The following is a 57,251-nucleotide window of genomic DNA, read 5'->3' as shown; positions in this document are numbered from 1 at the left end:
ATGATCTGAACTGCGATTTCACCGCGGTTTGCAACCAGCACTTTTTTAAACATTAAATCACCTTTTTAAAATAATATGAATTGAGCTTTCTAGTCTTCCTTAATTTCAAAAATTGGTTCATTGTATTCCACCATCGAACCACTTTCAGGCATTCGTTTAACGATGGTCCCACTCACTGGACTTTTAACCTCATTAACCAACTTCATGGCTTCAATTACACAAACGGTCTCACCTTTTTTAACGTGATCACCATCTTGCTTAAAGTCGGCCTTTTCTGGGTTTGGAGCGTAATAAAGAATTCCAACCATTGGAGCTTTCAATTGATAATTATCGGAGTCGTCAGTTGCATCAATTGACGCAGATTCAAGTTGAGCCGGCTTTCTGGATTCATTAACTGACTCACTTGCATGCAAGCTGTCGTGATCAGGAATTTTGGATAAGTAAACGGCCCTTTCATTCTGATTAATCTTAATTTCTTGTAAACTCGATTGCTCAAATTTATCAATTAATTTTTCAATATCTTGTTCATTCACTAATCTTCATTCCACTTCTTCATCGCAATTACCGCATTGTGACCACCAAAGCCAAATGCATTACTAATTGCCGTATTAACGGGCGCCTTTTTGTTATCTTCATCAACCAAATCAACGTGAATCTCAGGATCCTTATGCTTCATCCCCACGTTAACTGGCATTTGATCATTTTGAAGGGCAGCAACTAGGGCAACCGCTTCAAGTCCACCAGCGGCACCTAGGGAGTGTCCCACCATTCCCTTAATGGAACTAACTTTGACGTGATCGTTATCTTTAAACAACTTTTCAATTGCCCCGGCCTCAGCCACATCATTAGCGTGTGTACTGGTACCGTGCGCATTAACGTAGTCAAGTTCACTGGTCTTAATGTGACCCTCGTCAATGGCTTCCTTCATGGCTCTAATGGCACCCTTCCCAGAGGGGTTCGGAGCAGTCATGTGGTACGCATCACTAGTAGCACCGTATCCAACCACTTCAGCCAAAATATTAGCACCACGTGCTTTAGCATGGTCATAATCCTCAAGTACAAGAGTACCAGCCCCTTCTCCCATGACAAAGCCATTGCGGTCTTTATCAAATGGCATTGAGGCATCTTCTACTTTTTCAGCGGTTGAAAGAGCGGTCAATTTAGCAAATCCAGCAATTCCAATCTCGGTGATGGCAGCTTCAGTTCCACCAGCAATCATCATCTTGGCTTTCCCTTGTTTAATTAGTTCAAAGGCGTTTCCAATGGCATTATTAGCTGAAGCACAAGCCGTCACAATGGTCTGAGACGTGTTTTCCGCATCAAAGTACATGGAAACATTTCCAGCTGCCATGTTAGCAATGGCTTTAGGAACAAAAAGTGGTGAAACTCGCTTTGGTCCCTTTTCGTGCATCTTGATGATGTCACTCTCAATGGTAGTAAGACCACCAATTCCATTTCCGTACATGACACCAAGGTCCTCAGGTTCGTAATCACCCTGTTTCAGGCCAGCTTGATCCATGGCTTCTTTAGCACTGTACAAAGCGTACTGTGAAAAAAGATCAATTCGTTTGTAGGCACGTTTATCTAAACGCTTGCTTGGATCAAAGTCTTTAACTTCAGCAGCTACCGTTACACCCGTGTTACTAGCATCAAATTTGGTAATTGGTGCAATGCCCACTTTAGAGTTAAACAAATTGTTGGAAAAGGTTTCGGCATCATTTCCGATGGGGGTGACAGCTCCCATCCCTGTTACAACTACTCGATTACTCAAATGATTTCCTCCTGTTCAAATAAATAATTTTACTGATTATTTATCGTTCTCCGCAATCTTCTTTTGAATGTAGTCAACTAATTGTTGGACGGTGTTGATGTCTTCATCACTTTCAATTTCGATGTCATATTCATTTTCAAGTCCGTCAACCACTTCAAAAAAGTCAAGACTATCAATATCAACGTCTTCCTTAAGATTAGTGTCCATCTTGATGTCTGATGCTGGTACATCAGTTTGTTTTGCGATTAAGTCCTTGATTTTGTTAAAAATTTCGTTTTGATCTGCCATAATTTATCACTCCATAATATTTTTTGTATTTAGTATCTAATTACTACGGTTCCAATGGTTAATCCCCCACCAAAACCGGTTAAAACAAGGTTGTCACCACGGTTAATCTGATGCTCCTCTACTATTTCACTTAATAGCAGTGGTTCGCTTGCCGCAGCGGTATTGCCATACTTATTGATATTAACGGGAAACTTTTCCATCGATAAACCTAATTTGTTAGCAATACTTTTAATAATTCGTTCATTTGCTTGATGAACGATAAAGTACTTCACATCACTTAAGCCAATGTTTGCCTTTGAAAGCGCCAGTTTGATGGACTTGGGAACTCTTTGAGTAGCAAAACGATATACTTCATGACCATCCATCTTGAAATACGGCTGGTGTGTATCATCAGCGAAGTGCCCAGCCGTTAGCGAATTACCAAGTTCTCCAACTGTTTCTAAGTCACTAGCAAGTACTTTTGACTCACTTCCATCGTTGGTAGCTAGAATTCCCGCAGCACCATCCCCAAACAGGACCGCCGTCGAACGGTCTGACCAATCAATGTACTTGCTTAGCTTCTCACCGCCAATTAAAATTCCCTTTGCATGCGGCTTATTTGCAAGCAACGCATTCAAGACGTAAATTCCGTAAGCAAATCCGGAACAAGCGGCGTTCAGATCAAAGGCAACTGCATTGTCGGCATGAAGATTTCCCTGAACCGCTGCTGCAGTTGAGGGAGTTTGAAAGTCTGATGACATGGTGGCTACGATGATGAAATCAACGTCACTTGCAGAAATATTGGCCTTATTAATGAGCTTGGTTGCAACATCAGTACACATGGAAGTATTAGTCTCTGACTTAGAAATGTGACGGGCGTGAATACCGGTCCGTCGTTTGATCCACTCATCAGAGGTATCCATGATTTTAGTTAAATCATGATTAGTAACAACATTATTGGGCGTTGACCTTGCCGTTTCTAAGATTGAAAAACTACCCATTTGCGACTCCTATTACCTATTTTATTGTTCTCTTTCCTTGTTACTTACGATAAAGGTCAACTGAGCGTCACAAGCCTTTTTATCGCCAACGTATGCCACACACGAAACTGAGCCAGCACTTCCTCTAACCTTATCAATCTTAACCTCAAAGCGTAGCACATCACCGGGCTCCACCATCTTTCTGAATTTCGCGTTGCGGATGCTACCCATGTAAACCGTCTTGTTCTTAAACTGGGGCGACTTTAAAATCAAAATTGAAGCCACCTGAGCCATTGATTCAATAATCAAAACACCGGGCATAACCGGATTACCAGGAAAATGTCCTTGGAAATAATTTTCGTTAATTGTAACATTCTTGGTAGCCGTAATTGACTTACCTGGGTCCATCGCATCGACCCGATCAATAAATAAAATCGGATAACGATTAGGAATCAGATCCATAATTTCTTTTGCATTCATTAAACTCAAATTATTCACCTCTATTAATCTAATTTGATTCAAGTATGGTACTTCGCATAATTACCATGTGTTCATATTCCACAAGTTTTGGTTATTTAGCAATCAAAAACCATTCCAGTTAGAATAATTCCGGCACAAAATCCCGGCACATCAACTTTTTACAGCAAGTATGTGTCTGGTTACACTTGTTTTAATGTGTAATCATGACCAAACTCCCACCTTTGAGTCAAAAAAATCCCATAGCCGATCAACGACTATGGGATATTTAAATTAATTTTAATTTAGGCAAGTAAATGAACACCCTTGTCAACGTAGATAATGTCACCAGTAACACCGGTTGATAAATCACTAACTAAGAAAGCAGCAACGTTACCAATCTGATCAGTTGTTACATTCTCACCATCAACGGTGAATGATTGTGACATTTTAAGAAGGTCACGATGACCCTTAATTCCGGTAACAGCCAAAGTTTTAACGGCTCCAGCGGAAATTGCGTTTACTCGAATTTGGTCTTTACCAAGTTCAGAAGCAAGGTAACGCATAGCTGATTCAAGGGATGCCTTAGCAATTCCCATCATGTTGTAATCAGGAATGGCACGAGTTGAACCCATATAAGTTAACGTTAAAATGCTACCAGGCTTGTTCATAATCTTGCTGGCATAACGAGTAACTGAGATAAATGAGTACGCACTAATGTCTTCGGCTAAGTTGTAACCATCTTTTTTGGTGTTAATCACACCATTTTGAAGGGTTTCTTTGTCAGCAAAAGCAATGGCATGAATAACCCCATCGATGTTTCCAAAACGGTCATGAATTTCGGAAAAAGCCTTTTGGACGTTAGCATCTTCGGCCACGTCACATTCAACCAGTGGGAACTCTTCATCACCAATGGTCTTCTCAATACTCTTCTTTAAACGATCATTTTGGTATGTCAAAATAACCTGAGCTCCAAGTGACTTAATTGCTTGTGCACATCCCCAAGCAATACTTTTCCTATTCGCCACACCCATCACAACAACTTTTTTTCCTTTTAATAAATCAGCCATCTTCAAAATCCTCCTAGAACCAAATATCTAATTTACATCATTATATCAAAAAATTAATTCATTCATTAAAAATTTCGGTAACGGGAAAGTCGCTTAGCAACCAAATCATCCTTAGATAATGCATTTAATTCCCTAATTTTTTTAACCAGATCGTCTCTGAAACGTTCGAAACCATCAACCGTATCAGCTTCGGGAATAATCCGATCAATGATTCCTTCAGACAACAAATCATCCGGCGTTAATTTCATCACTGAAGCAGCTTCTTTCATCCGACTGGGGTCTTTCCACAAAATCGTGGCGTAACCTTCGGGTGAGAGCACCGAATAAATACTATCCTCAAAGGCCCAGACACAATCACCGACAGCCAGTGCTAAAGCACCACCACTGCCACCTTCGCCAACGATCACACTAATATAAGGAACGGTTAGTTGCATTCCTTGTAAGATTAATTGAGCAATCGTATAACCAATTCCATGATACTCAGCATCAACGCCAGGATAGGCGCCTGGTGTATTAATCAAGGTGACAATCGGCCGGTCGAACTTTTCGGCCTGCTTCATCAGACGTAAAGCCTTCCGATACCCGTCTGGTTCTGCGGAACCAAAGTGCCGTTCAATGTTAGAGTTCAGGTCTGATCCCTTTCTAATCCCCACAAACGTAGTGGCAATGTTGTCCATGGTGCCAATCCCACCATAAACAGCGGGATCATCACCATATGCCCGGTCACCATGAAGTTCCATAAAATCATCGGTAATGCCATTGATTAAATCATCAACCCCAATTTTTTTGGCAGCTCTAGCGGCTAGTACCTTATCCCATGCCGTTTTTTTAGCCATTAAGATCACCTACCTGATGCCATTTTAATAACTTCCCTAACGTTTCTTTCAATTCAGAACGTTTAATGACATCGTCCAAGAAGCCATTTTTAAGCAACGTTTCAGCCCGCTGAAAGTCCTTTGGCGGACGCTGTTGGATCGTTTTTTCAATCACCCGACGACCAGCAAAACCAATCAAAGCATGGGGTTCTGACAACAAAATATCACCCTGCATGGCAAAGCTGGCGGTCACACCACCAGTGGTAGGATCGCCAAGCACACTGATGTAAAGCAACCCAGCCTTACTGTGTTCAGCCACAGCCTCAGAGACCTTGGCCATCTGCATTAAGGAATGAATTCCCTCCTGCATTCGTGCACCCCCAGAAGCAGTGAAGACAATCACCGGCAGGCCCTTTTTAGTAGCCGTTTCAAATAAACGAGCCAAAATCTCGCCAGTAGCTGTCCCTAGACTGGCCATAATAAAACGCCAGTCCATTGCGGCAACCGCAACTTTGACATCGTTGATCGTTCCGATTCCCGATAGAACACTTTCGTTTATCCCAGTAACTTCTCTGGCCTTCTTTAGTTTTGCCACATAATTATCGTCTTTAAATTTTTTGGAAGCCTTTAAATCAGTATTAATGGGTGCAAAGTCGTCGCACATCATTTGGATGCGTTCTTTGGCTCCAATCCGAAAAGCATAGCCACAATTTGGGCATTCTTTGTACTTACCAAGTTTCTTTTTGTAAAAAGTAGTCCCACAATAAGGACATTTCACCCAAATATCATTAGGAATCTGATCCATTCTTTTGGTCAGCTCATCAGAATTCAAATTCTCAAAATCACTTTTTGCCATGTTTCTTCATCCATTCTTTTAAGAACGTACTTTCAATGTAATTATTGTTAAAATCACCAGCCAAGAAATGCTTGTCATTTAGTAAAGCAATCAAGAAATCTCGGTTGGTTTTGACCCCTTCAATGTGAAACTCATTAAGAACCCGACGCATCTTATGGACAGCCTGTTTCTTAGTGGGCAAGTGAACAATGATTTTGGCAATCATTGAATCGTAGTAGGGCGAAATGACGTCGTTTTGTCCAATGCCAGAGTCCACTCGAACTCCCTTTGTACCATAAGTCTGGTGCAAACTCGTAATCTTACCCGGCGATGGTGCAAAATTATTGCTGGGATCTTCTGCATCAATTCGACACTCCAAAGCGTAGCCTTTTACGCCACAATCAGCCTGCGTGAAGGGTAATTTTTCGCCTTCTGCAACTAAGATCTGGGCTTTAATGATTTCCACATCGGCAACTTCTTCGGTAATGGTGTACTCGACCTGCAATCTGGTGTTCATTTCCATAAAGTAGAAGTTGTGATCCCGATCCATTAAGAACTCATATGTACCTGTATTTGTATACTGGATTCCCTTGGTGGCGTTAACGACGATCTGACCAAGTTCTTTTCGCTTTGCCGGACTAATTTCAGAACATGGACTTTCTTCAATGATCTTCTGGTGATTACGTTGAAGTGAACAATCGCGTTCGGGGAAATAAACAATGTTGCCATGCTCATCGGCAATGACTTGCATCTCAATGTGCTTAGCGTCATTTAGATCCTTTTCCATGTATAATCGGTCATCGCCAAAGGAAAGTTTAGCCTCCCGTTTCGTATCCTGAAAAGCCTTAGCCAGTTCATCGTCATCAGCAACTTTTCGGATGCCCTTACCACCACCACCGGCAGCAGCTTTCAGCATTACTGGATAACCAATTTGATGAGCGACTTCTTTGGCTTGTTCCACGGAGTCAATAAAACCATCACTGCCAGGAATCGTTGGAACACCACTTTTTTTCATGGCTTCCTTAGCATTGCCTTTATTTCCCATCAAATTTATGACCTTAGCACTTGGACCGATAAACTTAATGCCACACTGATTGCAAAGTTCCGCAAAATCAGCGTTTTCAGACAAAAAGCCATATCCCGGGTGCAAAGCATCGCAACCAGTAAGTACCGCTGCATCAACAATTGCTGCCATATTGAGATATGACTCGTCTGGAAATGGTCCACCGATACAAACTGACTCATCGGCCAATTTTACGAATAAACTATCAGCGTCAGCAGTTGAATACACTGCCACTGCCTTAATATTCATATCATGAAGCGCACGGATAATCTGGACTGCAATCTCGCCCCGATTAGCCACCAGTACCTTTTTAAACATTAAATCACCTTTCACTCACTATGATTCAACCGCAAACATCAACGTTGCATTAGCGATTTCCTGTCCGTCCCTAGTGACAACACCTTTTCCAATTCCAATATTATGTTTAACCTTTAATAAATCGACCTTTAAATGTAAAACATCGCCCGGTCGAAAGTCATCTTTAAACTCAGCTTGTTTGATTCCACCAAAAAAGGCGTTTTTACCCTTGTATTCTGGCATTGATAAGAGAGCAACCACTCCAGTCTGAGCCATTGACTCAAGCACCAACGGACGTGGCAGTGTCGGATGATTACCTTGATTTGCAAAGTACCATTCGTTTCCTGACAACATCTTAGTGGCCTCGGCTCCCTCTCCCGGGGTAATGGTGTCAATCTTATCAATCATCTGAATTGGGGGACGTTGAGGGATATAATCATTAACATTCAATGCCATAACTAATCCTCCTTAATCTCATAAACTGGTTCGTTATACTCAACCATCGAACCATTATCAACCAGACGTTTCACGATGGTTCCGCTCACCGGACTTTTAACTTCATTGACCATCTTCATGGCCTCAATGATACAAACCGTTTCACCCTTTTGAACGCGATCACCATCTTTTTTGAAGTCGGGCTTTTCAGGACTAGGAGCAAAATACAATATTCCCACCATCGGTGCCTTTAGTTGATAATTACCACTAGTAGGTGCATTCAACTGAAGCTTTTCCTGATTTTCATCCGATTTATCATCCGCCGTTTTTTCAACGTGGGTGACTGGTTTAGAATGACTGTCAATCTTGGAGAAATAAAGTTGTTGACCGTTTTCGTCAATTTTTAATTCTTGTAAGTTGGACTTATCAAATTTAGTTATTAATTTTTCAATGTCTTTTTCATTCATTATTGATCCCACTTCTTTATCGCAATGACCGCGTTATGACCACCAAATCCAAATGAATTACTAATGGCGGTATTGACCGGTCTTTTAGCATTCTCTTTATCCACTAGCCTGATATGACTTTCTGGATCCTGGGTACTGACACCAACATTCACTGGCATTTGACTATGCTTCATGGATCCAAGAATTGCCACTGCCTCAATGGCCCCGGCAGCTCCAAGGGCATGACCAGTCATCCCTTTGGTTGAACTAACCAAGACGTGGTCATTATCTTTAAACAACTTGCTAATGGCCTTTGACTCAGAAACATCATTAGATTGAGTTGCTGTGCCATGGGCATTAATGTAATCAAGGTCGGAAGTCTTGATGTGAGCTTCATCCAATGCTTGTTGCATGGCCCCAATGGCCCCTTCCCCATCTGGATCCGGAGCAGTAAGGTTGTAAGCGTCACTCGTTTGGCCGTAGCCAACGATTTCACCCAAAATATGTGCATCACGCGCTTTGGCGTGATCGTAATCTTCAAGCACTAAGGTTCCAGCACCAGCGCCCATTACGAAACCGTCCCGATCTTTATCAAATGGCATGGAAGCGTGAGCTGGATCTTCACTTGAAGAAAGAGCTGTTAGGGCCGCAAAGGCTGAAATCCCAACCGGAGTAATTGCTGCCTCTGATCCACCAGCGATCATCATTTTAGCCTTGCCGGCTTTAAGGTATTCATAAGCATCGCCAATCGCGTTGGTTCCAGTTGCACAAGCTGTAACCACGGCTTTACTGGTGTTTTTAGCGCCAAAGTAGATCGAAATATTGCCAGCAGCCATATTAATAATGGTTTCTGGGATAAATAACGGAGAAAGACGTCTGGGACCCTTTTTGTACATTTTTAGAACCTGCGTCTCGATGGTACTAATACCACCAATCCCAGATCCGTAGATGACGCCAAGATCTTTTCCATCATATTCTCCTCGTTTCAACCCAGCTTGGTCCATTGCTTCTACGGCACTGTAAAGTGCGTATTGCGCAAATGGATCTACTCGATGATAGTCTCGTTTAGCTAAGCGTTTGCTTGGATCAAAGTCCTTTACGCCGGCTGCCACGTGAGCTTTAATCTCAGAGGTGTCAAAACTAGTGATTTTTTCGATTCCAACCTTTGAAGCCAACAAATTATCAATAAAAGTCTCAGCATCGTTCCCGATTGGGGTTACTGCACCCATGCCCGTAACAACAACTCTATTACCCAATTGAATCCTCCCTTAAATAAACGGAACTACATTGTGAGTCCGCCATCAACAGTGATTACCTGTCCGGTAATGTATTGATTATTAATCAAAAACTCGATTGTTTCGGCTACTTCTTCAGCACTTCCAAAACGATGAAGGGGAATGGTATCTTCCCACCTCGAAATAATTTTGTCACTCAATTTGGCCGTCATGTCGGTCTTGATCATGCCAGGAGCAACGGCGTTACAACGAACCCCTCTAAGTGATCCCTCTTGTGCCGTCGTCTTTGTTAAACCAACAATCCCTGATTTGCTTGCCGAATAATTCGCCTGTCCCATATTTCCGTGAAGTCCCGAAATACTGGAAGTGTTGATGATAACACCAGCTCGTTTCTTTTGCATTGTCTTTAAGGCATACTTAGTCATATTAAACGTTCCAACGAGGTTGGTGTCTAACACAGCTTTAAAATCCTCTTCGCTCATCCGCGTTAAGAGTTTGTCCCTGGTAATCCCAGCATTATTAACCAATACATCGAGATGATCATGTTCATCTAAGATCTGGTTCACCATTGACTCAGCGTCTTCTTCTTTTGAAACGTCGCCAATCAAGATCTCAATCTCAGTGTCAAACTGTGACTTTAAATCTTTTACTACGTCATCACTTAATTCTCGATGAGAATTCACAATCACAAAATTATGTGGATCTTTTGCTAATCGTTTGGCGGTTGCCAGACCAATTCCTTTGGTAGCACCAGTAATTAAAACCGTGCTTTTATCATTTTTCGTTGTCATGAATTAGTCCTCCAAACCAAGTTTTGCTTGTAAATCATTCAATTTTTTCAAACTGTCAACGCTATAAGCATCGACATCTTTAAGTGTCTTTTTTGCAAATTTAGTCAGTGTGTTCCCCGGCCCGATTTCAATCAGCGTATCTACTCCGTAGTTTTTGACCATGAATTCTAGATCCGCTTTAAAGTGGGTTGGATTGACCAACTGACGGGTTAACGTATCGGAGAGATTATCCTTGTTAAACAGGTCAACGTCAGTATTGCTGATCACTGGAACCTCCGGGGTTTTAAAGGCAACATTCTCCATTCGTTTTGAAAGCAAATCACTAGCTAGTTGCATCAGCGGAGTATGTGAAGAAACGGCCACTTTTAGGGGAACGACTCGCTTTGCTCCCCGGTTCTTAAGTTTTGCACTAGCTGTTTTGACCCCAGACTCAGTCCCACCAATCACAGTTTGTTCGCTGGTATTGAAATTAGCTGGGTATGCTCCATCAACTTCGTTCGTTACGTCAACCACCACTTTGGGCTCAACCTTTAACACAGCAGCCATTGATCCTGGATTTTGCTGTCCGGCTTCATCCATGTAGTGGCTTCGGTCACGCACTAATTTTAATCCTGATTGAAAAGATAGTGCTTTAGCAGATACTAAAGCACTATACTCGCCTAAACTAAGCCCCATCATTGCCTGCGCTTTAGGAAGCTTACCAGCTAAAATCTGGTAAATTCCATAACTCAAAGTCAAAATGGCAATCTGCGTATTTTCAGGATCGTCAAAAACCTTCGGATCGGATAGATCAAGATTTAAAGTATGCGACGCGGTATCGACCACGTTTTTATAGGTATCGTTATTTTGATACAAGTCAGATCCCATGTTAGCAAACTGTTGTCCCTGCCCACTGAATAAATAACCGATTTTCAAAATTTAAAACACTCCTAAAATAAAAAACACTTTATTATTTATCGTTTTTTTCGTCAATTTGCTTTGCAACATAATCAACTAGGTCAGAAACCGTCTCCATGCCCTCGTCACTATCAATTTCGATGTCATAGGCATCTTCTAGGGCATCCACAATTTCAAAGATATCTAATGAATCTAAATCCAAGTTATCTTTGAAGTTAGCGTCCATTTTAATGTCATCGGGGTTGATATCGGTTTGGTCGGTAACAACCGCCTTAATCTTGTCAAAAATCTGATTCTTATCTGCTTTTTCAGCCATAAATAATCACTCCATTTAATAAAATTTGTTTGTCCTCAATAATTAATTATAACAGTTCCAGTAGTTAATCCGCCACCAAAACCGACAAGGGCAACTTTGTTTCCTCTTTGAATTTTACCGCTTGTAAGCAAATCTGCCAATAGCAGTGGTTCACTAGCTGCCGCTGTATTCCCATATTCATCAATATCAATTGGGAACCGACTTTTCGGCAAATCAAGCCTTCTAACAACGCTAGTAATAATTCTGGCATTAGCTTGATGCATGACAAAAACATCAATATCATCTAAAGCTAAATGAGCATCTGTTAGTGCTATTTTAATTGAACTGGGAACCCTCTTTAACGCAAAGTTAAACACTTTATGACCATCCATCTTAAAGAACCGATTTTCCTGATTGGTACTTTTCCCAAATGGTGTAACGCAGGGAAAGTGTCCAGCTGTTAAAGCTGACCCCAAATCACCATAAGTTTGAAGGGACTCTCCTAAGATCTTCGAATCAGAACTAGGATCATTTTGAACCAAGATTCCAGCGGCTCCATCACCAAAAAGCACGGCAGTTGATCGATCTGACCAGTCCAAAAACTTACTTAATACTTCCGCACCAATCAAAATCCCACAACTACCGTTCTTTTTTGCTAACAACGAATTAAGAATTGACGTTCCAAACGCAAAACCCGTACATGCGGCATCAATATCAAACGCCACCGCATTGGTAGCATCAATTGCACCCTGAACGCTAGCAGCCGTCGATGGAGTCTGATAATCAGATGACATGGTGGCTACAATTACATAATCCAAGTCTTTAGGATCAGTCCCAGAACTTTTCAAAAGCTTTTGAGCCACTTCCACGCTCATTGACGTTGTAGATTCATTAACCGCAATGTGCCGACTTGAAATGCCCGTTCGTCTCTTGATCCATTCATCAGAGGTGTCCATAATCTTAGCCAGGTCGTCATTAGTGACGACCTTTTCAGGAACACTTTTGGCGCTTGAAATAATTTTAAAAGCACTCACTACTTATCACCTACTTAATCGACCCGGTCAGCTAACGAGAATTCAAGTGTGGCCGAACAAGCTTTATCGCCATTAACTTCACTATCAGCCACCATCGTGTAGGTTCCATCGTTAACTTCTTTTAAATCAACGTGAACTTTCAAAGTGTCGCCGGGTCGAACCATGTGTCTAAACTTCACATTTTTAGTTTTGTTAAGTTTAGTAACCTTACTTTTAGGATCAACATCAAGCGATTTCAAAATGAGGATTGACGCCACCTGCGATAAGGTCTCAACAATTAAAACTCCTGGCATTAGTGGAAATCCGGGAAAATGACCCTGAAAATAATTTTCATTAGCGGTGACGTTCTTTACAGCATCGATTGACTCGCCCGGGGTTAGCTGATCCACTCGGTCCACAAATAAAGTTGGGTTACGGTTTGGAAGAATTTCTATTATTTTATCAATGCTTAACTGTTCCATATTTTCATCTCACAAAATTTAGTTTTACGTTACAAATGTGACTTTTGGTAACATCTTAACGTTTATTCAAACTGAGTGCTTCGCTACTTACTAACAGGATTTTATCCTTTGAATTATACCCAATCGCCCATCGATTTCCGTATCGATCTCCAGGAATTCCTGGGAATTTATCGGCCTCATCATTATCCATATCTTGAAGATAATCATAGGACTCTGGGATGGGAGCCGAGTAACGATCGATTCCAACACCATCAACATAGTACATCCGCCAGTGATTGGTGTCATTTATGAAATGATGCTCTTGATCATAGGAACCGGGCATAACCTCAACGCTGTACTCAAGGTAATCTGGGTTGACCAGAACAGTATGCCCATTATCCATGATTGCGGAATAATAAGTGCCATAGTCCACCAAATCTGGATAACGATGACGTTCAATCTTTTGCCGTGGCGCCAGCTCAATATCTGTCCCATCAATCACTCTCTGTTTATTAGGATGTCGTTTTTCATCGATTTCAGTTTGAAATTTTTTCAAGAATTCATTGGCCGAACCGTGCAATTTGGAAATACCATCCGAAATCCGATTTTTTCTAACCATGATACTGTCCCTCCTTAATTTTTTTACACTTGATTTTACCACATTGAAGACTAAATTCTAACGTTTGGGCACCAAGGTATCGTATACTTGCTTATAGTATAAGAGATCAAATAATCAATGAAGGTAGGTAAGAAAAATGGAATTGAAGCTTGAACGAATCTATACCAAGCCCGTCGATAAGGATGGATACCGAATCCTAGTTGATCGTCTCTGGCCTCGTGGAATCTCGAAGGTTAACGCCGATCTAGATATTTGGTTCAAATCAATCGCTCCAAGTACCGAACTAAGAAAATGGTTCGGACACGACCCCGCCAAGTTTGAGGAATTCAAACAAAAGTATTTGGATGAACTAAAAAATAATCCACAAATGCCCGGATTTATATCATTAATTTCCACCCATTTAAAATCTGGTAATGTAATTTTATTGTACGGAGCAAAGGATACAAAGCATAATCAAGCGATCATTATCTATCACTATTTGCTTGCCCAACCTGAGATTAAAGCAGTACTCAATCAGTAATGGAGGAATTTAACATGAAAACAGTAGAAATTGGTAAATCAGACGTAACGACCGTCCCACTAGGTTTAGGCACTAATGCCGTTGGTGGTCACAACTTATTTCCAAACTTAAGTGACCAAACCGGAATCGAAATCGTTAAAACAGCTTTAGACTCTGGCATTACCCTGCTAGATACTGCCTTTGCGTATGGCATGGGCGAATCAGAAAAACTAATCGGTGAAGCCATCAAGGGATACGATCGTTCTAAGATTCAGATCGCTACTAAGGGTTGTCAAAAGGTTCAAAGCGATGGAAGCGTTGTTATTGATGACTCTCCGGAATACTTAAAACAATGCGTCGAAGATAGTTTGAAACGACTTCAAACCGACTACGTTGATATCTTCTACATCCATTTTCCAGATGATCACACCCCATTAAACGAATCAGTGGCTGCTTTAAACGAAATGAAAAAAGCCGGTAAGATTCGTGCCATCGGAGTTTCAAACATGTCAATGAAACAATTAAAGCAGGCCAACCTTGACGGACTGGTTGACATTGATGAAGAAGAATACAACTTGATTGATCGCTCAGCCGAAAGGGAAAGATTCCCATATCTAAAGGAACACGATATTTCATTTGTTCCATTCTTCCCACTTGCATCTGGACTCTTGACCGGCAAGTACAGCAAAGAGACTAAGTTCCCAAAGGATGATATCAGACATGACAATCCCGACTTTAAAGGCAAAGAGTTCAAAAAGATTGTTGAAAAAGTTGACCAACTAAAGCCAATTGCCGACAAGCATGACGCTACCGTTGCTCAAATCGTCATTGCTTGGTACATCAAGAATCCTGATATCACGGTTGTTATTCCGGGTGCCAAAAAGCCAGAGCAAGTCAAAAGCAATGCTAAAGCGTTAGACATTGACCTTAGCCACGCCGAGTATGATCAAATTAACACCCTATTTAAATAGAAATTAAGAAATGAAAAGCGTTCATCAAATGATGAACGCTTTTTTGACACTTATTTACTTTTAATTTCACGGTAGAAAATGATTTGAGCCGCTGAATTCCAGAAACTAATGAAAATCATTGGAACATATACAATTACAGAAACCACCGCGGCTAAAATAGAATTACCCTTCACAACGGTTGTAACGGCTGTCATCAAAATGGTTAATACGAAATACATACAGAAAAATAACAGCTGCAGATAAAAAAAGTTCCACTTGTAACCCTTCGTTGTTTGCCAAGCATCGGTAAATGCTTGAGTAATCCCAACTTCTTTTCCGGTCTCAATTTCATCTTGATACGAATACATCCAAAGACCCCATCCAACCGACAAGATGACGCCGGGAACAATCAATAGGAGGGTTGCAAAGGCCTCTGCAAGTGTCATTAATAGTCCTACCAGAATGATGACAGGCCAATTATACTTACGATTAAAAGCCACAAAAGCATTCTTAAACTTAAAACTATCATTTTGAATACTCTTGGCGTATCCCATGGCCAGAGAGGCAGAAAATAAGATTCCCACCAGACCAACGATTAATTCAAAGATTGAGAAAAGGGCTCTTTGCATGCCTTGAAGCTTGAACAACATCATTGGATCCGAAAAAGCTCCCACGACCCCAGCTGGGATGCCCATTAAAAACATCATCCACCAGTTCTTCTTAACGATTCCCCACGACTTTGTCATTGCATTTGCAATCATATGTATTCCTCCATTTTTCGTTACTAGAATTATCACACGCCGAGTTCTTTTTGACAACGTAAAAAAAGAGAAGCAACTTGCTTCTCTTTTTGTAACTAATGATTAACTATTTAATTTCTTCGTAGAATTTAATGTTAGCCATTGAGAACCATACCATGTAAAAGATTGAAATTGCGATGGCGAGCACCGTCAAAATGACTTCAAGCACAATTGCAAAGACGGTCCATGTCAACATTGAGGCAAAGATCCACCAGAGAAGTGCACCTACCAGGACAATTACCGCGTAGGTTACGATGGCAATGATTAGGTTCAAAACTTTCAAACCAATCAGACCCCAACGATTGCCAGTCATGAGTTTCCATGAAGCTGAAAAGCCATCCATTAGATGAACTTTTTTACCAGCTCGTTGAGCATCAAAGTAGGTTAAGTAAATGAACGCTAACCCAGTGGCAACAAAGATCCAAGCAATTCCAACTAATGCTAGAATCACAATTCCAACAATGATCAAAGCGACCACTTGAGCGGTGGTGGTGTTAAAACCAAAGACTCGAGGAACAAATGAAGCACTAATAACGCCAGCGGAGGCAACAAATAATGCACCAAAAATGAAACTAATCAAATCCATAAAAGCGGCATACAGTGCTGCCACTAACCAAGTGTTTCCTTGTTTAAATGCCACAAAGGCATCCTCAAATTTAAACGTATTGGTCTCGTCACCAGTCAGGTATCCCATCGCTGCTGATTCAAATAATACAATCCCAATAATTCCAACGATGATCGAGATTAACCAGATACTAAAACTGGCACCCAAACTATAACTTAAACTCAAAGCCTCAGAATTTTGCAGGCTGCTAACCAATCCACCCAGAACAGCGGATATTAAGATCGCAGGAACAACCATTGCTAACAAAATCCAAAAATGCTTTTTGGTTACGTTAAGGGCACTTTTAATTGCTTTAATAATCATAATAATTCTCCCTTTGTTAATTTATTTACAATTTCATTATAACGAAATCTTAATAAAAACGCTATCAGTCACAACCAATAAAAAAAAGAAGCACACGCTTCTCTTTTGACTAAATTAGTCATCCCATTGGTCAACAGTGTCAACTGGAGCATCAGGATTCCCATTCCAACGGAAGTCACCGTACCAAATTGAACGCTTGTCAACGTTAAGGCTATTAATTAGGCGAATGTCATCGTCGTCAAGTTCAAAGTCAAAGATGTCAGCATTGGCTTTAATGTATTTTTCGTGAGCTGACTTTGGAATTGAGATAATGCCTCGTTGCATGTCCCAACGAATGATGATTTGTGCGGTTGATTTACCGTACTTTTCAGCAACCTTCTTAACAAGTGGATTGTTTAAAGCGGCTCCACCACCAAGTGGTGACCATGCTTCAAGTTTAATGTCATTTAAGTCACAGTATTCTTTAATGTCAGCTTCTTGTTCTAATGGATGAAATTCCATTTGGTTAACAGCTGGCTTTACGGAAGCGTGCTTCATCAAGTCTCTTAGACGACGAATGTTGAAGTTTGAAACTCCAATGGCCCGTGCTTTACCTTCATGGTAAATCTTTTCAAGAGCACGCCAGGTTTCCTTGTACTTACCATTAACTGGCCAGTGAATCAGTAACAAATCAACGTATGAAGTTTGAAGACGCTTTAATTGTCCTTCAAAAGCTTCAAGAGTTGAATCATATCCTTGGTCACCATTAAATACTTTAGTCGTTAGAAAAACATCTTCACGTTTTAATCCGTTGTCAGCCAGACCTTTTTTCAGACCCTCACCAACACCGGCTTCATTTCCATATTGTTTGGCGGTATCGATTGCTCGATAACCATCATTTAGTGCCCATTCAACGGATTGAGCGGCGGTTTTATTATCACTCTTCCAAACACCCATTCCTAATTGGGGCATTTCAACGCCATTATTTAAACGTACTTTTGATTCTAAATCTCTACTCATACTTAACACCTCCATGAACTAATTGTAGGATATCACGTTATTTATTTCATGAATTTTGTTTGTTATTTTTAGCGAGCGTCACGGTAAAATCAAGCGTTCCCTTGTTCACGACGTCTAAGATGTACTGAAATAACATCATAATCCAAGAAAAGGCCAACGTGAACGAAGTAATCTCAAAGGCTGTTAGTGAGAAGTAGTGCACAACTTGAAAGAGGATACTGGCCAGCACTAGTAGTAGTCCAATCAAATACGACGTTTTCAGGAAGTTTTTAGAAATTCCAGGCCAAAGCCAACGAATTCCAGCAATCAGAATAATAATAATCCAAACTAACGACCAGCCAAACTGAGTGTGCCAAAAATGCATCCACGGAATCTGAATGTCATTGGGAATAATCCCGATTGCAGCCACGTTAAACGCCATTAACGTCAAAAGGGTTCGTAAAATCCAAGTTTGAATGGTTGGTCTTTGAACTGATTTTAACGAAACAAACAAGAAATCAATCACAGCCCACATCAATAAAGCGGAAAAGATAATGGTCAAGTTAAACTGCCAACTGTCGGTTGCTCGACTCGTCCCCAAAAAGCTCAGATTATGGCGCCACCAGTAGCGATGACTGTTTGACGACATAGAGATCAGAACACCAGAAACAATGATTAGGTTCAAAAGATCGACTAATAAAGTTGGCGTTAGAGCCACTGCCACACTAATCATGACGTAGTTCACGATTCCCTCTAAAATGGCAATGATGATGGTCGCCGTATACACATCGAAAGTGGCGCCTTTAAAAGCAATTCCCAGAATCCAAAATACCCCAAGCAGCCCAACCAATAAACTGGCAGTAAAGGATAGAACAATCGTTGGAAAGTTTCGCCAGTAAATATTGCGATAAATGGTATTTTGTGGATTCTTGCGACTTTTAATGAGAAAAATCGTAAACAGTAAAGCACCAAAAAACAGTCCCAATACAATGGTGCCACTGGCAATCGAATATTTACCACTGATGGGGACGATCTGAAAGTGCCGATACTTAAAAAAGATCAGTGCGATTAACGCGGTCATCACCGCCGGAATCAGCGACCACCAGATCGAAACGTTCCACGAATTCGGCGTGCCATCATTAACTTTCTCTACCGTCATGCCCTGTCTTCGCAGTGTCAAGTTCAATTTGGCTCCCGGCTTAATATGGAGACGTTCAACGACCTGATTTGGGATTGCAATTTTATACTTTGGTTCCGTCATTATGATTCCTCGTTCGTTATGAATTTGAAAATAGTTTTATTCTTCTATTATAACGGACCCAGGACTAATTATTAAAAAAAGAAGCAGAATTCTATGAATTCTACTTCTTAAGTTAGTTGATAATTTTAATTTATTTGTCATCACCAGTGAAATCGAAAACAACACGGCCAACAATCTTACCAGCCTTCATGTCATCAATTACGTTGTTGATATTTTCTAACTTGTCAGTTCTAACGATTGGTTTAACCTTACCTTCAGCACCGAACTGGAAGGTTTCTCTAAGATCTTGTCTAGTTCCAACTAGTGAACCAGCAACTTTAATACCGTCAAGAACGGTCTTGTCGATGTTAAGTGCCATATCACCCTTTGGTAGAGCAACCGCAACTAAGGTTCCGTCAGGACGTAAAGCGTTAACTGATTGAGTGAAAGCATCCTTGTTAACGGCAGTAACGATTGAATCGTAAACCCCACCAACTTTATCTTGAACTTGTTGTGCAACGTTACCGTCATGTCTGTTAATCAAAACATCGGCACCATTTTCTTTAGCAGCTTCCAACTTCTTAGGATCTCCATCCACAACTACAACTGGAGCACCAAAGACGTTTTTGGCAAGTTGAACACCCAGGTTACCTAATCCACCGGCACCAACGATTTCAACCCATTTGCCGGGTCTCGTGTCACCAATCTTTAAAGCCTTGTAAGTGGTAACACCGGCACAAGTTAGTGAAGTTGCTTCAACGGGGTCCAATCCTTCAGGAACCTTAACGGCGTACTTAGCATCAACGATACATTCTTCTGCCATGGCACCGTTAACGGTGAAACCAGAGTTTTTAACGTTACGACATAAGGTCTCATTACCAGTAACACAGTACTCACAAGTACCGTCAGCTGAGTAGAACCAAGCGATTGAAACTCGGTCACCAACTTTTAAGTCGGTAACGTCGTCAGCAACTTGAGTTACACGTCCAACTCCTTCGTGACCAATGATTCGGCCCGGAACTTCACCGAAGTCACCCGAGGCAACGTGGAGGTCAGTATGACAGAGTCCACAATACTCAACTTTAACTAAAGCTTCACCCTCGTGAATTGGACGAAGTTTGACATCTTTAACATCAACGTATCCATCTGAATTATCTCTAACAACTGCTGCTTTTACCATATTAATTCTCCTATTCCCATGATTTATAGTCGTCTATCTATCAACAATTCCTATCATATAGTTAAAATTTTCACGTGTCAACAGGGAATTGTAAGCGATAACAGATTGTAATATATCCTTAAAAAACGAAGAATTAAAAAAGTGATTTATTTCCATGCCCAGGGGTCTTGATGCCATTTATTAAGTCGCTCGTACTGATCATTTTCGATTTGACCGTTGTTAAGCATTTGCTTAATTAGTTCAGGATAAGTTAACAGCGGAACAAATCTTAAATCGGCCTTGTTAAAATTATCGTCGGCATCACTAAAACCATAGGAGAAGATGGAAACTACCCCATCAACTTGATGGCCGTCATTTTGAACTGCCTGAGCCGCCTGAATCACGCTTCCGCCAGTTGAGATTAGATCATCAATCAGCACAATGTGATCATCTGGGCCTACTTTTCCTTCAATCTGTTTACTAGTCCCATGATCTTTTGGTTTGGATCTAACGTAGATCATCGGTAACTTCATTGCTTCAGCTACCCAAGCCGCGTGCGGGATTCCAGCCGTTGCCACTCCGCCAATGACCGTGACGTTCGGAAAATTAGTCTGAATTAATTGACCAAGGGCCTGATAAATCTTTTTTCTTAGTTTTGGATATGAAATCGTTAAACGTAGGTCGGTATAAATTGGCGACTTAATCCCACTGGCAAACGTAAAGGGGCGTCTTGGATTCAGTTGAACGATTTGGTCGTTAACTAGGTCCTTTAAAATTTCAGTTGTACTATGCATAACTAATCTGTCCCCTTTTTTAAATTCCATTCATCATTGTATTTTTGATAAGCCCGATAAGGATGTTCACTCTGCGTAATGGGACGTCCTACGACAATGGCAGACGCACCATCACGTCTTGCTTGTTCTGGTGTTGCCACCCGTTTTTGATCTTCACTGGCGTCGTCTTTACTTCTGATTCCCGGCACAACGTAATCAAAATCATCACCAACTTGTTTCACTAAATCGGGTAGTTCCTTAGCGGAGGTAATGATCCCCTCACAACCAGAACCTTTAGCTAACTTAGCTAGAGAAACCACCTGCTCATTCATGCTCAAAGAACAATTTTGTTCATTAGCGAGTCCCTTTTGCGAAATAGAAGTTAATTCGGTCACCCCTAATAACTCGGGAACCTGATTATGAGATTTATTACTCCCATCCACTAAGCCACGCTTAGCAGCCTTCATCATTTCACTTCCGCCAAGTGTGTGCACGGTCACATAATCAACTCCAAGTTGAGCAAGCTGAAACATACCCGCGTACACAGTGTTAGGAATGTCCATTAACTTCAGGTCTAAAAAGATTGAACACCCCTTATTTTTGATTTCTTTGACCGTCTCAGGACCGTATCGATAGAAAAGTTCCATCCCAACCTTGACCGTCAGTTGACCTGGGTACGCAAACTGATCTAAAAACGTATTTACGTCCATCTGCGTCGGAAAATCCAGCGCAATCATCATTGTCTTTTTCATTTTCTTACCTCACAAAAAAGGACCAATCACAGACGGGTGTCAGAGAATGGTCCTTTACAATTAAATTTATATCAGTTAATAAACATAATCCTGGTTTCTCTGAACCAACTTAATTAATTATTACTCTAAATATAGGGAATATCGATGGAGCCGTCAAGGTAAAAGTTCATCTTGTCAAAACAATTTTACTATGTAATAATCACTAACAGCGTCAAATAAACAAGACCAGTGAGTCTTAATTTGGAGGAAATTATGGATAAAATAAGCAATAATACTGAGCACAGCCATGCATCAATGAGCAAGAACCAGAAACTAGTCTTACTGTCGTCTAGTTCTGGCTTTGGTCTTGAAAACATGGACGTGCTTTTTCTGTCTTTTACAATGAGTTCCATCATCGCATCCTTACACATCTCAGCCGGAGCGGCCGGGTTAATTGGAACCATCACCAACTGGGGGATGCTGCTGGGTGGCGTGATCTTTGGATTTCTTGGTGACCGTTTTGGTCGAGTCAAAACGTTTACCTACACCATCTTCATCTTTGCGTTTGCGACCGCTCTAATGGGGTTTGCCAACAACATCTACTTAATCTACTTTCTAAGACTGTTGACCGGGATTGGAGCTGGTGGTGAATACGGACTCGGGATTACTTTACTAGCTGAAGCATTTCCAAAGAATAAGTTAGGAAAAATGTCATCAATTGCATCTGTCGGCGGGCAAGTCGGTGCCTTACTTGCCGCAATCCTGGCTGCCTTTGTTATTCCACACCTTGGCTGGCATACGTTGTACTTGTTCGGGCTCATTCCGATTGTCCTAATCTTCTTCGTTAGACGCCATTTACACGAGTCAGACGAGTTTCTTGAATCAAAGCAGGAACAGACCATTTCTACTGGCGAAGCCATTAAAAAATACATGTTTTCAGACTTTAAGACCGCTTATCAAAGTGTCGGTTTGATGATTATGACAACCGTTCAGATTGCTGGATACTTCGGTTTAATGAACTGGCTTCCAACCATCGTTCAAAAGCAAAGTGGCTTAAACGTCGCGGGATCCTCACTGTGGATGATTTCCACCATTATTGGGATGAGCGTTGGCATGATGGTGTTTGGCACGATTCTTGATCACATCGGACCACGGCTCTCATTTGGGATCTTCCTAATTGCCTCATCAATCATGGTTTACTTATTGGTCCTATCCCACACAACAATTGCTTTACTAGTGATTGGTGCGGTCGTTGGTTTCTTCTCAAATGGGATGTACGGCGGCTATGGTGCCGTAGTTAGTCAGCTCTATCCCACTGAGGTCAGAAGTAGCGCTAACAACATCATCGTGGGTGTTGGTCGAGCAGTTGGTGGGATGTCATCGGTCATTATCGGGATTTTAATGGATCAGTACAACCTGTACGTAGTGATGATTTTCCTCTCTATTTTATATTTAATCAGCTTTGTCACCATGATCAGCATCCCTGGCATTAAAAAATTAAGTAAAAACACTAAATTAAGTGCAAATAACTAACATTTTTAAGCCAAAAGAACTAAAATAGACATGAATAAATGAAAAAGGGGATATATAACATGGCTGATGATTTTGAAACACCACGTGTATTAGACGAAAAGATGTCAGAAGTATTTGATTGGAGCGATGACTCAATTCCAGTACGTGATGCATTATGGGATCACTACATGGAAGATAACAGTCATGATACCATGAAGACTGAATCTGATATGGAAAAGTACTTAAACATGAGCGATGACGACGTTAAAGCTGATGCTGAAAAGTTACTTAAGAAATAGTTTTTGATTCTTAGAACTCATCATTAATTGATGGGTTCTTTTTTATATAAAAAGAGATGACTGAAGTGTCATCTCTTTTATTTAGAATTAATTGTTAACGATTCGTCTTATTCTACGCCCTTAGTTGAAGATATCATATCTAGTTTTTTTAATCTGCTTCTAATCATTATAATTGTAGACAAAGCAGCTAGGACAACAATCAACGAAGCTAGAACGATACTAGTAATAGAAATAAACGGATAATAAATTATCTGACTGGTATTAAAAGTAGTTACGTACTTGGATAGGAACCAATATCCAAACGGAATTCCCAAAAGCCAACCAACTACCGTAATTGTTAAACTCTCAATAATCGTTAAATTTCGGATCTGTTTACGAGAGAATCCTAATATCTCAAGAGTAGCATAACTTCTTGACCTTTCTGTAAAACTTAGAGATCCCAAATTATAAAGAATTACGATGGTCAAAAGGATCCCAAAGATTTGAATCATCAAGAAAATACTACTCAAATTATTTACCATACTTTTAGCATTACTTTTTTGTTCTTTCAAACTAACAATCTGACTAACATCTGGACTCTTCTTAATTGAATTTGAAACGTCTTGATGATTTGTCAAAATTGACGTTGGTTGAAATTTCAACCCATTATTGGTCCACGTCTGTTTAGTTACATACATTCCTTGTGGTGCATTTGATTTAACGATGCCCTTTACTTTCAGCTTCAATTTATTCGTACTTAACGACGGTTTTATAAAAACGGTATCATTTTTCTTAACGTTAGCAGTTCTAGCAATTCCCTCAGCTAAATATATACCACCATCCTTAATTCTTTGACCATCATCGGTTTTAAGATTGATTTGAGATCCAGAACCTAAGACAGTAAGTGGACGATCAAATTTCCCATTTGGACTTAAACTAGCGTAAAACGTTTCAATCTTCTGCCCATCAGTTTTATTAACAATTCGATTAATCTCTGTCTCACTAGTCTTTTGGTTTAAATTAATCTTTTTAGCGTAGTTATACTCATGTCCATACGTTTGGTTAACCTGATTGTCCATTGAATTTTTCGTACCAAATCCAGTCATCACCAAAGCTAGTCCACCAATAACTCCGATTAATCCCATCAGCATTTGAATTTTATTACCAAGATTATCTCTAATTGACCAACGATTACCAATAGGAATTTTATTCCAAACTCGAGGAAATCTTTCGAGAAAGACTCGTTTACCATTTTTAGCAGTACTACCCTTCCTAAATGCCTGGGCTGGTGTTAATCCATGATTCACTTGCGCCGCTAGTAGTGCTGAAAAAATACATATAATTATTACTCCCACAGCAACGTAGATCGGTGTGGGAGTATAGGCAATTTGCCATAACGGAAGCGAAAACATAGATTTCTGTGAATTCATTACAAATGTTGAAAGTGCTGGAGCTACTATCAAACCAGCAATTGCACCAATTCCTCCAACAAAAAGACCATACATTGAGTAATACATGGACAATGCTATATTGGAATATCCTAATGACTGTAAAGTTGCCATGTCCTTTTGTTGCTGATCAATTATTTTTCTAATAGTGGTATACATGGCCAATACAGCTAATAGAATAAAGATAATTGAAAACAAAATTGAAAGATTACGTATTTGTTTTACTCGATCAACAGCTGTTGAGATGCCAACATCGGATTTTTGAGTTTGCAAAGTGATAAATTTACTACCAATGATATCTCTAATTTTACTTTCAGTTTTAGAATTATCACTGTCTTTAATATCGACAATATTATTAAGGGCTGGCAATTTAAATTTATTGAGCAATGTCTTTTCACTAATGATTCCATACCCATAGTTTTGTTCTTGAGGAGATATGAAATCATTGGTCCCGGTATAATACATCTTGTTCGGAGAATTTATCATACCGACCACTGTTAATTTAATGGGTTGGTTATTGAAATTAATAGTGACTTGTTTTCCTTTCTTTAACCCATTCTTTTTAGCAAACTTCTCATTCAAATAAATGCCCTTAGTATTTTTATTTATATTCTTGCCATTAGTTTGAAATGTACGAGAAATTTCTTGGGTTCCAGGAGTATCAATCTCTAAATAACGTTTATCCCCCTTTAATTGTGCCGTGGTACTAATTTCTGTTTTAGCCGATGTCTTTGAAACACGTGGAATCGACTTAATTGTATTTAGTTCTTTATTGCTCAATCCTGTCGATTGTAATGTCGATGTAGCCAAATGGGTTTCACTCGTATACTGATTAATATTTTGTTTCATACCATTCCATGTACCTTCTAAACCGGTATAAAAAAGAACACTTAGAAACGCCATCAAAAAAACGGAAAAGAATTGAGTCCAATTTTTCACAACCGTGCGGGTTAATTTCTTAAATAAAAACTTCATCCCCAATCAACCTCCTCAACTTCAAGCGGAGTTGGATTGTCAACGATCTTATCTATTTTGCCATCTTTAATATTGATAACTCGATCAGCAATTGGAGCAACTAATGGATTATGGGTGACGATCACCACGGCCGTATTTTCATTTTTACTACCCTTTAGAATTTTAAAAACTCGTTTTGAGGTTTCAGTATCAAGTGCACCAGTAGGTTCATCACAAAGAAGTACTCTGGGATCTTTAGCCAAGGCTCTCGCAATCGAAACACGTTGCATTTCCCCTCCAGATAACTGATCAGGAAAATTATTTCTTTGTTTTAAAAGACCAACCTTTTTCAAATATTCTTCCGACACTTTCTTGTACTTCTTGTTTTTTAATTGTGCCGAAATTGCCACATTTTCAAATGCCGTAAGATTAGAAATTAAATTATAAAATTGAAACACAAATCCGACAACGTCTCTTCGATAAACTGTCAATTGCTTATCTGACTCTGTGTTAATAAGATCATCATTATATAAAACTTTACCTGACGTTGGTTTATCCATCCCACCTAAGATATTTAAAGTTGTACTTTTACCGGACCCACTTGGTCCCAAAATCACCGTTACTTTATTCGAATCAATATCAAAACTAACGTCGTCTAAAGCATGAGTTGTTTCAGATCCATTTTGATAACTTTTACTGACATGTTTTAAGCTAAGCATAAGTGGTACCTCCATGATTAATTATTAGAAATGTGATAGTATCTTAATTTTTTCGCTGATAGTTGGTTTATGATATTGCTCAATAATTTTTTTAGATACCATTTCTCGACTTTCTTTTATTTTTTCATTTGCATCTATTAATGCATCACTCGTTGATACAATCTGAGGTAAGTGAAGTATTTCAATAATTTTATCTACTCGTTCATATGGTGAACCGCCAATAATATGCATAGGAATATTTAATTTCTTATAAGCTTTAAATATTTCCTCATCGGATAGTTGACGATATTTTTCAGAAACCGGTCTGTGGCCATCTGGATCCATCTCAAATTCTATTGGCAAATGAATGATTTCAGTGTAAGTACTTTTAGCATATTTATTAACAACTCTTCCATATCCATTTAAGTATTTTTTCATAAATTTATTAGCATTAATTCCTAAAAAATATTTAATTAATTGTTGGTACCAAGGCGCACCAGGATTAATCCCTATTTTGGTTCTAACAGTTCCATATATCCATTCGTTTAATACCGACCCATCAGAAATAAAATCAGTTTTTTTATCAATTAGTTTTTCTTCAGCTTTAATTCTTTCTTTGAATCTATACAGTCCCAATGCTAATAGTTCTGTCATATTCATATCTTGGAATCTTAATCCTGGGTATAACGAAGTTAAAATTTCCCTAGCAGACAACGCATTAATCATCGGAATACCAGTTGCTATTGATAGTGCTGTCGTAGTTGTTGTTTTTCCAGTAGAATAAGTACCAGAAATAACAATATGCTTCTTTTGATTATTCAAATTAAACACCATCTTTCTGCAGAGCGGTTTTTGCACTCACATAGACTAAGTCCATTTGATCATGACCTCTCATATCCATAGAAAGCCAAGTCGTATCTTTAGTAGTAATGGTCTTATCATTAACTACATCTAAAAATAATTTATCTTTTTGATTTGTCTTTAACAATTTGTTTTTATTATTAAGTTTAAGTTCTAATTTTCTAACCCAAAAATTATTAGAATCATCTCTGGAAACATCCGCCATATTGAACGCAAGAGCTTCACCAAGTTGTGCGAATACAACTAACCAAGACACAAGATATACGGACAATTTATTATCAGACATACCTTCAAAATCACACAATAAAGATTTACTAGATTTAATATTGATATCAAAAATATTATTCCTTATTTCTTTATATTTATTAAATGTATTGGGAATAGATTCCATACATTTTTCAAATAAACACTTAACTTTCATATTTCCGATACTTCCAGTTAACTTAAATAGTCTAGTTAATTTGTCCAATTCAAATTCAACTTTTATATTATTAGAAATGCTAATTGGATTTTTCCCAGTTTTAACGTAAAAATCTGTTAGTATAAAGTCATCACAATTAATCCCCAACTTAGTTAAAATCATATTAAATATTTTTATAGTAATGACTATGGAATCAATACTACTAACATGTTGTGATTGTGATACATTACCCTTAACTGACCAATTATCATATTTAGAAACCTCAACATATGACGTCCATAATCTATCTGTATTTTGAATCAATTTAACATTATGGGATATTTTTTTATACCCACTACCAAAATATCTATTTTGGTAATTCCCAAGTAAATCATCAATAGAGTCAAAGTTCATCTGTACAATCCTCCTTTTATTATTATTTGTATAATATATTTATAAGTTTAAAAATAAAAGTAGGGTAATTTTTTAAAGTATCAGCACAAAAGTAAACTGGAGGCACTTATGGAAAACAATAACATCATCGATGACTGTCCTATTCAACCAGTTGTGGACATCATTAGTGGAAAATGGACCTCATACATTCTCTGGGAAATTTACAATAAAAATAATCATTATGGAGGTATCACACGGGCATTACCTGGAATTAGTACCAGAACATTATCAACAAGATTAAAAATGTTAGAAGACAAGCAAATCGTTACGCGCAAAGTCTTTAATACAAACCCTCCCACTGTAGAATATAATTTAACTAAACGTGGAATGGATTTAGCACCTATTTTAAAGTCAATGAAGAAATGGTCAGAACGATATAAAAAATAGAAGCAAAATGACTTCCAAAAGTCATTTTGCTTCTATTTTTTATATTAAATTGTTAACGATCAGTAACCAGCTTATATCCCCGCATTGGTATCGTCTTAATTTTTCCCTTTAGTCCAACTTGATCTAACTTGCGTCGAAGTAAACTAATGTCATCTTCAATGGCATCCTCGTCAATAAAACTTCCGTTCGCCCACAGAAACGTCATCAATTCCTTTTTGGATACTAACTTATTCTTATGCTCAATGAAAAGGACCATTAGTGAAGTCTCCGTTGGAGTTAGCTTAATAGACTGTGTATTACTACTTAGTTCTCCCACTGCCGGATTTAAATTGAACCCATCAAAACTAAACCTATTACTTTTATCTGCCAAATTCTCATCTCCGATTTTATTTATTAAAATTGTCACAAAAAAAGGAAGCTACCAAGTAGCCTCCTTTTAGAGCTTATTAATCGTTGTCGTCCAAATCGTCGACAACCTTTTTATAATCTTTCATAAATTTATCATAAGCAGCAGAATCGAACTTGTCGAACTTACCAACTTCATGAAGGGTGCGTTTAATTTCATGAATGGCACGGTGTTCTTCTAACCAACGATGAACTTTGTGGCCCTCTTGTGATTCAGTGCCTTCCTTGTCCAAAGTTTTTTGTAGTTCGTTCATAATTTCTGAAATCTTATCTAATGCTTTTGTTTCTTTACTTTCGTCTGACATAACAATCTCTCCCCTTTATTTAAGTATGACATCATTATATCTTGAAACATCAGGGGTTCAAACCAATATGCTCAAGGGTTTAAGAAAGTTATAAGAGTTCTTCTTGATTCTTGTGTCGCTGGACGTACTGAAGGATGTAAACGGCCAAAATAACCAGAACGGCACCAAGGACTTCAATCCAACTGATGTGGGTGTGTAAAAAGATCACACTCAAGATAAAGGTTGCTACCGGTTGAATGGCGTCTAGTAAACTGATAACTTCTGAAGAAGTAAAGCGGGAAGCGTAGATCAGTGATGAGAATGTCAGGAGGGTTCCAAAGAGGATGATCCCACAAACACCAAGGACTCCACCCATTCCTAAGTGGGGCACGTTGGTCCAAACGGGATGATTAATGTTAAAGGCTAAACTGGCAATCAGAGTTCCCCAGCCAAGAACCACGATTGGTGAGTTGTCGTGAGCCAGTGGCCTTGGAAGCACCACGTACAAAGCAGCAGTGATTCCAGAAATGATCCCCCAGAAAAAAGAGTCAAAGGGAATGGATAATTGCGAAAGGTCCCCCTTAGTAATTGAAAGGAAAACTCCAGCTAGCGCCAAAATGAAGACCACGATGTCCATCTTCATGGGCTTTTTGTGCATGAACAGAAAACCACCCAGTAGGATGAATAGCGGTGACAGGTACTGCAAAATCGTGGTGGCAGCGGCGTTTCCAGTCTGGATACTAACGTAGAAACTTCCCATGTTGGCAGCCAAACCGAACAAACCGTATAAAACTAGCCACATGATTGATTTCCATGAACGGAAAACACTAAAAATGCCTTTTCCGTAAATAATGGCACTGACTAGTAATAATACAATGGCAGCCCCGGTAGTTCGTGCTGACAAGAACCACGCAGCTGGAATCCCAACGTTTTGTGAAACGTACTGCGTAATAACGCCAGCAACACCCCATGAAGTTGAAGCAAACGCCGCTAAACTAATTCCTTTAACGGTGTTGCTCATCTTACCCGTTTTACTTTTCATATTCTCTCCTCACAGTCTACTCTTGATCTAAATGTGACTTTGCCTCATCAATCAACTTCAAATCAACGTAATCATTTAAAAAACGTTCCATCGGTGTGTACAAATGTCGTTTTTTAAAAGATACACTAAAATCCGCCACAATGGCAACCCTTAATTTATTTTCCGTCAAAAAAACTTGACCAATGCGCTGAAAATGTCCCTTAGTATGTTTCCCGATCCGCCAGGTGTGAAGTTTAAAATTACCCTGCTCATCCCTCTTAATTACGTAATTACCAGAGTCATCCAGTTTAACTGGAACCCCGGTAAAACGAATTACTTTATATTTATCTGCCATGATCTCGGCTAAAGCTTCTGTTGTTTAATATTGCGACGCTTGGAATCCTGCAAGATGTAGATGGCAAGAATTACCAAGGCGGATCCGACAATTTCCATTAAACTAATCTTGGTGTGCAAGAAGATAACACTCAAAATGAAAGTCACTACTGGCTGAACGGCGTCAACTAAACTAACATCTTCAGAGGAAGCAAAGTGTAAACTGTGAAGCAAACATGCAAATGGGATTACGGTTCCAATGATAACAATGGCACCAATTCCAATGATCGCACCCATCGTTAAGTGAGGTACACCAACCCAAACTGGTTGATGAATGTTAAAGACCAATCCGGCAATCAAGGTTCCCCATCCAAGGACGACGATTGGTGAATTTTCTTCCATTAATGGCCGAGGGATGACAACGTAACATGCGGCCGTAATTCCTGAAACAATTCCCCAAAGTAACGCTGGCAGCGGAATGGCTAACTGATTAATGTCACCCTTGGTAATTGCCAAAAACACCCCCACAAGTGCCAACAGGAACACGATTAAATCAATCTTATAGGGACGTTTATGAAAGAACAAAAAGCCCCCTAAAAGGATGAACAGTGGTGATAAATACTGCAAGATGGTTGCTGATGCTGCGTTTCCATCCTGAACACTAAGGTAAAACGACATCAGGTTGGCACCTAAGCCAATGATTCCATATGCCACAATACAAATAATCGATTTCCAGTCCTTAAAAACATGGAAGATTTTTTTCCCATACATAATCGAACCAATTGCTAAAAGTAGAATCCCGGAAAAAATAGTTCTGACGGACAAGAACCATGAAGCTGGAATAGCGGCATTTTGTGAGACAAACTGCAAAACAACCCCAGAAATACCCCAAAAAGTGGATGCAAGGGTTGCCCAGGCAATGCCTTTTAATACTTTACTTTTTCCAATGCTAGTCTTTTCTTCACTCATATTTTCACCCTAACTCGGCATAAACCGATTTATTTTTTTACATATCAATTTAATAGTTTAATTTTAGGCGTAAAGAACAGGGCGGTCAATAGTCCATGTCATTTTATCTAACATAAAAAAGCGAAACCAATTTTATCTGGTTTCGCTTTTAAATTAAAAACTAATCTTCGTTTTTATCTCGTTTAAAACTCATTGGTTGATACGTTAACCGAATGGCAGCTGGTAACAGGATTGGCAAGATGATTACTAAGATAATTAAACCAATGATAACCCCGATGGCAACCTGAATCAGTGTCAAAATTCCTGATGGAATCAGTGCGGCAAACGTACCACCTAAAATCACAGCAGCAGATAATACCACTACTCCAATATAGTTGGCCGAATTAACGATTCGTTTCGCAGGCGTTCCGTCCTTGGTTTCTCGGTACCTCATCATCAAGAAGATACTGTAATCAACCCCCAACGCAATCAACATGATAAAGGTGAAGAACGGCGTGTTCCAGGTCAACATGCTCTGTCCGAGGAAAATATCCGAGAAGATCCGTGTCAACGTCAATGAAGTGAAGTACGTCAAAATTAATGTTCCTTCAATATAAAGTGGTTGTAGAATTGAACGGGTTACAAACATCAGTGCAATCAGGATTCCGACTAACATGATGACAGCCGTTCTGAAGAAGTCTTGTGAGGCAATATCATGGGTGTCAGACATGGTTGCTGTCTCTCCCCCAATTGCAACGGTTGCATCATTTAAACTAGTTCCCTTCAGTGACTGTTTAACTTGATTTTGAACGTCCTTAACCAAGTTCATCGACTTAGCGTTTGATGGGTTATCTTTTAAGACAAAGGTGATGCTTGTAATCTTGTCATTAGAAGAAACGTAGTTGTTTAAGGCTTGCTTGAAAGTATCACTTTGAAGCACCTGATTAGGAATGTAGAACGTGTTCGCAGCCGCAGCTGAGTTCTGTAAACCGGTCAAGTATTCATTTGACTGTTGCATTCCCTTATTAATCTTACTTAGGCCATCATTTGCTTGCGACAATTGGGCTTGGACCCCTTGCAACTGTTGCCCCATCGCCTGAGCATTTGCACCAATGTTTTGAGTATCTGAGGCAATCCCGGCCAATTCATTTTGAAGACCTGACATAGAAGCGGCCTGTTGCATTTGCACCTTGGAACTAACACTTTGAAGACCGGAAGCAACAATTTGTAACTGTTGAGGACTCATTGGTGACCCCATAGCGGTGGCTTGTTGTTGCATCTGGGCGATGACTTGCTGACCCGAAGTTTGACCAGGAGCGGTACTTGCTCCACTAGCGCCTTGAATGGTCTTTAAATGATCTCCAATTGATTGTGCCGAACCCCCAATTGCCTTTAGTTGATCGGCATTAAATGAACCACTGTTAGCCCCACTCTGAAGTTGGGTTAAACCAGCATTAGCCTGTTGCATCTTGCTGTTCAAAGTCCCCAGCTGATCGTTTAAGTAGAGTTGGTTAATTGGTTCGCCACTTGGCTGGGTGACCGAAGCAACCGTCTTAATTTCCTTATTTTTCTCCAATTGACGAGTAATCCGATCAATTTCCATCATTGACTTCTCGTTATTGACCTTGTGTTTGGATTGAATATAAATCGTTGACGGTTCAGCAGTTCCCTTTGAGAAATGCTTGGATACCGTATTTAATCCTTGTTTTGAAGGCAATGAATTACTTAATTCAACCGAATTATCGTAGTTCAAGCTGCTCTTTCCCGCAAAGAAAATCAATGGCAAAGTCAAAACTAAAACCAAGGCAATCGCCATCACCGGATGTGCAACTGAATGACTGGACAAGAAGTACCAGATTCGACTACCCCGTTTCTTTGGTGACAGATTCTTAGCTGGCCAGTACATGGTCTTACCAAGGAGCGCCATAAAGAACGGATTTAATGAGAGAAGTACCAGTAATAGTACCACCACTCCAATGGCAACTGCCACTCCAGACTGGTAAATTGAGAACTTGGCTAGTCCAAGGGCAAAGAAACCAATTAGGACCGAACCACCACTGTAGAGAATGGTCTTACCGGCTCGTCTTCTGGCATCGACCGTCGCCTCCACTTTGTCCATTCCTTGTCCCAGATTATCCTTAAACCGGTCATACAGTAGGATGTTGTAATCAGTTCCAATTCCAAACAGCACTACCACCATAAAGACCTGGGTAAAGTTTGAGAGTGGAAAGCCCATATACTTCGCCAAATTCATGACGACACTCAAAGAGACAATGAAAGAAACTCCCACGGTCAAAAGTGAAATCAACGGAACGATTGGAGATTTAAAGACAATGATCAACACAATCAAAATGAAGACTGCCGCAATGATTTCGGTTTGCTTGATTCCATCAATCATTGACTGCCGCATGTCGTCATCTAAGACATCGGATCCCGTCACGTACGACTTCAAGTTCGCCGTTTTCGCACCCTTTTTGAGTTTATTGTTCATCGTTTCAACCGAGTCCTTTTTCGAAACATTCAGTTGAACTAATTCAGTCGTACCGTCCTTTGAAATCAGTTGTTTCTTGGCGGCGGCATTCTCGTTTGCTGAGGTAACACCCTTAATTCCATAGTAATCGGCATCATTTTTTAGCTTCGAAACGGTTCGATCGATGTTAGCCTGTTTACTAGCATTAATGCGTTTGTTGCCGTTGTTATATACCAGTACAACTTGTCTGGTATCGCTAATGTGATGGCCCCAATGCTTTTGAATATTTTCAGCAACCTGACTCTGCATGTTAGCTGGAATCTTAGTTTGTCCATGTTGTGCAGTTACCTGTGAAATGCTAGGCAAAAAGAAAATGGCAGCTAAAACGGCAAGAACCCAAAATATCGCAAAAAATATGTATTTTTTGACGAACCTATTCATCAAACTCCTCCTCAATGTTTAATATTTTACTTAAAACATTAATTCATTCATAACGCTTCCAATTATACAAAATTGATCACAAACAAGCAATCCGCCAAAAGCAGTTCAATCAAAAAAGCACCAACCGATTAGTCAGTGCTGAAGTGATGCTTTTCTGGGTCTGATTGCCAAGATAAAAACGGTACTCAAGACCAAAATGCCACCAATGATTTCATAGATATTGAAACTGGTATGTAAGAAAACCACGGTTCCAATCGTTGCCGACAAAGGTTCAAAAGTATCGAGTAGGCCGGCAGTCGTAGCGGACACGTACCTTAAACTCGATGTGAAGCATAGAAATGACAACATTGTGCCAAAAAGCACAATGAAGGCCACTCCCAAAATGCCACCAAGAGAAAGCTTGGGAACATCCACCCAGAAGGGATGAACGCAGGTGAAGATCACTCCACCAACGATCATTGCCCATCCAATGATGACAAACGTGCTGAACTTTTCCTGGAGTTTGACCGGCAGCATGGTCTGAAGCGCGCCAGCAAAGGCCAGGCAGAGGCCAAGCGTAAACGCTTTAGGACTCATTGCGAGATGGGTCAAATCTCCCTTTGTTACCAGTAACCACGTTCCAAGTAGGGCTACCACGACAGCGACACCCTGCTGAATCGTTGGTGTTTTTTTGTACACAATCACCGTCAAAATCATAATGATGACCGTTCCAAGGCTCTGCATGATAGTTGAAGTTGCCGCATTACTGGCTCTCGTTGTCAGTAAGTATAGGTACTGAACGGCCGATAAACCAAAAATCGCATAACAGAGCAGGATGACCCAGCTATATCCGGTGTGCCAAATCTTTAAAATCCTATTTCTTTGAACAAACTTTGTAAATAAAAGAATTAAGATGCCGGCAACCGACATCTTAACTCCCATTAACCATTCCGTTGAAAAATTCTTATCTTGAAACAAGAACTGCGAAACAGGTCCTTGAATTCCCCACATGATGGCTCCAGCAATTGCTAGGATGACACCAATGTAAGTTTTACTTTTCTTCAATATTTGTGCCCCATTTACTTATCTTCGTAACCATTTGGATGCTTAGTCTTCCAGGTCCAAGCGGTTTTAATGATTTCTTCAACGTTATCAAACTGTGGTTTCCAACCAAGAACTTCTCTCGCCTTGTCAGAATTAGCAATCAAGGTATCAGGATCACCACCACGTCTTGCGTCAATTTCAACCGGAATCTTTTTACCAGTAACCTTTCGAGCGGCATCAACGATCTGTTTATTAGAAAAACCAGTTGATGAGCCGAGATTAAAGATATTACTTGGGTTGCCCTTTTCAAGGTACTTCATGGCAAGAATATGAGCGTCTGCCAAATCAAGGACATGAACGTAATCACGAACGTTGGTCCCGTCTGGCGTGTCATAGTCATCCCCAAAAATCTTCATGGTATCCTGCTGACCTGCGGCAACCTTTAAGACGATGGGAATTAAATGGGTTTCTGGATGATGATCCTCTCCAATGGAGCCGTCTTCCTTGGCTCCAGCAGCGTTAAAGTATCTAAGAGCAACAAACTTAATTCCGTAAGCTTCATCAACCCACTTCATAATGTGCTCCATGATTAACTTGCTTTCACCATAAGGGTTGATGGGGTCTTTTCGGTCTTTTTCATAGATTGGAATTCGCTCTGGATTACCGTAGGTCGCAGCGGTGGAAGAAAAGACCAAGTACTTAATTCCCGCTTTCTTCATTGACTCCAACAGCTTAATCATCCCAATCACGTTGTTATCAAAATACTTCAAAGGATCCTTCATTGATTCGGGAACCAGTGAGAAAGCATCCATGTGGATTACAGCATCGATATTTTCCTTAGCGAAAACGTCATCCAAAAAGTCAGAATCACGAGTATCCCCCTCATAAAACTTTGCTTTAGGATTAACGGCCTTGCGGTGTCCCGTTGACAAATTATCAACCACTACAACATTGTAACCCTTATTAATTAATTGATCGACCATGTGTGAGCCAATGTATCCAGCTCCTCCAGCAACTAATACAGCCATCTTAATTACCTCCTATTTATCTAATAAATCATCATATTGAGTATTTTTTTCGAAAAATTTAACGGCAAAGGAACAAACTGGTTTGATTAAATCATGGTTTTCTTTGGCGTAATCAATCATTACCATAATTAACTTTCCAGCTAAACCCTGGCCACGATAACTTGGGTTCACAAATGTTTCGTTAATGGAGACTACTCCATTATCTTCAGTAAAAGTAACTTCAGCAATTAAATCACCATGGACATCGTTAGCATAGAAACGGCCTGGTTCATAATCAAATTTCATTTGTCTCACCACCTTAGCGTAAGTATATCACAGTCTTGACATCAATATAAAGGCGCTTACATTGACGGAGTGTCGGACTTTAATTATAATCCATATTAGAAGTTACAATTCAAACTATTCGACGTGGAAAAATTATTTCCAGGAGGAAAATTATGAGTGCAACAGATACTAAACAGGAATATGATAACTGGGTTTCTCAAGAAGATATGCCGGCAGAATTAAAAATCGATTTGGCCAAAATGAGAAACGATTCGGAACAAATTGAAGACGCTTTTGGGTCATCACTTTCATTTGGAACGGCCGGAATGCGTGGAACGCTCGGTGCTGGAACGAACCGGATGAACGTTTATACCGTTAGACAGGCCACTGAGGGTCTCGCCCAACTGATGGACACACTTGATCCTGAGGTAAAAAAGCGTGGGGTTGTTATTAGTTTTGATCCCCGATACAATTCGCAACTCTTTGCTCATGAAGCGGCTCGGGTACTTGGTGCTCATGGCATCAAGACGTTTGTTTTTGATGACATTCGCCCAACTCCAGAACTTTCGTTTGCTGTGCGTCACTTACACACTTACGCCGGAATCATGATTACCGCTAGTCACAATCCAAAACAATACAATGGTTACAAGATTTACGGTGAAGATGGTGGTCAAATGCCACCCAAAGAATCCGATCTAATAACTACTTACATCCGCAAGGTCAACGACCTCTTCAAAATTCCAGTTTCAGAGGAAAAGGACCTTAGAAAGGATGGGCTCATGAGTATCGTTGGTGAAAACGTTGACGTTCCTTATCTAGAAGCCGTTCAAACGGTCAACGTGAACCATGACCTGATTAATAAGGTAGGAAAAGACCTGAAGTTTGTCTACACTCCCCTTCATGGAACTGGTAAAATTGTTGCTAGACGGGCACTCTCAGACGCTGGGTTCAAGAACTATGACGCGGTTGTTGAACAAACCATCGCCGACCCTGAATTTCCTACTACACCATTTCCTAATCCAGAATTCCCACAAACCTTTGATCTTGCCATCAAATTGGGTAAAAAAGAAGATGCGGACGTTCTGATTGCGACCGACCCTGACGCTGACCGTTTGGGAGCCGCCGTTAGACAACCTGACGGTGAGTACAAACTCATGACTGGAAACCAAATTGCCAGTGTTCTTTTAAATTATATTCTTCAAGCCAAAAAAGACGCTGGTACCCTTCCAAAGGATGGAGTAGTGGTCAAATCAATCGTTTCAACTGAACTCGCTACCGATATTGCCAAGAATTACGGAATCGAGATGAAGAACGTCCTAACCGGGTTCAAGTTTATTGCGGAACAAATCAAAAACTTTGAACAAAATCACGATCATACCTTCCTCTTTGGATTTGAAGAAAGCTACGGTTATCTTATCAAACCGTTTGTAAGAGATAAGGACGCCATTCAGTCGACCCTACTGCTTGCTGAAGTTGCTGCTTACTACCGGGAAAAGGGGATGACCCTGTACGACGGTCTTCAGGATATCTACAAGAAGTACGGTTACTTTAGAGAAAAGACCATCTCCAAGGAATTCGATGGTTTAGAGGGTAAATCCAAGATGGCCGCAATCATGAAAGACTTTAGAGACCATCCCATGACAACATTCAATGGCGCCAAGGTGATTAAGCTTGAAGACTTCCAGACTTCCACCACGACGATGGCTGATGGTTCAACCCAAAAGATTGAGTTACCACAATCGAACGTTTTAAAGTATTGGCTTGATGATGGGACTTGGCTTGCAATTCGTCCTTCTGGAACTGAACCCAAGATCAAGTTTTACATCGGTGTTAAAGCTGATACAGCAAAGGCAGCTGATCAAAAACTCGAGAGCTACACTCAAGCCGTTGACGATGAACTATTAAATAAATAATTTTAAGCAAACAAAAACTGGACTCGTTTGAGTCCAGTTTTTTGATACTTTCATTTAGTTACTGGTTCATCAGCATTAACAAGTGCGACCGTGTACACCTTTTCAACTTTAAATTCCTTAATGGCCTTCTCACTACGCCAGAACATCTGGATCGCAGCATGACCAGTTGTTCCCTGGCGCATATCACGCCGCATTCCCGTAACATAATCAGAAACATACGTAATCATCTTAATCAACTGAGCAATTAAGGAGGCCAACTTTGATTTTTTGGGTACGTCCATTCTCTTTAACAATTTAATCGAATAAGCACATTTTTCAAGCAAGTTATCGTCATTGACTAGGTCACCAATCGCAAACGCAAATGAATTCTCAACGGTGTAACCATCACCACGATAATGAACTAACCCGGAGTTATCTTTAAAACTATTAACAACCGTTTCAAGGTATTTTCCTTCGTTATCAATGAATTGAACGTTATCGGCCAGTTTCGAATCCGAAAGGCTCGGGGTCTCCTTATCCGTCAAATTACTAAACCAACTTTTTAAGCTCAAATTGCCAACCCCTTTCTGATGTTTGGTTTGTGAATTATTACTTTCATTATATCATTAGCTGTAAGCGCTTACCAATAGTAACTTTCTCTCGGTAAAATCATTGGTTTGTTAATTCCTGCTTACATAACCAATTAACAATGATGTATCATTATTATCATAATGATAAATTAAGGAGTGAATCACATGAAAATTGGAGTATTAGGTGCCGGCCATATGGGCAGCGCCATCATTAAAGGACTTGTCAACAAATATAACGCGAGTGACATTTTAGTAAAGGGACATCACGTAACCGACGAGCTCAAAAACTTCTCAAAGGACCTTGGTTTCACGATTGTCATCGATGATTTTCCAAGTGACTTAAACGTCCTATTTGTAACAACTCCCGCACCAATCACAGTGGCAGTGCTGAAGAACACCAAATTGCCAGACCAAACTGTGATCGTTTCAGCGGCCCAGGGGGTTAGTGAACAAGCCATTAATGACGTGCACCAAAACAACTCAGTGGTTTGTATCGTACCTAACATCCCGGTTGCCGTGAACGCCGGTTGCATCGCCGTTGGTAAATCTAAGAATGCCAATGAAGCAGACGTTAAGTCGGCTTTAGACGTTGTAACTAACCTAGGAACGCTCATTAAGACCAGTAACCAAAACCTTGGCATCGTGGGAACGGTTGCTGGATGTGGCCCAGCTTTTGTCGACGTCTTCATGGACGCCTTAGCTGACGCCGCCGTTCAAAATGGCCTTGACCGTGAGACCGCCTTTAAGGTCGCTGCAAGTATGGTTCAAGGCAGTGGCAAATTAGCACTCGATACTGGCATTTCACCGGCAACTTTGAAAGACCAAGTTACCTCACCTGGTGGTTCTACCATTCGTGGGGTGGTTGCTTTAGACGCCACCGGCTTTAGAAATGCCGTCAACAAGGCGGTTAACGACGCCAACAAATAAAATACGGTAATGGAGGAAATTATTTGGATTCAAAAGTAAGCTTAAAAACCAAAATCGCGATCCTCGCCACCGCGTTACTATCATTTTGTGGAATTCTATTAGAAACTTCAATGAACGTTACGTTTCCAGAACTCTCACAAATTTTTCACATTTCGTTAAACTTAGTTCAGTGGATTTCAACTGGATACCTACTAGTCGTTACCATTACCATGGCAACGACAGCATACCTCCTAAAGAAATTCCCACTAAAAAACATTTTCGTCTTTGCGGTCACCGCGTTTATCCTTGGTGATATTTTGTGTGCGGTCGCACCCAACTTCTGGCTCCTATTAGTCGGACGACTAATTCAAGCAGCTGCCACCGGAATCTCACTTCCGATGATGTATCAAATCATTTTTGCTGAAGTACCCCGACCAAAAATCGGCTTTTATACTGGAATTGCTTCAATGGTTATCTCACTAGCTCCCGCACTGGGACCAACTTACGGGGGAACGCTATCATCACTACTTTCATGGCGTTACATCTTCATCGTGGCTTTCCCAATCGTCCTAGTTACCCTGTTTATCGGACTTAAGAGCATTGATCTTAAAGCTCCGGGAATCTCCAAACGATTTGATTTCGTTAGCTTTGCCCTCTTGATCGTGACCCTATTCTCATTTGTTTGGGGTGCTAACCAGTTTGGCGTCAAGGGTGCAACGTTTATGAGTGGCCTCATTCCCATCGTCATTGGATTAATCACCCTGGTCTTATTTATCTACCTCAATGGTCACGGTGATTCACAGCTAATGTCGCTTCATCCCCTCAAGATCCCTACGGTTTCACTGAACGCCGTGAACTACTTCTTATTGATGTTCATTAACATCGGGGCGTCATTTGTAATTCCAATTTACGCTGAGACGGTCCTTCATACCAGTGCCATGGTTGCTGGACTGATCCTGCTTCCAGGTTCAATCATTGGTGGACTCATTTCGCCATTTGCGGGAGGCGCTTATGACCGGTTCGGAGCCTTTAAACCAATCATGATTGGGATGGTTCTTCTCTCAATCGCCACGCTCTTGTTTAGTTCCATGACGGCGGCCTTCACGGTTATCGTGTTGACGCTGTTATTCGCACTTTTACGAATTGGATTTAACTGCGCGTTCTCCTGTACCATTACCAACGCTCAAGAAACCGCTCCACAATCTGATTCAGCCGACGTGAACTCGTTATTTAACATGCTCCAACAATACGCTGGTTCAATCGGTACTAGTGTCCTGGCAACGATCTACGCCTTTAACCAGAACCAGGCTCACAGTGCTGCCCAATACGTCTCAAAGACGGTCATGGGTGGTCACATGGACTTCTTACTCCTGTTCGTACTGGCCGTTTTCGGCTTAATCCTGGCACTAGTTAACTGGACCATTCAAAGAAAGCACCTCGCAAAAAATGCATAACAATCAAGCAATTAAGAAACTTGCTCCCAACCTTCACCATTTAACTACGGAACAGGAACAATTAATTAATCAAATCGAACAATTTATTAAGCAAAGAATCGATCAAAAACAACCGTCCGTTTTCACGATCTTTGGAGATGCTGGAACGGGTAAAAGTGTCATTTTAAGCCAACTTTTTTTCAACCTTCAGCAAGCCGCAACGAAAAGTGGCAAACTTCATGGTACAAAAAACTACTTCTTAGTTAACCACCCGGAAATTTTAAAGGTTTACAAACAAATTGCTGGATCAGAGGACAACGTTTTAAAAAAGAACTTTATGCGTCCTACCTCATTTATTAACCAAATGCACAAGCGAAACGAACGTGCTGACGTTGTGATTGTTGATGAGGCCCATTTACTACTATCTTCACCAGACCATTACAATAATTTCTATCAGAAAAACCAGTTAGAAGAAATCATTAAGTCAAGCAAGGTCGTCATTGCCGTCTTTGACATGAATCAGGTACTACGAACCAAGTGTTACTGGGACAAGCAACGTTTAAACAAACTACTTGAGCCCTACTATCACGAAAGCTATCAACTGACTCATCAGTTTCGCATGACCGCTAAGCCAGACTTGGTCCACTGGATCAACGAATTTACGATGGGCAAACTATTGCCAATCCCCAAGGACGCTGATACTGGTTACGACTTTCAAATCTTTGATGACGCTGAAAAAATGCGCCAAGCGATTATGAAGAAGAACGATGAAGTTGGCTTATCTCGAATTGTTTCGACCACCGGCTACCCATCAACTTTAGATGGCGGAAAACATTACATCAAAGAGCTCGGAGGTTTCAAAATGCCGTGGGATCAGTACAATTACACCAGTACCCCGTGGGCGGAAATTCCCCAAACCATCAATGAAGTTGGTTCCATTTACACCTGTCAGGGATTTGATTTGAACTATGTTGGCATTATTCTAGGTCCGCCAATCTATCTTGACCCTAAGGATCATCGCGTAAAGGTCGATTTAAAAAAGCAAACCGATGTTGAAAGCAAAAAACACCGAAAAGACATCACAGATCCGAAAAAATTTGCACAAATAAGGCGGCAAATTATCCTGAACTCCGTGAATGTATTGATGAAGCGCGGTGTCTTTGGGACTTTCATCTTTGCTCACGATCCGAAGCTTAGAGAAGCATTGATGAAATCATTTCAAAAGATCAACCACTAAGTAAGTTCCATTTTAAAGATAATTAAGCCAAAAGGCCCCATAATGTTCGTATTTTGGGGTCTTTTTGGTTGTTCTGATAAAAAAATTTACTTTTGTGTAACAAAATGTGCCATCAGTGCTAGTAATTTCCTTTCAATGCGTATAATCTAGTCATAACCCCAAAATACATTTTTTGGAGCTTATGATAAGGAGGACAATTTAATGGGATCAATCATTCAATTCAAAGACGTAGAAAAGTACTACGGCAAATTTCACGCGTTAACCAACATTAACCTTGATATTCATGAAGGTGAAAACGTTGTGTTAATCGGACCATCTGGATCGGGTAAATCAACTTTACTTAGAACCATTAATGGACTAGAGACCATTCAAGAGGGGCAACTAATTGTTGACGGAAAAGATCTGTCAAGCAACAAAACCAACCTCAATAAACTTAGAACTGACGTTGGGATGGTCTTTCAACATTTCAACCTTTACAACAACAAAACCATCACCGAAAACATCACGCTGGCTCCACGAATCGTCTTAAAACGTCCTCAAGCTGAAAACGAAGAGGTAGCAAAGAAACTACTTGAACGAGTTAACCTACCAGAACAGGGAGCCAAATACCCAGCTCAATTATCCGGTGGTCAACAACAGCGAATTGCTATTGCTCGCTCCCTAGCAATGAATCCCAAGGTGTTGCTGTTTGACGAACCAACCTCTGCCCTTGATCCCGAGATGGTCGGAAGTGTGTTAGACATCATGCAGGACATTGCTAACACATCGGACATGACGACCCTCGTTGTTACTCACGAAATGGGCTTTGCCAGATCCGTTGCTGATCGCGTTATTTTCATGGCTGACGGGAAAATCCTGGAAAATTCTAAAACCGATGAATTTTTCGATCACCCTAAGACCGAACGAGCTCGCAAATTCCTATCACAAGTTGAACATAAATAAAAAGTGAGGTAGATTCCATGAGTAAATTTAAGTTAAAACGAGTGGGTTTGATTGCCTCCGTCATCCTAATTGTCATAATCATTGGCGGCATTTTCACCGGACTTGAGGCCAAGAAACATCAATCGGTCGCAACCAATGACTACGCCAGGATCAAGGACAGCCACGTCATGCACTGGGGAGTTAAGGGTGATACCAGACTGTTTGGCTTAATTAGTCCCAAGACCGGTCAAAGTGAAGGATTTGATGTCGACATGGCACGCGCCGTCACCGCCCAAATGGCCAAGGACGCCGGAACGAAAATCAAGCCCGAATTCACTTCGGTCACCACTAACTCTAAAATCCAATTACTAAAAAACAATCAGGTTGAAGCAGTAGCCGCAACGATGACCATCACACCCGAGAGAGCCAAAGTGATTGACTTTACCAAACCGTATTTTCCAGCTGGCCAATCAATCCTGGTTAAAAAAGATTCCCCAATTAAGGACATTCGTCAGTTAAACAATCCTAAATACACCGTGATCACGACGATCGGAACCACTGCGATTCAAACCATGAAACAGTTTGCTCCCAAGGCAAAGGTCATCTCGATGCCAGATAACTCCCAGGCTTTAAGTGCTCTTGAATCTGGTCAGGGAGTGGCCGTGACTACCGATAACGCCATTCTATATGGTCTAGCTGATCAAAATCGTTCCACCAAGGTTGTTGGAAAACCATTCACTAATCAACCCTACGGACTAGCAATGAACAAGCACCAACCTGAACTGAAATCCGCTATGGACAAAGCTTTAGAACAGGTCATTTCCGACGGGACTTACAACAAGCTGATTAAGAAATGGTTCTCAAACGTGCCTGGATTAGATTGGAGGAGTCTTGAAAAATGATAAATATCTTTCTTGAAAATTGGAAAACTCTTCTAGACGGCTTCTGGATTACCATCCTATCCTCAATCATTGGATTAGTTGGATCACTAGTCTTGGGGACCATCTTTGCCCTTCTAGAAATGGCTCCAAATAAATTACTTAAATTCATCGGAAGTGCGTTTGTCGAATTCTTTAGAAACATCCCACTTCTGGTCATCACCTTATTCTTCTACGTGGTGGTCGCAGCTGATTTTCACATTTCTGGATTTTGGTCTGGGACCATTGGATTAATCCTCTATACGTCTGCGTTTATCGCTGAGTGTATTAGAGGTGGCGTTGATTCAGTTGATCCGGGCCAGATGGAAGGTGCCAGAGCGAACGGATTAACGTACACTCAGGCCATGATTCAAGTGGTCTTACCCCAAGGATTCAAGCTAGCCATTCCATCGCTTGGAAACCAGTTCATTAACTTGGTGAAAAACTCATCAATTCTGTCATTTGTGGCCGGATTCGATTTAATGTACCAGGCCAACGTTATCTCTGGTGAAAATCTTGACCCATTTAACACCTACATCATCGTTGGAATTTTGTACCTCATCATCACCGTCTCCGTTTCCAAATGCATGAGCGTGATTGAGCGCAAAGTGAACGGAGGTGTCACACAATGAGTGGAGCATTTAGTTTAATTAACATGCACTATTTACTGGGTGGTCTAGTGGTTACCATTCTGGTATCAGTGATTTCAATTATTATTAGTTTTATCCTAGGAACTCTAATCGGAATTATCCTATTTGAAAAAGTTCCCTACTTTACCAAAACGGTTCGTTTCATTTCCAACACCATCAGGAATCTTCCCTTACTGCTTCTTATCTTCTTCACCTTCTTCGCTTTACCAAAGTTAGGGGTCGAGTTGAATTCCTTTGCGGCCACGGTCGTTGCCATGTCGGTCTTTGAAGCCAGTATGGTTGGCGAGATTATCCGTGGTGGCTTACTCTCAGTTGGAGTTGACCAAGCTGAAGGTGCCCTTTCTACCGGAATGAATAAGGCCCAAACGTTATGGCACATCCTGTTGCCACAGGCCCTAAAGAAGTCCATTCCACCACTGATTTCCCAATTCATTTCACTAGTTAAGGATACTTCGTTAGCAACCGCCATTGTCCTTCCAGAACTAACCTTTAGGTCTCAGGTCATCTACGGTCAGAACCCTAATTACATGATCCCGATGTTTGTCACGATTGCCATTATGTACTTCATTATTAACTACGGACTCTCCTTACTTGCAAAATGGTTCGACAAAAGAATGGTTTAGCCTGCACAAATTGCTTCCCTTTCCCTTGATTTTGAGCTACATTGGATGAGGGCATATGGGAGGTTAATGCATGTTGACAAACAAAATTAAAATCACAGCAACAATGACGAGTAAGAATCAAATTACGATTCCAAAAACCGTCCGTGACATTCTCAATCTTAAGCAAAACGACCAACTGGAATTTACAATTCAAAAAGATGGTTCGGTAACAATGGCACCTAAAGAATCCTTTGAAGGGTTTTGGAAAATCGTTGAAGATCAGGAAAAGAAATACGGTAACGTCAGCAGTTCGGAACAAGATTGGGGCCCTGATCAGGGGTCGGAGGTTATCGATTAATGAATTATAAACAAGGTGAGATTTACTTCGTTAATCTTGAACCGGCACTTGGCACCGAAACCAAGAAAAAACGTCCGTGTCTGGTTGTTAGTAATAATCACTATAATCATCTAATGAACACGGTGATTGTAATTCCAATCAGTTCTTCCGCTAAGTACCTGGAAGAAAAGAAGTACGTGAAATCACCACTATACTTTCAGGTTAATAACAAAAACGTTCATGGGACTGCCATGCTTCAGCACGTCCGAACCGTGGACATGGAAGTTCGAAGTGAAACCAAGTTGGTCGCGAAGTTAGACGATCGGGACATGCGGAAAATTACTAATAACATTAAACAGTTCTTTTAGAAGATACGAAAAGAGGTCACACCTTCGTGTGACCTCTTTTTTATATGGATCCCCTTTCTGGTCAATTGACTAGAAAAGAAGACACTGAGCTTCATTGCATGATAACGACTCCACAAAAGTCACATACAATTGGATAACTCTAATGCAACTTCATTTTTATTATAGCAATCAATTCGTCAATTTAGAATAAACCATGTTTTTTATTTATTCTAAACGATATAAAAAGCAACGGACAACCTGTCTACTGCTTTCTTGTATTAATAAGTCATATGCAGATGGCATAGGTTGCAAAAATAAATATGTGGCTCAATTTTATTTTCGGATAAATAATTGTTCCAACAACATTTGGCCTACATCATTTAATGAAATGATTGTTTCTCATGAATTTAATCGATAATCTTAATTAAAGACATTTAAGTAATTAATTAAGGAGAGCAACAATCATGAAAACCAAAGAACTTGTTTATGACGCACTATTTGCCGCAATCGTCGTTGTCTTAGGCCTCTTTCCACCGTTGACACTGCCGTTTATCCCAGTTCCCATTACGCTACAAAGTATGGGCATCATGCTTCAGGGAAGCTTTCTAGGTAAGAAAAACGGCTTTCTAAGTGCCCTACTGGTAGTTATCCTGGTCTTAATTGGACTGCCAGTCCTTTCAGGTGGACGTGGCGGCTTAGGAATTTTAGCTGGACCAACCGGTGGTTACTTCATTATTTGGCCCATTGCCGCCTTTCTCATTGGGCTTTTGGTCGAAATATCATGGAAGAAGATTAATTTCTGGAAGTATCTTGTTGCTAATGTCACCGGTGGTGTGATTCTGATTGATGTTTTTGGGGCCCTGTACCTTTCAGTGATTGCCCACATGTCAGTAACGGCCTCACTAGTTTCAAACTTAGCCTTCATCCCTGGTGATATCATCAAAGCCGTGATCGTTAGTCTAATCTGTGCTTCCACCAAGAAAATTAGTCTGGTGTCACAACTCAAACATGAATAATTTTATCTTTGGCACATACGCAAACAATCATTCCTTCATGCAGCAATTAGATCCGCGAACCAAGCTCATCGGTATCACGCTCGTAACGATCACGTTCATGTGGTCAACCACGACCATTCAAATTGGAATCAGTGCTTTAGGACTAATTGGACTGTATCACTTGGCACACATCAAACTAAGCATGGCACTTAGTTCCATCAAGCCCATTTTATTTATTTTAGTGTTTATTTTAATTTATCATGGAATTTTTCCAACCAATCACAATTTATATATAAATCAAATGAACGTGGGTGGTTGGCTTTATGGAAGTAAGCTTTGCGTTAAAATCATCCTTCTACTTCTGGTGGCCGCCCTTTTATCGTTTACGACCAGTCCATCCGATTTATCGCAGGCAATCTCGCGACTACTGAGACCATTAACTTATCTGCATCTACCTGTATCTGAGTTTTCGTTAATGATTACCCTCACCCTGCAGTTTATTCCCATCATTTTAGGTGAACTAAACGACCTGAAAGTTGCCCAAACCAGCCGTGGGGTTGACTTTACTTCATCAAAATTGACCAAGAAAATCAAACTCCACGTTCAACTCATTATTCCACTGTTGTACGCGGTCACAAACCACGCTAATAAGCTAGCCAATACTTTAGATGCCCGTGGCTACACGCCTAAATCCCAATCAACTAGATATCACGAAACCCAGTTTAGTATGCGAGATACTATCTTTGGCGGCTGTGTCATCATCTACTTAGCTTTAATTCTTACTTTAAAGTCATTTTAAAACTATCCTGAATCATCTTTTGGACCTGTTTTGAATCAACTTCACCAAGCACAACCGTAATCCAGTGCTCCTTGTTCATGTGATAAGCCGGTAGATAACCCTTAGACTGTTTCAAAAGTCCGGCAACATCTGGATCCACTTTCACGTCTAAGACATCGATCTCATCGGTTCCGTTTAAGCCTAATTTGTTTTCAGGCACGTTCATGACTAGGCCAAACCACTTCTGGTCATCTTTGTGACGAAATGCCAAGTACTTTGGATATTCTTTAAAGGGCCGGTCTGGTTCCACGTCAAACTGCTTTTTAATGTATTCAACGACATCATCACGATTATTCATTTTAATTCCCTAATCCATTCTTGACCTGATATTCATGACTAAATTCAGAAACAGCTTTCATAGCGTTCATCACATCTATTGGTGTTACTGAAACTGGTAAATTAGCCATGGTGTCACTTGGATCACATGCTTGAGTGGCTGCCTTCATTAACTCTTCATCACTAGCTTTCCCTAACTTCAGATCCGCTAGCGTCGTTGGTAAGCCAAACTCAAGATCAAATTTCAAATACTTCTCAAATTGACGGTGATCAGAACCAGTCAGAACCAACTCACATAGGGTTCCAAAGGCGACCTTCTGTCCGTGAGATAACTGGTCAATCTCACCACTTAAAGCCGTAAAGCCATTATAAATGGCGTGAGCAGCTGCTAATCCACCACTTTCAAAACCAATTCCACTAAGAAGCGTGTTGGCTTCAGCGACTTTATCAAGTTCGGAAGTAGCCGATCCAACCACGTTTGAAGCCACTGCTAAACTGCCATATTTAAACAACGTTTGTTCACACATTTGTCCAATCGCTTCGCCAGCAAGGGTTGATTTTCCACCCAGCATGTTCGTCCCGTTCGACTTGCGGGTATCTGTCGCCTCAATATTAGTCGCCATGGCATCAGCCATTCCTGAAATCAGAAACTTGACTGGCGCCTGACTAATCACCTTGGTATCAAGAATCACCATGTCGGGATTCTTCTTATAAAAACGATAGTGGTCAAATTGACCACTATCAGTGTAGATTACCGATAGACGCGAACATGGCGCATCCGTCGAGGCAATCGTTGGGGCAATCACTACGGTCGTGTTCAAGTTGTCAGCAATCGCTTTGGCACTATCGGACACCTTGCCACCGCCCAGACCAATGACAATGTCATCATCGTTATTTTGCCCAATCTTAGTGACCCGATCAATCTCACTTTCAGATGATTCCCCGGCAAAATCAACGACGGTTACGTCAAAGTCATGTTGTTTCAAGTAATCAGCAAAGTCATTTCCAACCATTTTTAGTGCCGTCCCACTCGATAGAAGTAGCACCTTTTTCCCAAACTTACCAATTCGGTCCGCACTGTTCATTAATACATCTGAACCTTGGACATAATTACTAGGACTTGCATATAATTCAACCATTTTTTACTCCTCCTTTAAACTGTCATAATTATATTATTCACAAATTAAGAAGTAAACCATTTGAAAAAGGCATAAGAAAAAGCCGAGACGCTTGTCCCGACTTTTTAGACTTGTTCATCTAAACTATTAAAATACTCAACCTTGATATCTTTATCAGTAATAATCAGCTTAGTGATACTACCGTTCTTAGCTGGTTCACCAATATCAAGCGCTGGATTATACCGATCAACAATGGAACGAATGGTCATCCCATGAGAAACAATCAGGATCTTGTCACCATCCTTGGTGTTTTTTCGGATTCGATCAATTCCACGGTCAACTCGCTTCCAAAACGTCTTGTTGTCCTCCGCATTATTGTACAAATCGGCTCTGGCAATCAAATCACGAGCCTTTTCAAGACCAAAGTTTTTGAGCACCCCAGCCTCAGAAGTCGTCTTGACCTGCTCACCAACAAACTGCCACATCTGCTCCAAGTTTTCACCCTCAAAGTAGCCGTGGAACTGTTCCCGTAATTCGGGGAACTGATAACTAATGATGTTAATGTTATTGTTGTTGGCTTGCAAAATATGGTGGGCGGTTTGAATGGCTCGACCAGAATCACTACTAAAGGCCGCATCAAAATTGATGTCCTTCAATCGTTCACCAGCGTTATCGGCGTCCTCAAGTCCCTTTTTGGTCAAGGGTGAATCAATCCAACCTTGTACCTTGTTATAAAGATTCATATAAGTTTGTCCGTGTCGTACTAAGTATGCAGTTACTTTCATAATTTATTACCTCACTCGTTTCCTTAACTCTAACCCAATTATAACAAAAAACATTCCCAAAGTATTTTGGGAATGCTAATTTCTATTTATTTCGTTTTCGGTAGAATAGCCACTCGCAGAATGCCCCCAAAATTCCAATTAGGGTCAAAAGCAATCCCAGAATCAATCCTGGAGTACGATAATGGAAGTGAAGGGTGTGTTTACCGGGCTTTAATTTTACCCCAGTAAGGCCGTCAGCAACCATCAAAGTCTTGACTTTCTTATCATTCTCAGTCACGTGCCATCCCTTGTCATAAGGAATACTCAATAAGAGCACGTTGCGCTTTGAACTCGTCTTAACGTGACCAGTGAAATCGGCTCCTGAAAGTTTCAGGTTCTCAGGATGATCCACTCTCAGTTTGTATGGCTGAGTTTCGTCAACAAATTGATTGAAAGCCACACCGTCTAAGCCAGAGAAGCTCTTTAATAGACTCTTCTCCTTCAGACTATTAGAAGAAATAATCTTAACCGTAAATTTCTGTCCTTTATCAAAATGACCTAACTTAACGTTTTCAGTCCCGATCATCCGGTATCTTTCAGGAATCTTCTTGCCATTCACAAAGATTTTATCCTTGTAGAGGTTGGCCTGACTCAGATACATGTATTGGTTACCGGAAATAGCCGGATTAACCGTCAAATTATACTTGTATCCGTCCACCGTATCCATTTGTCTAGTATCATATGGATCAACCGTCTGATAACGGTACTTACCAGAATCATTAACGGTAACCTGAGCCTCATGCATGAACTTCTTCTTGATTCCGGACTCGTCTTGAACGAAACGATTCAGGTTCTTAAAAACATGCCCCTTGTTTAGTTTGGTCTTAACAATCCGATCAGAAACCGCATAGCCCAGTCCACTATAGCGTTCATTCTTTTTATTGATCGTCTGACCATTTTTCAAAATGGTTAACCGGTTAGTAACTCCAAGTAGTTGGTCGGTAATCGGCGAACTACCAATCACGCTAACCCGGCGCACGTTTCTTGACGATAATCCCAGATTAGAAAGGACTGCTTGAGTATGCATGTTTAAAGTTGAACTATAGCCACTTACCCCACGGTAATTAAAGATAATTCCATCATTATACTGGTTGTAATCCTGATCAAAGATCCCACTGTACAGTTGATTATTCACGTCATTACGATGGAATGTCGTTTGATTCTTCTTATTATCAACTTTTTGGTCAATAATCCCTTTAGATTGGTTATAAGCATTTTCAAATTTCTTCTGGTTTCCAAACATTGCGGGAGCATTCCTAAACGCATCAATCCGTCGTCCCTGAAGAGAAAGATAGAGGTTAACCCCCATCTCAACACACAGGACTGCGAAAAGCAGGTACCAAATCTTTTTACCGTAGCGATTCGTTGCCATTAACAACAACGTGGTTACCAAGACAAAGATTAAGGCGTAGATTAAGTGAGAATTCCCAGCAATAAGTTGAATGCCATACTGATGCATGTGGTTAAATAAGGCAAACAAATCGCCACAACCATAACCAATTACTAACAGGAAGGAAACGATTAAACCAGCGTTTTTAACAACTCGATTGTCCTTAAACGCTCCGTTAATGTAAGCTTCATAGGCAAACATGATGGTCACAAAACCGAACATGAAGGCTTCTCGATACGGGAATCCAGCTGGATTTTGGAACATGTGCCAAATAGTGTTAAAAGTGGTAATCCACATCCCGACGAAAATTGCCCCAACTAGCCAGAATGAAGCGTGTTTCTGTCGTTTCGTAATCTTCTTCGATAACCAAAACACCAGGAGGCCCATGATGAAGATCGTGCCCACAAAGATACTGGGATCATGGGACAAACGACCCATAAAATTATTGGCTCCCACCCCAAGATTAACAAAAACAGCAGGACTAAACCTTGGATAAGGCAGAAAGTCCCAGATCTTGAATAATCCCTTACTGGTTGAAAGCATCCCCACAATTGATGGAATCAACATGAAACACGACAACAGGGCGGCAATGATCGAACTAACGACGTACTTACACGTCATGGAACCATGAACCTTTAAGTAATGCCAAAACCCAGTTTTAGCTGGACGGTTCAAAAAGACGAGGTAGACAAAATAGATCAAAGAGTAAATACACAGCATATAGCCCATGTAGTAATTCATGATAATGATGGCCGTCAAAGCGACGACGTATCCGCCCCATTTCCCCTTATAAAACAGTCGTTCAATTCCAAGGGTTAAAAGCGGTAGAATCATTAAAGCCTCAAGCCACATGAAATCATAGAAGTAGAGGGCAACGTAACCACTCAAACTGTATGCTACGGCAGCCATGATTTGCATCATGTCCTGTCTGTGATACTTCACCTTCAAAAAGAAGGCCATTGACCAACCAATTAGTCCGATCTTAATCAAAATGATGATTGAGATCAGAATTGGCATGTGAACCACACTGAACCATGAAACCAATAAGTTCAGAGGACTCATTAAATAGTAAGTGTAGATCGGAACGGTATTATCACCAATCGAGACCAAAAACGAGTATGCACTAAAGGTATGATGGAGCATTTGATCACGAAGTAACTTAAAAAATGGCATGTACTGCGTGAGCAAATCACTGATAAGTAGATTATGGTTACCAAATGGTGTTATTCCGTAAATTGCGAAGACGATGGAAGCCACTACGACCGGAATGATAAATGCGGCCGCGTAGTATTTCCAAACATGCATTTTCTTTTTCATAGCTAAAAAATCCCTCGATATTAATATTTGTAAAATTATGTAACCACAGTTCATTGTATTATATTTTTGTGACGTAACCTAACAAATGTGACAATTCTTTAGGAATAATTTGTTAGTTCAATCATTTAACGCTAGCGTCTTTGACAAAACCAGCTAGCCTTCATAACTAGGATACGTCAATTATTCCAATTAACTTCCCTTAAAGTTAAATATCTCCCTAAATTACGTCATTTAACATTTCAATGGTGGTTTATTTCTTAAATTTTGGTAAAATGAATTTAAGCTTAGGCTAATAAATAAAAAGGAGTGTTCATATGTTTAGTAAAACAAAGGGCTTTGACCCGTTTTCATTGGTTATCGGAATCCTGAGTGTGATCTTATCACTCTTCATTTTGAAGAATCCATTGAACTCATTTAAAGCATTGGTTTTCGTCATTGCCATCCTGTCAATCGTTGAAGGGATCTTCAAGATTGCTGAAATTTCTCAACTAGACAAATCATTAGGGATGTCACCAGTTTGGCTTGTCATTAACGGTGTGCTTGATATCATCATTGGTATCTTGATCTTCTTAGACCCTGCCGTTGGTGGAATCTACATCTGGTTGATGTTATCAATCTGGTTCATCATCGATTCATTGTTTGAACTATGGTACAGTCGATTTGCCGAAAGAAACCACAAGGGTTACTTCTGGTTTGAAGTCATTCTTGGTATTATTGGCTTGATCTTAGGAATTGTTCTATTATTCCAACCAGCCATGGCAATGTCAGTTGCATTATTCTTAGTGGCATTTTACTTCATGTTCTTTGGAATTTTGTTAATTGTTCGTTCATTCTAATCAAAAATAAAAGATCGCGGATTCGCGATCTTTTTTTGTACCATTAATTATTTGCGATCCTTATTTGGTTCTTCAGGACGGTCACTACGTTCGATGTGTTTATGAATCTCTTTCCCATCGGTTGAACGGTTTTCATGGCCACGATCCTTTTTGTGATCGTCTTTTTCTAACTTATGCAATAAGTTCTTTTCTTGTTTTTCACTAGGTCTTCTGTCACTCATACTAAACCCTCCTCTTCTGTTTATACGTTCCCATTATATCATTATCATCGTGGCTTTCATAAAGAATCATTTCCAAAAATAGTTTAATTGCCTTTTGAAAAGATTAATGCTAGTTTCTAGATAACGAAAATGAAGGAGAAAATACTATGAAATATGGAGTTACTGCCGGAATGGGTCGTTTCGGTGAACGTGCTATCTTGGGCTTGATTCGACTGGTCCCTGTCGAAGACATCGTCGTAATTGCCAGAAATACTGAGAAAGCCAAAAAGATGTATCCTGCGGGAGTTGAAATCAGAAAGGGTGACTATAATGACACTGAAAGTCTGAATCAGGACTTTGATGGAATTGACAAGCTCCTGTTTGTCTCATCGCAACCTGATCCAGAACATCCCCGCTACGTCCAACACGAAAACGTGGTCAACGCCGCCGTCAAAGCTAAGGTCAAGTTTATCGCTTATACGAGCTTCCCTCACGCTGACATCGCCAAGGTGCCACTGGCAGAGGACCACGCCAAGACCGAACAGTTAATCAAAGAAACCGGCGTCGACCATTCCTTTCTTAGAAACAACTGGTACCTAGAAAACGACCTCGACCTCATCAAACGTTCCGCTAAGGGAGCAGACTTTATCTTCTCCGCTGGTGACGGCAAAGTAGGTTGGGCCGAAGAGAAATACTACGCGTTTGCGGCGGCTAAAGTCATGGCAAGTGACGAAAAAACCAAGGATGTTTACGAATTCTATGGCAACGAACACACCTACGCCGACCTAGCAGCCTCAGTCGTTGCCAACACCAACAGGGACTTTAAAGTTAACTTATTAAACGATGATAATTACCGCCAAGCTTTAGCGAAACGTGGCTACGACAAGTGTTCGATTGATTTCATGGTCAGTGTCCAAGACATGATCAGGGCCGGAGTCTTAGATGAAAACATCGACGAACAGGCCGTCAAATTTGGGATGACTCATCAAGAAATCTTGGCAAACAATACTGACAACGATCCGGACCTGCCGCAGGTCATTGGTAGACCACTACCAACCCTTGATGAACAGGTTAAAGATTTATTGTCCCCTAAACCATCATACGAAATCTAAGCAAAAGAAGTTCTTTGATTAAAATTTTAGTCAGAGAACTTTTTTAAACCCATTGATTGCATGATTTCTCCAAGTGTATTAACTTGAACTTAATTAAAGACTAAACTTTCTAGCAGAATCGAAGTGAGTAACCATGCGGCAAGAATCACTTTTTAATAATCAAGACCAAAACGTTCCCTTAGCCAGTCGGGTTCGTCCCAAGACTTTAGACCAATTTGTGGGACAGCAAAATCTCCTTGGAGAGGGAAAAATTTTAAGAGAACTAATTGAAAACGACCAGGTTTCTTCCATGATTTTCTGGGGACCACCTGGGGTTGGTAAAACCACTTTGGCCGAAATTATCGCCAGAAAAACGCAATCAAACTTTTATAGTTTCAGTGCGGCCGACAGCAGCATCAGCAAAATTAAAAAAATCATGCGTCAGGCTGAGCAAGATCAAGCAATTGGGCAAAAAACGATTGTCTTTGTCGACGAAATTCATCGTTTCAACAAAGCCCAACAGGACGCCTTTTTACCCTACGTCGAGCAAGGGAGCATCATCTTGATTGGAGCCACCACCGAGAATCCGTCGTTTGAAGTCAATTCCGCCCTCCTATCACGTTGTAAGGTCTTCGTCCTGCACGCTTTAAAACCGTCCGACGTGGTGACGCTCTTAAACAACGCCTTAAAGAATCCTAATGGCTTTGGCAAACAAAACATTAAGATTGGCAAAGATGAATTTAACGAGATTGCTAATTTTGCTAACGGTGACGCCCGTAAAGCGTTAAATACCTTGGAAATGGCCGTCCTCAATGGTGACAAAAAAGATAATGTAACTACCATTACACTAGATGGCCTGAAACAACTGATCGGTAACAAGTTTGTGCTGTACGACAAAAATGGTGAAGAACACTACAACATTATCTCAGCTTTGCATAAATCGATGCGTAATAGTGACGTTGATGCCGCCATTTACTGGCTTTCTCGCATGCTAGACGGCGGAGAAGACCCACTTTACATCGCAAGACGACTGGTACGGTTTGCAAGTGAAGACGTTGGCTTAGCTGACACGAATGCCTTAAACGTTGCCATTAACGTGTTTCAGGCCTGTCAGTTTCTAGGAATGCCCGAGTGTGACGTCCACCTCGTAGAGGCCGTTACGTACCTCTCACTCGCACCAAAATCAAATGCCCTCTATAAGGCACGATTAGCAGCCAAGAAAGACGTCAAGGAAACCGCTGATGATCCCGTTCCACTGCAAATCAGAAACGCTCCCACCAAGTTGATGAAAAACTTGGGTTACGGAAAAGGATACAAACTCGCCCATAATTATCAAGATAAGTTAACCACCATGAAAACGATGCCACCTTCAGTTGAGGGCCACGTCTACTACAAACCCACGAGTGAAGGCCATGAGATCCGGTTCAAGGAACGCCTTAAACAAATCAAGAAGTGGCATGAACAACACGATAATAAAAATTAAGCCAAAAAATTGCCAGCCCGATAATTTAATCAGAGCTGA

Annotated in this window: 65 protein-coding genes (1 of these 65 running past the window's edge); 20 read left to right on the top strand and 45 right to left on the bottom strand. The window is 40.6% G+C overall.

What is annotated here, in order from left to right; translation table 11 throughout:
- The 19 genes from AC6UD0_RS05725 to AC6UD0_RS05635 form a co-directional block, all read right to left on the bottom strand.
- Positions 1-53 carry the 5' end (the start) of an acetyl-CoA carboxylase biotin carboxylase subunit gene (locus AC6UD0_RS05725; RefSeq protein WP_500708417.1) on the bottom strand. The gene continues 1,327 nt to the left of window position 1, outside the view, so the window shows 53 of its 1,380 coding nt (coding positions 1-53); it begins with the start codon at positions 51-53; its stop codon lies beyond the left edge, outside the window.
- 36 nt (positions 54-89) lie between these two features.
- Complete coding sequence (locus AC6UD0_RS05720; protein ID WP_500708415.1) at positions 90-533, bottom strand: acetyl-CoA carboxylase biotin carboxyl carrier protein; 444 nt, start codon at positions 531-533, stop codon at positions 90-92.
- Positions 533-1,771: a beta-ketoacyl-ACP synthase II gene (gene fabF / locus AC6UD0_RS05715; RefSeq protein WP_500707265.1), complete on the bottom strand. Its 1,239-nt coding sequence runs from the start codon at positions 1,769-1,771 to the stop codon at positions 533-535. The genes AC6UD0_RS05720 and fabF (AC6UD0_RS05715) overlap by 1 nt, the downstream gene beginning before the upstream one ends.
- A gap of 36 nt (positions 1,772-1,807) precedes the next feature.
- Positions 1,808-2,059 carry an acyl carrier protein gene (locus AC6UD0_RS05710; protein ID WP_500693426.1) on the bottom strand — a complete coding sequence of 84 codons (252 nt, stop codon included), beginning with the start codon at positions 2,057-2,059 and terminating at the stop codon, positions 1,808-1,810.
- Positions 2,060-2,088: 29 nt separating this feature from the next.
- Positions 2,089-3,039: a beta-ketoacyl-ACP synthase III gene (locus tag AC6UD0_RS05705; RefSeq protein WP_500708414.1), complete on the bottom strand. Its 951-nt coding sequence runs from the start codon at positions 3,037-3,039 to the stop codon at positions 2,089-2,091.
- Between the two features lie 21 nt (positions 3,040-3,060).
- Positions 3,061-3,507, bottom strand: coding sequence for a 3-hydroxyacyl-ACP dehydratase FabZ (gene fabZ / locus AC6UD0_RS05700; RefSeq protein ID WP_500693424.1), 447 nt, complete (start codon positions 3,505-3,507; stop codon positions 3,061-3,063).
- Between the two features lie 272 nt (positions 3,508-3,779).
- Positions 3,780-4,544: an enoyl-ACP reductase FabI gene (gene fabI / locus AC6UD0_RS05695; RefSeq protein ID WP_500693423.1), complete on the bottom strand. Its 765-nt coding sequence runs from the start codon at positions 4,542-4,544 to the stop codon at positions 3,780-3,782.
- Positions 4,545-4,609: 65 nt separating this feature from the next.
- Positions 4,610-5,380, bottom strand: coding sequence for a carboxyltransferase subunit alpha (gene accA / locus AC6UD0_RS05690; RefSeq protein WP_500708412.1), 771 nt, complete (start codon positions 5,378-5,380; stop codon positions 4,610-4,612).
- Positions 5,373-6,215, bottom strand: a complete 843-nt coding sequence (locus AC6UD0_RS05685) for an acetyl-CoA carboxylase carboxyltransferase subunit beta (RefSeq protein ID WP_500708411.1) — start codon at positions 6,213-6,215, stop codon at positions 5,373-5,375. The genes accA and AC6UD0_RS05685 overlap by 8 nt, the downstream gene beginning before the upstream one ends.
- Positions 6,202-7,575: an acetyl-CoA carboxylase biotin carboxylase subunit gene (gene accC, locus AC6UD0_RS05680; protein WP_500708410.1), complete on the bottom strand. Its 1,374-nt coding sequence runs from the start codon at positions 7,573-7,575 to the stop codon at positions 6,202-6,204. The genes AC6UD0_RS05685 and accC overlap by 14 nt, the downstream gene beginning before the upstream one ends.
- Before the next feature lie 18 nt (positions 7,576-7,593).
- On the bottom strand, positions 7,594-8,010 hold the full coding sequence (locus tag AC6UD0_RS05675) for a 3-hydroxyacyl-ACP dehydratase FabZ family protein (protein ID WP_500695349.1): 417 nt from the start codon (positions 8,008-8,010) through the stop codon (positions 7,594-7,596).
- 2 nt (positions 8,011-8,012) lie between these two features.
- Entirely contained in the window at positions 8,013-8,456 is a 444-nt protein-coding gene (locus AC6UD0_RS05670) for an acetyl-CoA carboxylase biotin carboxyl carrier protein (protein WP_500695350.1), read from the bottom strand.
- Positions 8,456-9,691, bottom strand: coding sequence for a beta-ketoacyl-ACP synthase II (fabF, locus tag AC6UD0_RS05665; RefSeq protein WP_500708408.1), 1,236 nt, complete (start codon positions 9,689-9,691; stop codon positions 8,456-8,458). The genes AC6UD0_RS05670 and fabF (AC6UD0_RS05665) overlap by 1 nt, the downstream gene beginning before the upstream one ends.
- Positions 9,692-9,717: 26 nt before the next feature.
- Positions 9,718-10,461 carry a 3-oxoacyl-ACP reductase FabG gene (fabG, locus tag AC6UD0_RS05660; protein ID WP_500695352.1) on the bottom strand — a complete coding sequence of 248 codons (744 nt, stop codon included), beginning with the start codon at positions 10,459-10,461 and terminating at the stop codon, positions 9,718-9,720.
- Between the two features lie 3 nt (positions 10,462-10,464).
- Positions 10,465-11,376, bottom strand: coding sequence for an ACP S-malonyltransferase (locus AC6UD0_RS05655; RefSeq protein ID WP_500695353.1), 912 nt, complete (start codon positions 11,374-11,376; stop codon positions 10,465-10,467).
- Between the two features lie 34 nt (positions 11,377-11,410).
- Positions 11,411-11,674 carry an acyl carrier protein gene (locus AC6UD0_RS05650; protein ID WP_500693414.1) on the bottom strand — a complete coding sequence of 88 codons (264 nt, stop codon included), beginning with the start codon at positions 11,672-11,674 and terminating at the stop codon, positions 11,411-11,413.
- Between the two features lie 35 nt (positions 11,675-11,709).
- Positions 11,710-12,687 (bottom strand): beta-ketoacyl-ACP synthase III, encoded by a 978-nt coding sequence (locus AC6UD0_RS05645; RefSeq protein ID WP_500695354.1) that lies wholly within the window; start codon positions 12,685-12,687, stop codon positions 11,710-11,712.
- Positions 12,688-12,701: 14 nt separating this feature from the next.
- Positions 12,702-13,148, bottom strand: a complete 447-nt coding sequence (gene fabZ, locus AC6UD0_RS05640; protein WP_500695355.1) for a 3-hydroxyacyl-ACP dehydratase FabZ — start codon at positions 13,146-13,148, stop codon at positions 12,702-12,704.
- Positions 13,149-13,203: 55 nt separating this feature from the next.
- A complete protein-coding gene (locus AC6UD0_RS05635) occupies positions 13,204-13,746 on the bottom strand; it encodes a hypothetical protein (protein WP_500693411.1) in 543 nt (180 codons plus the stop codon).
- Positions 13,747-13,882: 136 nt separating this feature from the next.
- Here AC6UD0_RS05635 and AC6UD0_RS05630 point away from each other — a divergent pair, with 136 nt between their 5' ends.
- Together AC6UD0_RS05630 and AC6UD0_RS05625 are read left to right on the top strand one after the other, a co-directional pair.
- Positions 13,883-14,266, top strand: coding sequence for a DUF488 domain-containing protein (locus AC6UD0_RS05630; protein ID WP_500695356.1), 384 nt, complete (start codon positions 13,883-13,885; stop codon positions 14,264-14,266).
- Between the two features lie 14 nt (positions 14,267-14,280).
- Positions 14,281-15,216 carry an aldo/keto reductase gene (locus AC6UD0_RS05625; RefSeq protein ID WP_500695357.1) on the top strand — a complete coding sequence of 312 codons (936 nt, stop codon included), beginning with the start codon at positions 14,281-14,283 and terminating at the stop codon, positions 15,214-15,216.
- A 50-nt stretch (positions 15,217-15,266) separates the two neighbouring features.
- On the opposite strand, the gene AC6UD0_RS05620 is transcribed toward AC6UD0_RS05625, so the two are convergent.
- The 7 genes from AC6UD0_RS05620 to pyrF form a co-directional block, all read right to left on the bottom strand.
- Entirely contained in the window at positions 15,267-15,956 is a 690-nt protein-coding gene (locus tag AC6UD0_RS05620; RefSeq protein WP_500695358.1) for a hypothetical protein, read from the bottom strand.
- 106 nt (positions 15,957-16,062) lie between these two features.
- Positions 16,063-16,923, bottom strand: a complete 861-nt coding sequence (locus AC6UD0_RS05615; RefSeq protein WP_500693407.1) for a hypothetical protein — start codon at positions 16,921-16,923, stop codon at positions 16,063-16,065.
- 114 nt (positions 16,924-17,037) lie between these two features.
- Positions 17,038-17,922, bottom strand: coding sequence for an aldo/keto reductase (locus AC6UD0_RS05610; protein WP_500693406.1), 885 nt, complete (start codon positions 17,920-17,922; stop codon positions 17,038-17,040).
- A 46-nt stretch (positions 17,923-17,968) separates the two neighbouring features.
- Positions 17,969-19,162, bottom strand: coding sequence for an AbrB/MazE/SpoVT family DNA-binding domain-containing protein (locus tag AC6UD0_RS05605; RefSeq protein ID WP_500693405.1), 1,194 nt, complete (start codon positions 19,160-19,162; stop codon positions 17,969-17,971).
- A gap of 130 nt (positions 19,163-19,292) precedes the next feature.
- The gene (gene adhP / locus AC6UD0_RS05600) at positions 19,293-20,321 is read right to left on the bottom strand and encodes an alcohol dehydrogenase AdhP (protein WP_500693404.1); all 1,029 of its coding nucleotides are present in this window, start codon (positions 20,319-20,321) and stop codon (positions 19,293-19,295) included.
- A gap of 146 nt (positions 20,322-20,467) precedes the next feature.
- The gene (gene pyrE, locus AC6UD0_RS05595) at positions 20,468-21,094 is read right to left on the bottom strand and encodes an orotate phosphoribosyltransferase (RefSeq protein ID WP_500695360.1); all 627 of its coding nucleotides are present in this window, start codon (positions 21,092-21,094) and stop codon (positions 20,468-20,470) included.
- Positions 21,095-21,096: 2 nt separating this feature from the next.
- The gene (pyrF, locus tag AC6UD0_RS05590; RefSeq protein ID WP_500695361.1) at positions 21,097-21,825 is read right to left on the bottom strand and encodes an orotidine-5'-phosphate decarboxylase; all 729 of its coding nucleotides are present in this window, start codon (positions 21,823-21,825) and stop codon (positions 21,097-21,099) included.
- Between the two features lie 252 nt (positions 21,826-22,077).
- Here pyrF and AC6UD0_RS05585 point away from each other — a divergent pair, with 252 nt between their 5' ends.
- Both AC6UD0_RS05585 and AC6UD0_RS05580 read left to right on the top strand, forming a co-directional pair.
- Complete coding sequence (locus AC6UD0_RS05585; RefSeq protein WP_500695362.1) at positions 22,078-23,337, top strand: MFS transporter; 1,260 nt, start codon at positions 22,078-22,080, stop codon at positions 23,335-23,337.
- A gap of 59 nt (positions 23,338-23,396) precedes the next feature.
- Positions 23,397-23,615, top strand: coding sequence for a P8 family protein (locus AC6UD0_RS05580; RefSeq protein ID WP_500695363.1), 219 nt, complete (start codon positions 23,397-23,399; stop codon positions 23,613-23,615).
- 107 nt (positions 23,616-23,722) lie between these two features.
- Here AC6UD0_RS05580 and AC6UD0_RS05575 read toward each other — a convergent pair whose 3' ends face one another.
- From AC6UD0_RS05575 to AC6UD0_RS05560, 4 genes are read right to left on the bottom strand one after another with little or no spacing between them, the layout of a single operon-like run.
- Positions 23,723-26,017 carry an ABC transporter permease gene (locus AC6UD0_RS05575; protein ID WP_500695364.1) on the bottom strand — a complete coding sequence of 765 codons (2,295 nt, stop codon included), beginning with the start codon at positions 26,015-26,017 and terminating at the stop codon, positions 23,723-23,725.
- On the bottom strand, positions 26,014-26,715 hold the full coding sequence (locus tag AC6UD0_RS05570; RefSeq protein WP_500695365.1) for an ABC transporter ATP-binding protein: 702 nt from the start codon (positions 26,713-26,715) through the stop codon (positions 26,014-26,016). Before AC6UD0_RS05570 ends, AC6UD0_RS05575 begins: the two co-directional genes overlap by 4 nt.
- A gap of 24 nt (positions 26,716-26,739) precedes the next feature.
- Positions 26,740-27,525, bottom strand: coding sequence for an AAA family ATPase (locus tag AC6UD0_RS05565; protein WP_500708421.1), 786 nt, complete (start codon positions 27,523-27,525; stop codon positions 26,740-26,742).
- Positions 27,518-28,369 carry an AvrD family protein gene (locus tag AC6UD0_RS05560; protein WP_500695367.1) on the bottom strand — a complete coding sequence of 284 codons (852 nt, stop codon included), beginning with the start codon at positions 28,367-28,369 and terminating at the stop codon, positions 27,518-27,520. Before AC6UD0_RS05560 ends, AC6UD0_RS05565 begins: the two co-directional genes overlap by 8 nt.
- Before the next feature lie 108 nt (positions 28,370-28,477).
- Between AC6UD0_RS05560 and AC6UD0_RS05555 the strand changes: the two genes are divergently transcribed.
- Positions 28,478-28,795 carry a winged helix-turn-helix transcriptional regulator gene (locus AC6UD0_RS05555; protein ID WP_500695368.1) on the top strand — a complete coding sequence of 106 codons (318 nt, stop codon included), beginning with the start codon at positions 28,478-28,480 and terminating at the stop codon, positions 28,793-28,795.
- Positions 28,796-28,847: 52 nt separating this feature from the next.
- Here the strand turns inward: AC6UD0_RS05555 and AC6UD0_RS05550 are convergent, their stop codons facing one another.
- The 9 genes from AC6UD0_RS05550 to AC6UD0_RS05510 form a co-directional block, all read right to left on the bottom strand.
- On the bottom strand, positions 28,848-29,165 hold the full coding sequence (locus AC6UD0_RS05550) for a winged helix-turn-helix domain-containing protein (protein WP_500695369.1): 318 nt from the start codon (positions 29,163-29,165) through the stop codon (positions 28,848-28,850).
- A gap of 76 nt (positions 29,166-29,241) precedes the next feature.
- Positions 29,242-29,505: a hypothetical protein gene (locus AC6UD0_RS05545; protein WP_500693395.1), complete on the bottom strand. Its 264-nt coding sequence runs from the start codon at positions 29,503-29,505 to the stop codon at positions 29,242-29,244.
- A gap of 88 nt (positions 29,506-29,593) precedes the next feature.
- Positions 29,594-30,526 (bottom strand): DMT family transporter, encoded by a 933-nt coding sequence (locus AC6UD0_RS05540; protein WP_500693394.1) that lies wholly within the window; start codon positions 30,524-30,526, stop codon positions 29,594-29,596.
- Positions 30,527-30,542: 16 nt separating this feature from the next.
- Positions 30,543-30,860 (bottom strand): DUF7671 family protein, encoded by a 318-nt coding sequence (locus AC6UD0_RS05535; protein ID WP_500708407.1) that lies wholly within the window; start codon positions 30,858-30,860, stop codon positions 30,543-30,545.
- 8 nt (positions 30,861-30,868) lie between these two features.
- Entirely contained in the window at positions 30,869-31,807 is a 939-nt protein-coding gene (locus AC6UD0_RS05530; RefSeq protein ID WP_500693392.1) for a DMT family transporter, read from the bottom strand.
- Between the two features lie 160 nt (positions 31,808-31,967).
- The gene (locus AC6UD0_RS05525; protein ID WP_500708406.1) at positions 31,968-34,697 is read right to left on the bottom strand and encodes an MMPL family transporter; all 2,730 of its coding nucleotides are present in this window, start codon (positions 34,695-34,697) and stop codon (positions 31,968-31,970) included.
- Between the two features lie 132 nt (positions 34,698-34,829).
- Complete coding sequence (locus AC6UD0_RS05520; RefSeq protein WP_500708405.1) at positions 34,830-35,741, bottom strand: DMT family transporter; 912 nt, start codon at positions 35,739-35,741, stop codon at positions 34,830-34,832.
- Positions 35,742-35,755: 14 nt separating this feature from the next.
- Positions 35,756-36,748, bottom strand: a complete 993-nt coding sequence (gene galE / locus AC6UD0_RS05515) for a UDP-glucose 4-epimerase GalE (RefSeq protein ID WP_500700883.1) — start codon at positions 36,746-36,748, stop codon at positions 35,756-35,758.
- Between the two features lie 12 nt (positions 36,749-36,760).
- Entirely contained in the window at positions 36,761-37,033 is a 273-nt protein-coding gene (locus AC6UD0_RS05510; protein WP_500696433.1) for a GNAT family N-acetyltransferase, read from the bottom strand.
- A 152-nt stretch (positions 37,034-37,185) separates the two neighbouring features.
- Here AC6UD0_RS05510 and AC6UD0_RS05505 point away from each other — a divergent pair, with 152 nt between their 5' ends.
- Positions 37,186-38,925, top strand: a complete 1,740-nt coding sequence (locus tag AC6UD0_RS05505) for a phospho-sugar mutase (protein ID WP_500693387.1) — start codon at positions 37,186-37,188, stop codon at positions 38,923-38,925.
- A gap of 50 nt (positions 38,926-38,975) precedes the next feature.
- Here AC6UD0_RS05505 and AC6UD0_RS05500 read toward each other — a convergent pair whose 3' ends face one another.
- Complete coding sequence (locus AC6UD0_RS05500; RefSeq protein ID WP_500708404.1) at positions 38,976-39,476, bottom strand: hypothetical protein; 501 nt, start codon at positions 39,474-39,476, stop codon at positions 38,976-38,978.
- Between the two features lie 183 nt (positions 39,477-39,659).
- On the opposite strand from AC6UD0_RS05500, the gene AC6UD0_RS05495 reads away from it, so the two are divergent.
- The 11 genes from AC6UD0_RS05495 to AC6UD0_RS05445 all read left to right on the top strand — a co-directional run bounded on the left by AC6UD0_RS05495 (position 39,660) and on the right by AC6UD0_RS05445 (position 48,638).
- Positions 39,660-40,421: a pyrroline-5-carboxylate reductase family protein gene (locus tag AC6UD0_RS05495; RefSeq protein WP_500696431.1), complete on the top strand. Its 762-nt coding sequence runs from the start codon at positions 39,660-39,662 to the stop codon at positions 40,419-40,421.
- A gap of 23 nt (positions 40,422-40,444) precedes the next feature.
- Positions 40,445-41,854: an MFS transporter gene (locus AC6UD0_RS05490; RefSeq protein WP_500695374.1), complete on the top strand. Its 1,410-nt coding sequence runs from the start codon at positions 40,445-40,447 to the stop codon at positions 41,852-41,854.
- Positions 41,847-43,070, top strand: a complete 1,224-nt coding sequence (locus tag AC6UD0_RS05485; RefSeq protein ID WP_500708402.1) for a DUF2075 domain-containing protein — start codon at positions 41,847-41,849, stop codon at positions 43,068-43,070. Before AC6UD0_RS05490 ends, AC6UD0_RS05485 begins: the two co-directional genes overlap by 8 nt.
- 201 nt (positions 43,071-43,271) lie before the next feature.
- On the top strand, positions 43,272-44,012 hold the full coding sequence (locus AC6UD0_RS05480; protein ID WP_500708401.1) for an amino acid ABC transporter ATP-binding protein: 741 nt from the start codon (positions 43,272-43,274) through the stop codon (positions 44,010-44,012).
- A 17-nt stretch (positions 44,013-44,029) separates the two neighbouring features.
- Positions 44,030-44,893: a transporter substrate-binding domain-containing protein gene (locus tag AC6UD0_RS05475; RefSeq protein ID WP_500708400.1), complete on the top strand. Its 864-nt coding sequence runs from the start codon at positions 44,030-44,032 to the stop codon at positions 44,891-44,893.
- Positions 44,890-45,540, top strand: a complete 651-nt coding sequence (locus AC6UD0_RS05470) for an amino acid ABC transporter permease (RefSeq protein WP_500693380.1) — start codon at positions 44,890-44,892, stop codon at positions 45,538-45,540. The genes AC6UD0_RS05475 and AC6UD0_RS05470 overlap by 4 nt, the downstream gene beginning before the upstream one ends.
- The gene (locus AC6UD0_RS05465; RefSeq protein ID WP_500693379.1) at positions 45,537-46,181 is read left to right on the top strand and encodes an amino acid ABC transporter permease; all 645 of its coding nucleotides are present in this window, start codon (positions 45,537-45,539) and stop codon (positions 46,179-46,181) included. Before AC6UD0_RS05470 ends, AC6UD0_RS05465 begins: the two co-directional genes overlap by 4 nt.
- A 70-nt stretch (positions 46,182-46,251) precedes the next feature.
- Positions 46,252-46,518 carry an AbrB/MazE/SpoVT family DNA-binding domain-containing protein gene (locus AC6UD0_RS05460; RefSeq protein WP_500693378.1) on the top strand — a complete coding sequence of 89 codons (267 nt, stop codon included), beginning with the start codon at positions 46,252-46,254 and terminating at the stop codon, positions 46,516-46,518.
- A complete protein-coding gene (locus AC6UD0_RS05455; protein WP_500693377.1) occupies positions 46,518-46,865 on the top strand; it encodes a type II toxin-antitoxin system PemK/MazF family toxin in 348 nt (115 codons plus the stop codon). The genes AC6UD0_RS05460 and AC6UD0_RS05455 overlap by 1 nt, the downstream gene beginning before the upstream one ends.
- Positions 46,866-47,308: 443 nt before the next feature.
- Positions 47,309-47,860 carry a biotin transporter BioY gene (locus AC6UD0_RS05450; protein WP_500708398.1) on the top strand — a complete coding sequence of 184 codons (552 nt, stop codon included), beginning with the start codon at positions 47,309-47,311 and terminating at the stop codon, positions 47,858-47,860.
- The gene (locus AC6UD0_RS05445; RefSeq protein ID WP_500708396.1) at positions 47,853-48,638 is read left to right on the top strand and encodes an energy-coupling factor transporter transmembrane component T family protein; all 786 of its coding nucleotides are present in this window, start codon (positions 47,853-47,855) and stop codon (positions 48,636-48,638) included. Before AC6UD0_RS05450 ends, AC6UD0_RS05445 begins: the two co-directional genes overlap by 8 nt.
- Here the strand turns inward: AC6UD0_RS05445 and AC6UD0_RS05440 are convergent.
- The 4 genes from AC6UD0_RS05440 to AC6UD0_RS05425 all read right to left on the bottom strand — a co-directional run bounded on the left by AC6UD0_RS05440 (position 48,619) and on the right by AC6UD0_RS05425 (position 53,602).
- Entirely contained in the window at positions 48,619-48,975 is a 357-nt protein-coding gene (locus tag AC6UD0_RS05440; protein WP_500708394.1) for an MmcQ/YjbR family DNA-binding protein, read from the bottom strand. The genes AC6UD0_RS05445 and AC6UD0_RS05440 overlap by 20 nt on opposite strands.
- A gap of 1 nt (position 48,976) precedes the next feature.
- Positions 48,977-50,092, bottom strand: a complete 1,116-nt coding sequence (locus AC6UD0_RS05435) for a glycerol dehydrogenase (protein WP_500708392.1) — start codon at positions 50,090-50,092, stop codon at positions 48,977-48,979.
- A 104-nt stretch (positions 50,093-50,196) separates the two neighbouring features.
- The gene (locus AC6UD0_RS05430) at positions 50,197-50,856 is read right to left on the bottom strand and encodes a histidine phosphatase family protein (RefSeq protein ID WP_500693372.1); all 660 of its coding nucleotides are present in this window, start codon (positions 50,854-50,856) and stop codon (positions 50,197-50,199) included.
- A gap of 82 nt (positions 50,857-50,938) precedes the next feature.
- A complete protein-coding gene (locus AC6UD0_RS05425) occupies positions 50,939-53,602 on the bottom strand; it encodes a YfhO family protein (protein WP_500708391.1) in 2,664 nt (887 codons plus the stop codon).
- Between the two features lie 314 nt (positions 53,603-53,916).
- Between AC6UD0_RS05425 and AC6UD0_RS05420 the strand changes: the two genes are divergently transcribed.
- Positions 53,917-54,438, top strand: a complete 522-nt coding sequence (locus tag AC6UD0_RS05420; protein ID WP_500693370.1) for an HdeD family acid-resistance protein — start codon at positions 53,917-53,919, stop codon at positions 54,436-54,438.
- Positions 54,439-54,485: 47 nt separating this feature from the next.
- On the opposite strand, the gene AC6UD0_RS05415 is transcribed toward AC6UD0_RS05420, so the two are convergent.
- The gene (locus AC6UD0_RS05415; protein ID WP_500693369.1) at positions 54,486-54,659 is read right to left on the bottom strand and encodes a hypothetical protein; all 174 of its coding nucleotides are present in this window, start codon (positions 54,657-54,659) and stop codon (positions 54,486-54,488) included.
- A gap of 146 nt (positions 54,660-54,805) precedes the next feature.
- On the opposite strand from AC6UD0_RS05415, the gene AC6UD0_RS05410 reads away from it, so the two are divergent.
- A complete protein-coding gene (locus tag AC6UD0_RS05410) occupies positions 54,806-55,750 on the top strand; it encodes an NAD(P)H-binding protein (RefSeq protein WP_500708389.1) in 945 nt (314 codons plus the stop codon).
- Between the two features lie 133 nt (positions 55,751-55,883).
- Entirely contained in the window at positions 55,884-57,212 is a 1,329-nt protein-coding gene (locus tag AC6UD0_RS05405) for a replication-associated recombination protein A (RefSeq protein ID WP_500708387.1), read from the top strand.
- Positions 57,213-57,251 lie beyond the last annotated feature (39 nt).

It is taken from the genome of Fructilactobacillus sp. X7R9C1, from assembly GCF_059901005.1.
The sequence above is the reverse complement of the archived record's forward strand: the minus strand, read 5'-3'. Positions and strand labels throughout refer to the sequence as shown.

Bases quoted from the DNA above. Each gene is read 5' to 3' on its own strand.
- AC6UD0_RS05620 (WP_500695358.1), bottom strand. From the start codon at position 15,956: ATGATTGCAAATGCAATGACAAAGTCGTGGGGAATCGTTAAGAAGAAC.
- AC6UD0_RS05405 (WP_500708387.1), top strand. From the start codon at position 55,884: ATGCGGCAAGAATCACTTTTTAATAATCAAGACCAAAACGTTCCCTTA.
- AC6UD0_RS05470 (WP_500693380.1), top strand. From the start codon at position 44,890: ATGATAAATATCTTTCTTGAAAATTGGAAAACTCTTCTAGACGGCTTC.
- fabZ (WP_500695355.1), bottom strand. From the start codon at position 13,148: ATGGAACAGTTAAGCATTGATAAAATAATAGAAATTCTTCCAAACCGT.
- AC6UD0_RS05575 (WP_500695364.1), bottom strand. From the start codon at position 26,017: ATGAAGTTTTTATTTAAGAAATTAACCCGCACGGTTGTGAAAAATTGG.
- AC6UD0_RS05505 (WP_500693387.1), top strand. From the start codon at position 37,186: ATGAGTGCAACAGATACTAAACAGGAATATGATAACTGGGTTTCTCAA.
- AC6UD0_RS05570 (WP_500695365.1), bottom strand. From the start codon at position 26,715: ATGCTTAGCTTAAAACATGTCAGTAAAAGTTATCAAAATGGATCTGAA.
- AC6UD0_RS05540 (WP_500693394.1), bottom strand. From the start codon at position 30,526: ATGAAAAGTAAAACGGGTAAGATGAGCAACACCGTTAAAGGAATTAGT.
- AC6UD0_RS05580 (WP_500695363.1), top strand. From the start codon at position 23,397: ATGGCTGATGATTTTGAAACACCACGTGTATTAGACGAAAAGATGTCA.
- AC6UD0_RS05685 (WP_500708411.1), bottom strand. From the start codon at position 6,215: ATGGCAAAAAGTGATTTTGAGAATTTGAATTCTGATGAGCTGACCAAA.
- AC6UD0_RS05455 (WP_500693377.1), top strand. From the start codon at position 46,518: ATGAATTATAAACAAGGTGAGATTTACTTCGTTAATCTTGAACCGGCA.
- AC6UD0_RS05530 (WP_500693392.1), bottom strand. From the start codon at position 31,807: ATGAGTGAAGAAAAGACTAGCATTGGAAAAAGTAAAGTATTAAAAGGC.
- AC6UD0_RS05635 (WP_500693411.1), bottom strand. From the start codon at position 13,746: ATGGTTAGAAAAAATCGGATTTCGGATGGTATTTCCAAATTGCACGGT.
- AC6UD0_RS05450 (WP_500708398.1), top strand. From the start codon at position 47,309: ATGAAAACCAAAGAACTTGTTTATGACGCACTATTTGCCGCAATCGTC.
- AC6UD0_RS05460 (WP_500693378.1), top strand. From the start codon at position 46,252: ATGTTGACAAACAAAATTAAAATCACAGCAACAATGACGAGTAAGAAT.
- pyrE (WP_500695360.1), bottom strand. From the start codon at position 21,094: ATGCATAGTACAACTGAAATTTTAAAGGACCTAGTTAACGACCAAATC.
- pyrF (WP_500695361.1), bottom strand. From the start codon at position 21,825: ATGAAAAAGACAATGATGATTGCGCTGGATTTTCCGACGCAGATGGAC.
- AC6UD0_RS05480 (WP_500708401.1), top strand. From the start codon at position 43,272: ATGGGATCAATCATTCAATTCAAAGACGTAGAAAAGTACTACGGCAAA.
- AC6UD0_RS05555 (WP_500695368.1), top strand. From the start codon at position 28,478: ATGGAAAACAATAACATCATCGATGACTGTCCTATTCAACCAGTTGTG.
- galE (WP_500700883.1), bottom strand. From the start codon at position 36,748: ATGGCTGTATTAGTTGCTGGAGGAGCTGGATACATTGGCTCACACATG.
- AC6UD0_RS05630 (WP_500695356.1), top strand. From the start codon at position 13,883: ATGGAATTGAAGCTTGAACGAATCTATACCAAGCCCGTCGATAAGGAT.
- AC6UD0_RS05420 (WP_500693370.1), top strand. From the start codon at position 53,917: ATGTTTAGTAAAACAAAGGGCTTTGACCCGTTTTCATTGGTTATCGGA.
- AC6UD0_RS05560 (WP_500695367.1), bottom strand. From the start codon at position 28,369: ATGAACTTTGACTCTATTGATGATTTACTTGGGAATTACCAAAATAGA.
- fabG (WP_500695352.1), bottom strand. From the start codon at position 10,461: ATGACAACGAAAAATGATAAAAGCACGGTTTTAATTACTGGTGCTACC.
- AC6UD0_RS05615 (WP_500693407.1), bottom strand. From the start codon at position 16,923: ATGATTATTAAAGCAATTAAAAGTGCCCTTAACGTAACCAAAAAGCAT.
- AC6UD0_RS05465 (WP_500693379.1), top strand. From the start codon at position 45,537: ATGAGTGGAGCATTTAGTTTAATTAACATGCACTATTTACTGGGTGGT.
- AC6UD0_RS05440 (WP_500708394.1), bottom strand. From the start codon at position 48,975: ATGAATAATCGTGATGATGTCGTTGAATACATTAAAAAGCAGTTTGAC.
- AC6UD0_RS05495 (WP_500696431.1), top strand. From the start codon at position 39,660: ATGAAAATTGGAGTATTAGGTGCCGGCCATATGGGCAGCGCCATCATT.
- AC6UD0_RS05705 (WP_500708414.1), bottom strand. From the start codon at position 3,039: ATGGGTAGTTTTTCAATCTTAGAAACGGCAAGGTCAACGCCCAATAAT.
- AC6UD0_RS05535 (WP_500708407.1), bottom strand. From the start codon at position 30,860: ATGGCAGATAAATATAAAGTAATTCGTTTTACCGGGGTTCCAGTTAAA.
- AC6UD0_RS05545 (WP_500693395.1), bottom strand. From the start codon at position 29,505: ATGTCAGACGAAAGTAAAGAAACAAAAGCATTAGATAAGATTTCAGAA.
- accA (WP_500708412.1), bottom strand. From the start codon at position 5,380: ATGGCTAAAAAAACGGCATGGGATAAGGTACTAGCCGCTAGAGCTGCC.
- fabI (WP_500693423.1), bottom strand. From the start codon at position 4,544: ATGGCTGATTTATTAAAAGGAAAAAAAGTTGTTGTGATGGGTGTGGCG.
- AC6UD0_RS05410 (WP_500708389.1), top strand. From the start codon at position 54,806: ATGAAATATGGAGTTACTGCCGGAATGGGTCGTTTCGGTGAACGTGCT.
- AC6UD0_RS05670 (WP_500695350.1), bottom strand. From the start codon at position 8,456: ATGAATGAAAAAGACATTGAAAAATTAATAACTAAATTTGATAAGTCC.
- AC6UD0_RS05510 (WP_500696433.1), bottom strand. From the start codon at position 37,033: ATGAAATTTGATTATGAACCAGGCCGTTTCTATGCTAACGATGTCCAT.
- AC6UD0_RS05425 (WP_500708391.1), bottom strand. From the start codon at position 53,602: ATGAAAAAGAAAATGCATGTTTGGAAATACTACGCGGCCGCATTTATC.
- AC6UD0_RS05430 (WP_500693372.1), bottom strand. From the start codon at position 50,856: ATGAAAGTAACTGCATACTTAGTACGACACGGACAAACTTATATGAAT.
- AC6UD0_RS05605 (WP_500693405.1), bottom strand. From the start codon at position 19,162: ATGACGGAACCAAAGTATAAAATTGCAATCCCAAATCAGGTCGTTGAA.
- adhP (WP_500693404.1), bottom strand. From the start codon at position 20,321: ATGGTAAAAGCAGCAGTTGTTAGAGATAATTCAGATGGATACGTTGAT.
- AC6UD0_RS05585 (WP_500695362.1), top strand. From the start codon at position 22,078: ATGGATAAAATAAGCAATAATACTGAGCACAGCCATGCATCAATGAGC.
- AC6UD0_RS05650 (WP_500693414.1), bottom strand. From the start codon at position 11,674: ATGGCTGAAAAAGCAGATAAGAATCAGATTTTTGACAAGATTAAGGCG.
- AC6UD0_RS05610 (WP_500693406.1), bottom strand. From the start codon at position 17,922: ATGAGTAGAGATTTAGAATCAAAAGTACGTTTAAATAATGGCGTTGAA.
- AC6UD0_RS05435 (WP_500708392.1), bottom strand. From the start codon at position 50,092: ATGGTTGAATTATATGCAAGTCCTAGTAATTATGTCCAAGGTTCAGAT.
- AC6UD0_RS05415 (WP_500693369.1), bottom strand. From the start codon at position 54,659: ATGAGTGACAGAAGACCTAGTGAAAAACAAGAAAAGAACTTATTGCAT.
- AC6UD0_RS05525 (WP_500708406.1), bottom strand. From the start codon at position 34,697: ATGAATAGGTTCGTCAAAAAATACATATTTTTTGCGATATTTTGGGTT.
- AC6UD0_RS05485 (WP_500708402.1), top strand. From the start codon at position 41,847: ATGCATAACAATCAAGCAATTAAGAAACTTGCTCCCAACCTTCACCAT.
- AC6UD0_RS05710 (WP_500693426.1), bottom strand. From the start codon at position 2,059: ATGGCAGATCAAAACGAAATTTTTAACAAAATCAAGGACTTAATCGCA.
- AC6UD0_RS05675 (WP_500695349.1), bottom strand. From the start codon at position 8,010: ATGGCATTGAATGTTAATGATTATATCCCTCAACGTCCCCCAATTCAG.
- AC6UD0_RS05625 (WP_500695357.1), top strand. From the start codon at position 14,281: ATGAAAACAGTAGAAATTGGTAAATCAGACGTAACGACCGTCCCACTA.
- AC6UD0_RS05445 (WP_500708396.1), top strand. From the start codon at position 47,853: ATGAATAATTTTATCTTTGGCACATACGCAAACAATCATTCCTTCATG.
- AC6UD0_RS05475 (WP_500708400.1), top strand. From the start codon at position 44,030: ATGAGTAAATTTAAGTTAAAACGAGTGGGTTTGATTGCCTCCGTCATC.
- accC (WP_500708410.1), bottom strand. From the start codon at position 7,575: ATGTTTAAAAAGGTACTGGTGGCTAATCGGGGCGAGATTGCAGTCCAG.